The 56439-nt window shown below is 70.3% G+C and carries 53 protein-coding genes (2 of these 53 cut by a window edge); 25 read left to right on the top strand and 28 right to left on the bottom strand.

The features are described from left to right. Together INQ48_28695 and INQ48_28700 are read left to right on the top strand one after the other, a co-directional pair. Window positions 1–843 carry the final stretch of a cytochrome P450 gene (locus INQ48_28695; protein ID QRF57227.1) on the top strand. Its footprint begins 2376 nt before the window's first position, so only the last 843 of its 3219 coding nucleotides appear in the window; the start codon falls outside the window, past its left edge; the stop codon is at window positions 841–843. Between the two features lie 150 nt (window positions 844–993). Next, window positions 994–1758, top strand: coding sequence for a response regulator transcription factor (locus tag INQ48_28700; protein ID QRF57228.1), 765 nt, complete (start codon window positions 994–996; stop codon window positions 1756–1758). Window positions 1759–1776: 18 nt separating this feature from the next. Here INQ48_28700 and INQ48_28705 read toward each other — a convergent pair whose 3' ends face one another. The 5 genes from INQ48_28705 to INQ48_28725 form a co-directional block, all read right to left on the bottom strand. Next, on the bottom strand, window positions 1777–2550 hold the full coding sequence (locus INQ48_28705) for an alpha/beta hydrolase (protein ID QRF57229.1): 774 nt from the start codon (window positions 2548–2550) through the stop codon (window positions 1777–1779). A 98-nt stretch (window positions 2551–2648) separates the two neighbouring features. Next, on the bottom strand, window positions 2649–3284 hold the full coding sequence (locus INQ48_28710; GenBank protein QRF57230.1) for a TetR/AcrR family transcriptional regulator: 636 nt from the start codon (window positions 3282–3284) through the stop codon (window positions 2649–2651). Between the two features lie 40 nt (window positions 3285–3324). Beyond that, on the bottom strand, window positions 3325–3843 hold the full coding sequence (locus tag INQ48_28715; GenBank protein QRF57231.1) for a phasin family protein: 519 nt from the start codon (window positions 3841–3843) through the stop codon (window positions 3325–3327). 74 nt (window positions 3844–3917) lie between these two features. Beyond that, on the bottom strand, window positions 3918–4475 hold the full coding sequence (locus INQ48_28720) for a hypothetical protein (protein QRF57232.1): 558 nt from the start codon (window positions 4473–4475) through the stop codon (window positions 3918–3920). A gap of 133 nt (window positions 4476–4608) precedes the next feature. Then, the gene (locus tag INQ48_28725; GenBank protein ID QRF57233.1) at window positions 4609–6303 is read right to left on the bottom strand and encodes a wax ester/triacylglycerol synthase family O-acyltransferase; all 1695 of its coding nucleotides are present in this window, start codon (window positions 6301–6303) and stop codon (window positions 4609–4611) included. Between the two features lie 206 nt (window positions 6304–6509). Here INQ48_28725 and INQ48_28730 point away from each other — a divergent pair, with 206 nt between their 5' ends. Together INQ48_28730 and rocF are read left to right on the top strand one after the other, a co-directional pair. Next, window positions 6510–8570, top strand: coding sequence for a S9 family peptidase (locus tag INQ48_28730; protein QRF57234.1), 2061 nt, complete (start codon window positions 6510–6512; stop codon window positions 8568–8570). Between the two features lies 1 nt (window position 8571). Then, entirely contained in the window at window positions 8572–9492 is a 921-nt protein-coding gene (gene rocF / locus INQ48_28735) for an arginase (GenBank protein ID QRF57235.1), read from the top strand. Here rocF and INQ48_28740 read toward each other — a convergent pair. From INQ48_28740 to INQ48_28760, 5 genes are all read right to left on the bottom strand, one after another. After that, window positions 9489–10496 (bottom strand): FUSC family protein, encoded by a 1008-nt coding sequence (locus INQ48_28740; protein QRF57236.1) that lies wholly within the window; start codon window positions 10494–10496, stop codon window positions 9489–9491. The two genes, rocF and INQ48_28740, sit on opposite strands and share 4 nt — an antisense overlap. A gap of 4 nt (window positions 10497–10500) precedes the next feature. Further along, on the bottom strand, window positions 10501–11196 hold the full coding sequence (locus INQ48_28745; GenBank protein QRF57237.1) for a DUF2242 domain-containing protein: 696 nt from the start codon (window positions 11194–11196) through the stop codon (window positions 10501–10503). Between the two features lie 91 nt (window positions 11197–11287). Next, window positions 11288–11917, bottom strand: coding sequence for a nucleoside/nucleotide kinase family protein (locus INQ48_28750; protein QRF57238.1), 630 nt, complete (start codon window positions 11915–11917; stop codon window positions 11288–11290). Between the two features lie 108 nt (window positions 11918–12025). Then, window positions 12026–12562: an alpha-ketoglutarate-dependent dioxygenase AlkB gene (locus INQ48_28755; protein ID QRF57239.1), complete on the bottom strand. Its 537-nt coding sequence runs from the start codon at window positions 12560–12562 to the stop codon at window positions 12026–12028. 58 nt (window positions 12563–12620) lie between these two features. Further along, window positions 12621–13895 (bottom strand): Glu/Leu/Phe/Val dehydrogenase, encoded by a 1275-nt coding sequence (locus tag INQ48_28760; protein ID QRF57240.1) that lies wholly within the window; start codon window positions 13893–13895, stop codon window positions 12621–12623. A gap of 277 nt (window positions 13896–14172) precedes the next feature. Here INQ48_28760 and INQ48_28765 point away from each other — a divergent pair, with 277 nt between their 5' ends. Then, complete coding sequence (locus INQ48_28765) at window positions 14173–14652, top strand: hypothetical protein (GenBank protein QRF57241.1); 480 nt, start codon at window positions 14173–14175, stop codon at window positions 14650–14652. A 15-nt stretch (window positions 14653–14667) separates the two neighbouring features. Here the strand turns inward: INQ48_28765 and INQ48_28770 are convergent, their stop codons facing one another. Continuing rightward, window positions 14668–17643 (bottom strand): L-glutamate gamma-semialdehyde dehydrogenase, encoded by a 2976-nt coding sequence (locus INQ48_28770; protein QRF57242.1) that lies wholly within the window; start codon window positions 17641–17643, stop codon window positions 14668–14670. Window positions 17644–17755: 112 nt separating this feature from the next. Between INQ48_28770 and INQ48_28775 the strand changes: the two genes are divergently transcribed. Further along, window positions 17756–18223 carry an Lrp/AsnC ligand binding domain-containing protein gene (locus INQ48_28775; protein QRF57243.1) on the top strand — a complete coding sequence of 156 codons (468 nt, stop codon included), beginning with the start codon at window positions 17756–17758 and terminating at the stop codon, window positions 18221–18223. Between the two features lie 10 nt (window positions 18224–18233). On the opposite strand, the gene INQ48_28780 is transcribed toward INQ48_28775, so the two are convergent. Further along, window positions 18234–18935, bottom strand: a complete 702-nt coding sequence (locus INQ48_28780; GenBank protein QRF57244.1) for a YggS family pyridoxal phosphate-dependent enzyme — start codon at window positions 18933–18935, stop codon at window positions 18234–18236. Window positions 18936–18986: 51 nt separating this feature from the next. On the opposite strand from INQ48_28780, the gene INQ48_28785 reads away from it, so the two are divergent. Further along, the gene (locus INQ48_28785; protein QRF57245.1) at window positions 18987–20030 is read left to right on the top strand and encodes a type IV pilus twitching motility protein PilT; all 1044 of its coding nucleotides are present in this window, start codon (window positions 18987–18989) and stop codon (window positions 20028–20030) included. 23 nt (window positions 20031–20053) lie between these two features. Continuing rightward, window positions 20054–21190: a PilT/PilU family type 4a pilus ATPase gene (locus tag INQ48_28790; GenBank protein QRF57246.1), complete on the top strand. Its 1137-nt coding sequence runs from the start codon at window positions 20054–20056 to the stop codon at window positions 21188–21190. 146 nt (window positions 21191–21336) lie between these two features. Here INQ48_28790 and INQ48_28795 read toward each other — a convergent pair whose 3' ends face one another. Next, on the bottom strand, window positions 21337–22812 hold the full coding sequence (locus INQ48_28795) for an MFS transporter (protein ID QRF60943.1): 1476 nt from the start codon (window positions 22810–22812) through the stop codon (window positions 21337–21339). 50 nt (window positions 22813–22862) lie between these two features. Then, the gene (locus INQ48_28800; GenBank protein ID QRF57247.1) at window positions 22863–23348 is read right to left on the bottom strand and encodes a MerR family transcriptional regulator; all 486 of its coding nucleotides are present in this window, start codon (window positions 23346–23348) and stop codon (window positions 22863–22865) included. Window positions 23349–23452: 104 nt separating this feature from the next. Between INQ48_28800 and INQ48_28805 the strand changes: the two genes are divergently transcribed. Further along, a complete protein-coding gene (locus tag INQ48_28805; GenBank protein QRF57248.1) occupies window positions 23453–24361 on the top strand; it encodes an NAD(P)-dependent oxidoreductase in 909 nt (302 codons plus the stop codon). 72 nt (window positions 24362–24433) lie between these two features. On the opposite strand, the gene INQ48_28810 is transcribed toward INQ48_28805, so the two are convergent. The 3 genes from INQ48_28810 to INQ48_28820 all read right to left on the bottom strand — a co-directional run bounded on the left by INQ48_28810 (window position 24434) and on the right by INQ48_28820 (window position 26666). Further along, window positions 24434–25195, bottom strand: a complete 762-nt coding sequence (locus INQ48_28810; GenBank protein QRF60944.1) for a BON domain-containing protein — start codon at window positions 25193–25195, stop codon at window positions 24434–24436. 225 nt (window positions 25196–25420) lie between these two features. Then, entirely contained in the window at window positions 25421–26065 is a 645-nt protein-coding gene (locus INQ48_28815; protein QRF57249.1) for an SIS domain-containing protein, read from the bottom strand. Window positions 26066–26282: 217 nt separating this feature from the next. Next, window positions 26283–26666 carry a YraN family protein gene (locus INQ48_28820; GenBank protein ID QRF57250.1) on the bottom strand — a complete coding sequence of 128 codons (384 nt, stop codon included), beginning with the start codon at window positions 26664–26666 and terminating at the stop codon, window positions 26283–26285. Window positions 26667–26720: 54 nt separating this feature from the next. On the opposite strand from INQ48_28820, the gene rsmI reads away from it, so the two are divergent. Then, window positions 26721–27674, top strand: coding sequence for a 16S rRNA (cytidine(1402)-2'-O)-methyltransferase (gene rsmI, locus INQ48_28825; protein ID QRF57251.1), 954 nt, complete (start codon window positions 26721–26723; stop codon window positions 27672–27674). Here rsmI and INQ48_28830 read toward each other — a convergent pair. Next, window positions 27671–28453: an IclR family transcriptional regulator gene (locus INQ48_28830; GenBank protein QRF57252.1), complete on the bottom strand. Its 783-nt coding sequence runs from the start codon at window positions 28451–28453 to the stop codon at window positions 27671–27673. The genes rsmI and INQ48_28830 overlap by 4 nt on opposite strands. 157 nt (window positions 28454–28610) lie before the next feature. On the opposite strand from INQ48_28830, the gene INQ48_28835 reads away from it, so the two are divergent. The 5 genes from INQ48_28835 to INQ48_28855 are packed head-to-tail and all read left to right on the top strand — an operon-like array spanning window position 28611 to window position 33419. After that, window positions 28611–29618, top strand: coding sequence for a TRAP transporter substrate-binding protein (locus INQ48_28835; protein QRF57253.1), 1008 nt, complete (start codon window positions 28611–28613; stop codon window positions 29616–29618). 26 nt (window positions 29619–29644) lie between these two features. Next, window positions 29645–30088, top strand: coding sequence for a 3-dehydroquinate dehydratase (locus INQ48_28840; GenBank protein ID QRF57254.1), 444 nt, complete (start codon window positions 29645–29647; stop codon window positions 30086–30088). A 57-nt stretch (window positions 30089–30145) separates the two neighbouring features. Further along, window positions 30146–30700, top strand: coding sequence for a TRAP transporter small permease (locus tag INQ48_28845; protein ID QRF57255.1), 555 nt, complete (start codon window positions 30146–30148; stop codon window positions 30698–30700). After that, window positions 30697–31977, top strand: a complete 1281-nt coding sequence (locus INQ48_28850; protein QRF57256.1) for a TRAP transporter large permease subunit — start codon at window positions 30697–30699, stop codon at window positions 31975–31977. Before INQ48_28845 ends, INQ48_28850 begins: the two co-directional genes overlap by 4 nt. Next, window positions 31977–33419 (top strand): hyalin, encoded by a 1443-nt coding sequence (locus INQ48_28855; GenBank protein ID QRF57257.1) that lies wholly within the window; start codon window positions 31977–31979, stop codon window positions 33417–33419. The genes INQ48_28850 and INQ48_28855 overlap by 1 nt, the downstream gene beginning before the upstream one ends. An 84-nt stretch (window positions 33420–33503) precedes the next feature. Here the strand turns inward: INQ48_28855 and INQ48_28860 are convergent, their stop codons facing one another. From INQ48_28860 to ssb, 3 genes are all read right to left on the bottom strand, one after another. Then, a complete protein-coding gene (locus INQ48_28860) occupies window positions 33504–35720 on the bottom strand; it encodes a PQQ-binding-like beta-propeller repeat protein (GenBank protein ID QRF57258.1) in 2217 nt (738 codons plus the stop codon). Between the two features lie 118 nt (window positions 35721–35838). After that, window positions 35839–36834: a ThuA domain-containing protein gene (locus INQ48_28865; GenBank protein QRF60945.1), complete on the bottom strand. Its 996-nt coding sequence runs from the start codon at window positions 36832–36834 to the stop codon at window positions 35839–35841. Between the two features lie 592 nt (window positions 36835–37426). Beyond that, window positions 37427–37966: a single-stranded DNA-binding protein gene (ssb, locus tag INQ48_28870; GenBank protein ID QRF57259.1), complete on the bottom strand. Its 540-nt coding sequence runs from the start codon at window positions 37964–37966 to the stop codon at window positions 37427–37429. Between the two features lie 138 nt (window positions 37967–38104). Between ssb and INQ48_28875 the strand changes: the two genes are divergently transcribed. Next, complete coding sequence (locus tag INQ48_28875) at window positions 38105–39472, top strand: chloride channel protein (GenBank protein ID QRF57260.1); 1368 nt, start codon at window positions 38105–38107, stop codon at window positions 39470–39472. Window positions 39473–39600: 128 nt separating this feature from the next. Continuing rightward, entirely contained in the window at window positions 39601–42615 is a 3015-nt protein-coding gene (gene uvrA / locus INQ48_28880) for an excinuclease ABC subunit UvrA (protein ID QRF60946.1), read from the top strand. A 38-nt stretch (window positions 42616–42653) separates the two neighbouring features. Here the strand turns inward: uvrA and INQ48_28885 are convergent, their stop codons facing one another. Then, window positions 42654–43133, bottom strand: coding sequence for a hypothetical protein (locus INQ48_28885; GenBank protein QRF57261.1), 480 nt, complete (start codon window positions 43131–43133; stop codon window positions 42654–42656). Beyond that, on the bottom strand, window positions 43130–43900 hold the full coding sequence (locus INQ48_28890; GenBank protein ID QRF57262.1) for a hypothetical protein: 771 nt from the start codon (window positions 43898–43900) through the stop codon (window positions 43130–43132). Before INQ48_28890 ends, INQ48_28885 begins: the two co-directional genes overlap by 4 nt. 102 nt (window positions 43901–44002) lie before the next feature. Between INQ48_28890 and INQ48_28895 the strand changes: the two genes are divergently transcribed. From INQ48_28895 to INQ48_28925, 7 genes are all read left to right on the top strand, one after another. Then, window positions 44003–44890, top strand: coding sequence for a DMT family transporter (locus INQ48_28895; GenBank protein ID QRF57263.1), 888 nt, complete (start codon window positions 44003–44005; stop codon window positions 44888–44890). A 94-nt stretch (window positions 44891–44984) separates the two neighbouring features. After that, on the top strand, window positions 44985–45224 hold the full coding sequence (atpE, locus tag INQ48_28900; GenBank protein ID QRF57264.1) for a F0F1 ATP synthase subunit C: 240 nt from the start codon (window positions 44985–44987) through the stop codon (window positions 45222–45224). A gap of 233 nt (window positions 45225–45457) precedes the next feature. Continuing rightward, a complete protein-coding gene (locus tag INQ48_28905; GenBank protein ID QRF57265.1) occupies window positions 45458–46651 on the top strand; it encodes an ABC transporter substrate-binding protein in 1194 nt (397 codons plus the stop codon). Between the two features lie 166 nt (window positions 46652–46817). After that, window positions 46818–47738 carry a branched-chain amino acid ABC transporter permease gene (locus INQ48_28910; GenBank protein QRF57266.1) on the top strand — a complete coding sequence of 307 codons (921 nt, stop codon included), beginning with the start codon at window positions 46818–46820 and terminating at the stop codon, window positions 47736–47738. Continuing rightward, the gene (locus tag INQ48_28915) at window positions 47735–48685 is read left to right on the top strand and encodes a branched-chain amino acid ABC transporter permease (GenBank protein ID QRF57267.1); all 951 of its coding nucleotides are present in this window, start codon (window positions 47735–47737) and stop codon (window positions 48683–48685) included. Before INQ48_28910 ends, INQ48_28915 begins: the two co-directional genes overlap by 4 nt. Continuing rightward, window positions 48682–49437: an ABC transporter ATP-binding protein gene (locus INQ48_28920; protein QRF57268.1), complete on the top strand. Its 756-nt coding sequence runs from the start codon at window positions 48682–48684 to the stop codon at window positions 49435–49437. The genes INQ48_28915 and INQ48_28920 overlap by 4 nt, the downstream gene beginning before the upstream one ends. Window positions 49438–49498: 61 nt before the next feature. After that, window positions 49499–50215, top strand: a complete 717-nt coding sequence (locus INQ48_28925; protein ID QRF57269.1) for an ABC transporter ATP-binding protein — start codon at window positions 49499–49501, stop codon at window positions 50213–50215. A 7-nt stretch (window positions 50216–50222) separates the two neighbouring features. On the opposite strand, the gene INQ48_28930 is transcribed toward INQ48_28925, so the two are convergent. Together INQ48_28930 and INQ48_28935 are read right to left on the bottom strand one after the other, a co-directional pair. Further along, on the bottom strand, window positions 50223–50834 hold the full coding sequence (locus tag INQ48_28930) for a class I SAM-dependent methyltransferase (GenBank protein QRF57270.1): 612 nt from the start codon (window positions 50832–50834) through the stop codon (window positions 50223–50225). An 83-nt stretch (window positions 50835–50917) separates the two neighbouring features. Then, entirely contained in the window at window positions 50918–52135 is a 1218-nt protein-coding gene (locus tag INQ48_28935) for a multidrug effflux MFS transporter (protein ID QRF57271.1), read from the bottom strand. A gap of 75 nt (window positions 52136–52210) precedes the next feature. Between INQ48_28935 and INQ48_28940 the strand changes: the two genes are divergently transcribed. Further along, the gene (locus INQ48_28940; GenBank protein QRF57272.1) at window positions 52211–53161 is read left to right on the top strand and encodes an AraC family transcriptional regulator; all 951 of its coding nucleotides are present in this window, start codon (window positions 52211–52213) and stop codon (window positions 53159–53161) included. Between the two features lie 6 nt (window positions 53162–53167). Here INQ48_28940 and INQ48_28945 read toward each other — a convergent pair whose 3' ends face one another. The 3 genes from INQ48_28945 to INQ48_28955 all read right to left on the bottom strand — a co-directional run. Beyond that, window positions 53168–54625 carry a SulP family inorganic anion transporter gene (locus INQ48_28945; protein ID QRF57273.1) on the bottom strand — a complete coding sequence of 486 codons (1458 nt, stop codon included), beginning with the start codon at window positions 54623–54625 and terminating at the stop codon, window positions 53168–53170. A gap of 319 nt (window positions 54626–54944) precedes the next feature. After that, window positions 54945–55655 carry an SDR family oxidoreductase gene (locus INQ48_28950; protein ID QRF57274.1) on the bottom strand — a complete coding sequence of 237 codons (711 nt, stop codon included), beginning with the start codon at window positions 55653–55655 and terminating at the stop codon, window positions 54945–54947. Window positions 55656–55994: 339 nt separating this feature from the next. After that, window positions 55995–56439 carry the 3' portion of a glutathione S-transferase gene (locus INQ48_28955; GenBank protein ID QRF57275.1) on the bottom strand. It continues 164 nt past the right edge of the window, so the window shows 445 of its 609 coding nt (coding positions 165–609); its start codon lies beyond the right edge, outside the window — the gene reads right to left on this strand; its stop codon occupies window positions 55995–55997.

Below are 56439 nucleotides of genomic sequence, written 5' to 3' on the forward strand. Positions count from 1 at the left end.
ACCGAATGCCCGTTCACCCGGCCGAAGCTGGTGGCGCTGTCGGGCAGCGACGAGGCCTCGCAGGCGGCCTACAAGGCCGAGGTGCTGCACAAGCGCAAGTCGTTGCTCGACCTGCTCGAGGAGCACCGTGCCTGCCAGGTGCCGTTCGCCGTGTTCCTCGAGATGCTGTCGCCGCTGTCGCCGCGCTACTACTCGATCTCCTCCTCGCCCACGATGACGCCCGGCAAGTGCAGCGTGACGGTGGGCGTGGTCAGCGGTCCGGCGCGGTCGGGCCTGGGCACCTTCGAGGGCGTGTGCTCCAACTTCCTGGCGCGCGCCGAGGCCGGCGACACGGTGCACGGCGTGGTGCGCGAGACCACGGCCGAGGGCTTCCGCCTGCCCGAGGACACGCAGCGTCCGCTGATCATGATCGGCCCCGGCACCGGGCTGGCGCCGTTCCGCGGCTTCCTGCAGGAGCGCGCGGCGCAGGCCGAGGCCGGCACCGCGCTCGGGGAGGCGCTGCTGTTCTTCGGCTGCCGCCATCCCGAGCAGGACTTCATTTACGCCGAGGAGCTCAAGGCCTGGTCGCACCGCGGCCTGATGAAGCTGCACACCGCCTTCTCGCGCGCGGGCGAGCGCAAGGTCTACGTGCAGGACCTGATCCGCGAACAGGCGGCGCAGGTGTGGGCGCTGCTCGAAGCCGGTGCCGTGGTCTACGTCTGCGGCGACGGCTCGCGCATGGAGCCCGACGTGCGGCGCGCGCTGTCCGACATCGCGCGCGAGCACGGCCAGGACAGCGCCGCCTGGATGGACCGGATGATCGCGGACCAGCGCTACGTGCTCGACGTCTGGGCCGGCAACTGAGGCGCCCCTCGCCGCGCGAAAAAAGTTGGAGCAATTGGACTAACTTTCCGCCGGTTCTGGTTTTTCACGCCTAGACCCTCCCGCCGAAGATCGGCCTCTCGCGAGATCCACGGGATCCGCGATCCGATCAACAACCGGGAGGCATGGCGAATGCTCAGGGCAGACGAACCGCTGCGCGCGGCGGTGGTGGACGGCGATGCCGTCCGGGGTGCGGCGCTCGCGCAGCGCATGGCGCGGCGCGGCTACGGCGCGATGCCGTTCCACGGCGCCACCGGCCTGCTCAAGGCATTGCAGGGCGGCTGGCGCTTCGACCTGCTGCTGCTCCATCCCGAGCACGAAACCGCCTGGGCCGACCTCTCGGCCGCCTGCCGGCTGCAACGCATGCCGATGCTGCTGATCGCGGAAGACTCGGCCTGGCGCACGCCGCCCGCGGTCGAGGCGCTGTGCCATGGCCACGGCCTGGTCGACTTCGCGCCGCTGCCGCTGGCCGACCACGAACTCGAATGGCGCCTGCGCGCCCTGCTGTCGCGCTCGCGCACGCCGGCGCGGCCGAGCGCCGAAGCGCAGGAGCTGGTCTGCGGCGACTACCGCCTGCTCGCGCACGAACGGCTGGTGCTGCGGCGCGGGCGCGAGGTGCGCCTCGATCCGCGCGAGTTCGACCTCGCGCTGATGCTGTTCCGCCACCTGGGCCAGTTGCTGACGCGCGAATTCCTCTGGATCGCGCTGTGGAAGCGGCCGCCGCACGAGGGCGCCCGCGCGCTCAACATCGCCGCGGCCAGCGTGCGCAAGAAGCTCGCGCTGCAGGAGGACGGCGGACTGGTGCTGCGCGCCGCCTACGGGCGCGGCTACATGCTGCAGGAAGTGCGCTCGCAGGCCGAGTTCGCCTGCGAGCCGGCCGGCTACGCCGAGGCCTGAAGGCTCCGGCGGCGGACCTCAGTTCGCGCGGTCGGGATCGGGATAGACCAGCGGCCCCAGCAGGCCGCGGTTGAAGGGCTTCCAGCCGCCCTCGGGCTGCGACAGCCGGTCGGCCAGCGCATAGAGCACCGCGGGGTGCGCGCCCAGGCCCAGGTGGCTCGCGATGACCTCGATGTTCTCGGACTTCGGCCCGGTCTTCTCGATGCTGCAGCGCCAGGCCACGACGCCGTCGGTGCGGCTGAAAATCGAGGTGGTGGGCACCGAGGGCGTGGGCTGCACGAACTTCATGCGGCGCGGGTCATGCGAGCTCTGGCCGCTCACGCCTTCGTAGACGCGCCAGGCATTGGTGGCACGCGGGCTGCCCGAGAACGGGCTGCCCAGCGTGATCACGCCGCGCACGAGATCGGGATGCGCCGATGCCAGCAGCCGCGCATACACGCCGCCCAGGCTCCAGCCGACGAGGCTGACCTTCTGGCCGCTGTCGTCGTGCAGCTTGCGCAGCAGCGTGACCATGCCGTCCTCCACGCCTTCGCGCGGACCGAAGTTGCGGCCCAGGCCCCAGCCGTGCGCGTCGTAGCCGCGGCTCGCGAGGTAGCGGCGCAGCACCAGCGTGGAGGCATCGCCGGCCACCAGGCCCGGCAGCACCAGCACCGGATGGCCGTCGCCGCGCGGCGTGAGCTGCAGCAACGGCCACATGGCGAGGCCCGCGCCGGTTTCCCAGAGCGCGCGGCCTTCGGCCAGCAGCAGCAGGCGCGAGGGCGGCGAGATGTGTTCACGGGTGGCGGTGGTCATGTGCGGGTCCTTTCTTGCGTGTCTCTGCGCTTCTGTTGGTTCTTCGTTGCCAGTCTGGGGTTCCGCCGCGCGGCCCACCCGTCGGACGGTGTCGTCTGTTATCCGAGGTATTTGGCCCTCAGGTAATCGAGGTAAGCCCTCGATTCGCCCGAAACATACGGCGAAACCAGGGTCAGCGTGTAGAAGGCCGCCAATCCCGGATCGGCCTGCGCCACCGCGTCGCGGCCCGGCACCAGGCGCTCGAACGACAGCCAGCAGGTGGTGGTGAACACCATCTGCAGCGCCAGGATGCGCGCCTGCTCGGCACTCGTCTCGATCACGCCCGAGGCCACCAGCCCTTCGCACAGCGCCTGGGCCGCCAGCAGGTTCTGCGCGGTCAGGGCCTGCGCGCGCTGACCGAGCACCGGGTACTCGCTCGCCAGGAAGGCCATGTCGCGGTAGATGAAGCGGTACTCGTTGATCGCCTCGAAGCGCAGGTGCAGCGCGAGCCACAGGTCGTCGATGGCCGCGATGCCGGCCGAGGAGCCGTTGAGCGATTCGAGCCGCTGCTCGAAGCGCCGGAACAGCCACTCCACGATCAGCTGCTTGGCCTTGAAGTGGTAGTGCAGGTTGCCCGGGCTCATGCCGAGCTCGGCCGCGATCTTGTGGGTGGACACCGCCGCGAGCCCCTGCGCGTTGAACAGCGCGAGGCTGGTCAGCAGGATGCGGTCGCGCGTGGTGTTGGAGCCGGCCACTGGCGGATCTTGCGGGTCGTGCGGGTCGTGCCGGGATCGATCAGCGCTTGCCGCCGCGCGCGGCCTGCTCGAGGCGGTCGAGCCGCTCGGCGAGCGCGGCGATCTGCGACTGCAGCGCCTGCACCTCCTCGGCCGTGGGCATGCCCAGGCGCTGCAGCGCGGTGGCCACGCGCTGGTCGAACACGTCCTCGAACTTGCGGATGCCGAAGCTGTCGAGGCCCGGGAAGCCGCGCGTCAGCACGGCCTTGGCGCCGCTCGCTTCCTCGCCGCCCTTGCCGCCGATGCCCAGCAGGCCCTCGATCACGTTGGTGACGCTGGCCTGTCGCTTGGCGACGTCGTTGCGCACGTTGTCGAGCGCCTTGAGGCCGGCACGCAGCAGGCCTTCGCCGGAGGACGCGGGCTTGGTGCCCGTGCCCGCCTTGCTGCTCTTTGCCTTGGCGGCGCTGCGCTTGCGCGGCGCCGCGGTCTTCTTCGCGGGGGTGGTCCTGGCGCCGGCGGTCTTCTTCGCGGGCGTCGCCTTCTTCTTCAGTTCTGCGGGTTCATCGCGGCGGGTCGCCATGCATCGCTCCAGGGGAACTCGGTACCTTCGACGGTACCGCAAAAGAAAAAGGCGCCCGAAGGCGCCTGCGGAACTCAGGCCGCCTTGCGGGCGGCAGCGCGGCGAACCGGCTTCTTGACCGCGGCGGCCTTGGCCTTCACGGTGCGCACGGGCTTGGCTTCCTCGGTGCCCGCGACGCGGACTTCGATCTGCCTGGCACCGGCGGCGATGCGGTCGGCGATCTGCACCGACACGGTCGCGAAGGGCTGGTTCACGGCCGACAGCGCGTTGATCACCGAGGTGGCGACCGGCGACTCGACCTGGGCCACGCGATGGGCAACCGATTCGATGCCGCTGGTGGTGCCGGTGGCGACACGGTCCATCACCGAGACGATGCGGCCGGTGTCGATCTCGAGGCGGTTGGCCAGGAAGCCGTTGACCTTGGCTTGCGCGCCGATCAGGTTGGCCTTGATCTTGTCGTTCACCAGCGGCAGCTCGCGCTGGCCGATGAAGTCGCTGTAGCGCGAAGCGGCGCCGTCGAGCAGGCGCTGCACGCCGGTGCGGTAGGCACCGACCAGGGTCTTGCCGGCGTCGTTGTACTGGCCGATGACGTGGACGGCGGCGGAAGCGATGGAGGTTTGCGAGGTGGACATGGGTTGTTCCTGGAAGTTGATCGGTCGCGGGATTCGCGATGGGGTGATCTTCTTCCCAAGGGCCTAGGCCTGAAAAACTAGAAGCGTCGGAAAACTAGTCCAACTGCCCCAATTTTTCGGGCCCGGGCGGTTCTCAAGCGGCGGCGGCCGCGGCGCGTGGCGCGCTCTTGCGCGCGGGGGCCTTTCGGGCGGGGGTCTTTGCGGTGGGCTTCGCAGCGGGCTTCGGGGCGGCCTTGGCGGCGGTCTTGGCCGCCGCCTTCTTCGCGGGCGCCTTCTTGGCTGCCGGCGTCTTCTTCGCCGCGGCCTTGCGCGCCGGAGCCTTCTTCGCGGCCGCCTTGACCACGGGTTCCGCATCGGCGGGCGCCTCGACGACGGCCGCGGGCTTCGGCGCCGGTGCACCGGCCACCGACGGATGCTTCTGCGTCAGCTCCATCAGCAGCTTGTGCTCGGCCAGCAGGTAGTCGCCGATCTCGGTGATGTCGGGCACGGCGCGGCGGCAGGCGATCAGGCCGTAGTCCATGCGGCCGTTGTAGCTCTGCACCGTGACGTTGAGCGCGGTGCCGTGGCTCGCGATCGACACCGGGTAGTAGCAGGTGACCAGCGCGCCCGCGAAGTACATCGGGAACGGCGCGCCCGCCACGTTGGAGATCGCCACGTTGGCGGCCGGCGGCAGCATGTTGACCAGGCCCGAGCGGCCCACCATCGAGGCGATGCCCGACACCAGCCAGGGCGCGGCGAAGGTCGGGAAGTCGTCGAGGATCACGGCCTTGAAGCGGTTCATGGTCGACTTCGAGGAGGTCGACGAGGCATTGATGGCCTTGAGCCGCTGCAGCGGATCGGTGATGTCGGTGGCCAGGCTCACGAGGATCATGCTGGCCTGGTTGTTGGCCGTGTCGTCGCCGGCCTCGCGCAGGCTCACGGGCACGCCCGCCACCAGCGGCTTGGCCGGCAGCTCGTTGTTGTCGGCCAGGTAGTGGCGCAGCGCGCCGGCCACGGTGGCCATCACCACGTCGTTGAGCGACACGCCGAAGTGCTTGGCGATGTACTTGGTCTCGGCCAGCGAGATGGTGCGGCCCGCGAAGGTGCGCTGGTTGGTGATCGAGACGTTGAGCGAGGTGCGCGGCGCGAACAGATTGAACTTCTTCGGCGCCGTGGTCGTGAGCTTCTCGGCCGCCTTCTCGTCGGGCTTGGCCAGCCCGCTGATGGCACGCACGATGGCCGGCGCCATCTTGAACAGCTTGACGTACTGCTGCGCCGTGTTGCGCAGCGCGGCGCTCGCGAGTTCGGCCATGCCGAGCTGGTAGCCGCTGTTGCGCGGGCGCGAGCGCGGCGGCTTCACCACGCGGCCCGTGGCCTCGAGGTCGAAGATGGCCTTGCCCACTTCCACGCCGGCCTGGCCGTCGATGCCCGCGTGGTGCACCTTGGTGTAGAGCGCGACCTGGCCGCTCTTCAGGCCGTCGATGATGTAGAACTCCCACATCGGCCGGCTGCGGTCGATCAGCGAGGAGTGCAGCCGCGCGACGTACTGCTGCAACTGGCGATTGGTGCCGGGCCGCGGCAGCGAGATGTGGCGCACGTGGTAGTCGAGGTCGATGTCGTCGTCCTCCACCCACACCGGGTTGGTCATGTCGAAGGGCATCAGCGCGAGCTTGCGCGTGAACACGTCGGCCAGGTGGATGCGGCTGGCCATGAACTGCTTCGCGTCCTCGTAGAAGTCGCCCTTGTAGCCCTTGGGCAGGTCGAGCACGTTGAGCGAGCCCACGTGCATCGGCATCTCCGGCGTTTCCAGATGCAGGAAGGTGGCATCGAGACCGCTCAGGTGTTTCATGTGTTGTGTCTCCTAGGTCGTGGAATGCCGTCGCATTCGGCTTCGGCAGGATACCGTGCGGCCGCTGCGCCGGGGGGCCGCGCCCTTCAGTGTTTCCACCGGGGAGCGCACCCGGGTTTGCACCGAGCGATGTTCTGGGACCGTCCACCGGTAATGCGAAAGTCCATGGATCGATGTCCGTCACGGTGCGTTCGTACACTGTGTCCATGACCTCTTCCCCCCGCCCGCAAGCGCAAGACCAAGACCCCTTCCTCTGGCTCGAGGACATCGACGGCACGCAGTCCCTCGACTGGGCCAAGGCCCGCAACGCCGAGACGGTGCAGCGCCACGCGCAGTCGGCGCGCTTCAGGCAGATCGAGCAAGGCCTGCTCGAGGTGCTCGACTCCGACGACCGCATCCCGATGGTCTACAAGGTCGACACCCTCTACTACAACTTCTGGCGCGACAAGGCCCATCCCAAGGGCCTGTGGCGCCGCACCACGCTCGAGGAATACCGCAAGCCGCAACCGGCCTGGGAGACGGTGCTCGACCTCGACGCGCTGGCCGCGGCCGAGGGCGAGAACTGGGTCTGGCACGGCGCCGATTGGCTCTACCCCGGCTATGGCCGCTGCCTGCTGTCGCTCTCGCGCGGCGGCGCCGATGCCGACGTGGTGCGCGAGTTCGACCCGGTGCGCAAGGCCTTCGTCGAGGGCGGCTTCGCACTGCCGGAAGCCAAGAACACGGTGGCCTGGAAGGACATCGACCACCTCTACGTGGCCACCGACTTCGGCCCGGGCTCGATGACCACCTCGAGCTATCCGCGCATCGTGAAGGAATGGAAGCGCGGCACGCCGCTGGCCGAGGCCGTCACGGTCTACGAGGCCGACACCGAGGACCTCTCGGCCTCGGGCTGGCGCGACGCCACGCCGGGCTTCGAGCGCGACTTCGTCTCGCGCGCCATCGACTTCTACGACAGCGAGACCTGGGTGCGCGCGGCCGACGGCACGCTCGCCAAGATCGAGGTGCCCGACGACGCGGTGGTCGACGTCACGCGCGAATGGCTGCTGATCGAGCCGCGCAGCGACTGGGAGGTGGGCGGCGCCAGCTACAAGGCCGGCTCGCTGCTGGCCGCGAACTTCGACGCCTACATGGCCGGCGCGCGCGAACTCACCCTGCTGTTCGAACCCACCGACACCAGCGCGCTCGACAGCCATTCGTGGACGCGCCATCACCTGATCGTGAACGCGATGCACGACGTGGTGAACCGCATCGAGGTGCTCACGCCGCCGGCCGACGGCCAGGGCCCGTGGCAGCGCGAGAGCCTGGGCGGCGCGCCCGCGCTGTCGACCATCGCGGCCGGCGCCATCGACGAGGACGAGAACGACGACTACTTCCTCACCGTGAGCGGCTTCCTGCAGCCGACCACGCTCTACATCGGCACCCTGGGCCAGGGCGAGGCCGAGCCGCTCAAGCACAGCCCGGGCTTCTTCGACGCCTCGCGCTACACGGTCAGCCAGCACTTCGCGCGCTCGCAGGACGGCACGCGCGTGCCCTACTTCGAGATCGCGCCCAGGGACCTGGTGGCCAACGGCCGCAACCCGACCCTGCAGTACGCCTACGGCGGCTTCGAGATCTCGCTCACGCCCAGCTACAGCGGCGGCATCGGCCGCGCCTGGCTCGAGCAGGGCGGCGTGTACGTGGTGGCCAACATCCGCGGCGGCGGCGAATACGGCCCGCGCTGGCACCAGGCCGCGCTGCAGCAGAACCGCCTGCGCAGCAGCGAGGACTTCGCAGCCGTGTCCGAGGACCTGATCGCGCGCGGCATCACCTCGCCCGCGCACCTGGGTGCCATGGGCGGCAGCAACGGCGGCCTGCTGATGGGCAACATGCTCACGCGCCATCCGGAGCTCTATGGCGCCATCGTGAGCGAGGTCGCGCTGCTCGACATGCGTCGCTACACGCAGCTGTCGGCCGGCGCCTCGTGGATCGCCGAGTACGGCGACCCCGAAGTGCCCGAGGAGTGGGAATGGATCCGCCACTTCTCGCCCTACGAGAACGCGAAGCCCGGCGCCAAGTACCCGCCCTCGCTGTTCACCACCTCGACGCGCGACGACCGCGTGGGTCCGGTGCATGCGCGCAAGATGCATGCGAAGCTGGCCGCGCAGGGCCACGACACGGCCTTCTACGAGAACCTCGAGGGCGGCCACAGCGCGGCCTCGGACAACAAGCAGTCCGCGTTCATGGACGCGCTGGGCTACGCCTACCTGTGGGACCACCTGGAGACCTGAGATGAACAACGCCGGCACCACCCTCGAACTGATCGGCGCGCCCACCGACGTCGGCGCCAGCGTGCGCGGCGCGGGCATGGGCCCCGATGCGCTGCGCGTGGCGGGGCTGGCGGAGGCACTGGTGCGCCAGGGCTTCGCGCTGGTCGACCGCGGCAATCTCGCGGGCCCGGCCACGCCCTGGGCGCCGCCGGCCAACGGGCTGCGCCATCTCGACGAGGTGATCGCCTGGAACCGCGCGGTGTACGCGGCGGTCGACGAGGTGCTGGGCGCGGGTCACGTGCCGCTGATGCTGGGCGGCGACCACTGCCTGGCGATCGGCTCGATCAGCGCGGTGGCCTGGCATGCGCGCAAGCGCGGCCGCAAGCTGCGCGTGCTGTGGCTCGACGCGCATTCCGACGTCAACACCGAGACCACCAGCCCCAGCGGCAACCTGCACGGCATGCCGGTGTCGTGCCTGCTGGGCCACGGGCCCGCGGTGCTGACCGGCTGGAGCGGCGAGCGCGCGGCGCTGCCGCCCGAGGCGATCCGCTTCATCGGCATCCGCAGCGTCGATGCCGACGAGAAGGAGGCGATCCGCACGCTGGGCCTCCACGTGTTCGACATGCGTCACATCGACGAGCACGGCATGCGCACCACCATGACCGAGGCGCTGCAGGACGTGGACGAGGACACGCACCTGCACGTGAGCTTCGACCTCGACTGCCTCGACCCGAACATCGCACCCGGCGTGGGCACCGGCGTGCGCGGCGGACCGACCTACCGCGAGATGCAGCTGTGCATGGAGATGATCGCCGACACCGGCCGGCTCGGCTCGGTCGACGTGGTCGAACTCAATCCCGCGCTCGACGTGCGCAACCAGACAGCCGAGATCGCGGTGGAACTGATCGAGAGCCTGTTCGGCAAATCGACGCTGGTGCGTTAGGCCGCGACGCGCGTCGCCTGCAGCGCGCGCAGATCTTCGAGCAGCAGCGCGAGCGGTGCCGCCAGCAGCGGCCGGGCCGCGTCGTCGCGCGACGCATGGCGCGCCGCGAGCCGCTCGAGCACCGACAGATCGGGCGCCATGCCCTTGCCTTCGAGCGCATCCGCCAGCGCGGCGAGCGCGCCGGCCGAGGCGCGCGCGGCCTTCGCGGTCTCTTCGTTCGATGCCGGCTGCTGCGGCCCGATGGCACGGCCGAGCAGTGCCACGTCCTGCATCAGCCGCGCCATGGTGCGCGCGCGCTGCCGATGCGCGTCCTTCGGCGCACCGACCGTGCGGTGACGCCAGGGCCAGCGCGATTCGAGGTCGGCGCCGCCCGCCAGCACCGTGAGCCGCGCGAGCGCGGCGCGGGCGCGTTCGCCGTCGCTCTCGGTCGCATCGCCCGCGGCCAGCGCCAGCAAGCGCTTCGCCATGCCGCGCAGCAGCGCCGCGCAGCCCGCGTCGAAGCGCGCGCCAGCCCGGTACTCGGCCGTCACCAGCGCCATCGCGAGCGCCACGCCCACGCCGATGCCCATCTGCGCCATGCGCAGCAGCGCCACCTGCAGCGCCGAATGGCCCGGCAGGCTGCCGGCCGAGAGGATGATCAGCGCCGCCACCGGCGCGCTGCGCAGGCCCGGCACGGCGGCGCCGACGAAGGCCAGCAGCAGCACGATCGCGAGCGCGTCGGCCTGCATCGGCACGCCATGGTGCGCGAGCCACACGCCCGCGAGCCCCGCCAGCGCGCCCGCGAAGGTGCCGCGCACGCGGTCCCAGCCGGCCTCGAGCGTGGAGCCGGCGCTCGGCCGCATCACGATCAGCACGCTCATCACGGCCCAGAAGCTCTCGGGCAGCCCGATCCCGCGCGACACGCCCCAGGCGATGGCCACCGCCGCCGCGAGCTGCGCGCCCGCGCGCCAGCGGCCGGGCTCGCGCAGGAAGGCCAGCCGGTCCGCGAACGGGAGGGTGGCCATGCCGTCAGCCGCGGTTGGGCGAGGTCGGCACCGGGAAGGTGGTGGCCGGAGCCTGGGACGGGGCCGGGGTAGCGGCGGGTGCCGGCGGCGCGGGTTCGGGCAGGTCCTCGGGCTCTTCCGCGCCCGGCTCCTGCCCTTCGAGGAAGCGGTCGAGCAGCGCGAAGAAGCGGTCGTAGAAGCGCTCGTCGGTCAGCGTCTGGCTCGCCACCTTGACCATCGCGTCGTCGCTGCCGGTCAGCGGCAGCGACAGCGAGCCGAAGGCGCCCACGCCCAGGCTCGCCGAGTTGTTGACCTTCTTGAGGCCGTAGCGGTCCTGCAGCGCGGTCGCGAAGGCCACCGTGCTCTTCGGCCTGGCGCCCTTGCCGCCCCGGCCGCCCTCGGCCGCGCAGACCACGCGGAACTCGACCTCCACATGCACCTCGGCCGCCGGCTGGAAGCTCTTGCGGGCCGTCACCAGGTCGGCATTGGCGGCCGTGACCATGTAGCCCTGGCTCAGAAGCGCGCGGCGCGCGGCCTCGCAGGTCTGGGCCTCGGTGGCCTCGTAGCTGCGCGTGTGGGTGGTGGTGGAGTCGAACTCCTCGGTGTCGTAGGAAACGCGGCGCGCACTGCTGCCGCAGCCCGCGAGCACCAGCGCCGACAAGAGCGCGAGGACGAGGACGGAGGAACGAGGGCGGAGGAAGGTCGAAGGCAGGGTCGGCATGGCGTGGCGGATGCTAACCGGCGGGCCGCCGGCCTGCCTTCGAGCGCGATGAGGGCCGCGCGTTCCCCGGCGATTCGAGATCAGGCGCCGGTCAGGAAAGCACGACGACGTGGCTGGCCCGAGCGCGCGTGGCCGCGATCAGCCGCGCGTTCGGCGCATCGGTCTGCGCCACCCACGCGCGCGCCGCCTCGGCGCTGCGGCCGAACTGCTCGTGCCGGCGCACCAGCCGCGCCTCGCGCAGCGCGTCGTCGATGTCCACGTACCAGACCTCGTCGAGCAGCGCCGCCGCGCCGGCCCAGGGCCCGGTGTCGTGCAGCAGGTAGTTGCCTTCGGTGATCACGAGCTGCGTCTCGGGCAGCACCGCGATCGCGCCGGCCACCGGCTCCTCGATCTCGCGCCGGAACTCGGGCGCATAGACGATGTCGCCGCCGGGCCGCTGCGCGCGCAGCCGCTGCAGCAGCGCCACGTAGCCGGCGCTGTCGAAGGTGTCGGGCGCGCCCTTGCGGTCGGCGCGGCCGAGCCGTTGCAGCTCGACGTTGGCGAGGTGGAAGCCGTCCATCGGCACCACCTGCGCGCGCTCGGCGCCGAGCGCGTCGCGCAGCAGCGCCGCGAGCGTGGACTTGCCGGCGCCGGGGGCGCCGACCAGGCCGAGCAGCTTGCGCTGGCCGCCGGCAAGGAGTTTCTGGATGCGCGCGTTCTCGACGGAGCCAAGTGTGTTCACGGAAAAAGCCTCGGGGGAGATGCCATTCAGGCAGGATGTCTCGGTGGTTTCGCCACCCCGCCAACGATAGCGCACCGCCCATCGCACGCCGACGGACGCCCGTGAAATTCAGGCCGGATTCGTCGGACGATGGATGGATCTGAAAGTGAGACTGATCCGCTCGCCAACGACTTGTGCCTTGGGGATTGCGTGCAACCAGTCCTGCTGGACCGCATCCGACATGTACAGCAGCGATCCGTGCGGCAGCGGGAAGTCGTGCCGGACGCTGCTGTCGGCCTTGCTGCGGTAGACGATCGAGCGCTCGCTGCCCACCGACACGATGGCTACGCCAGTGCCCGGGGACAGAACCTCGGTGTCGTCGGAATGGAAGCCCATCGACGAGGCTCCATCGGGATAGTGGTTCAGCAGGCAGTTGTTCGGACGGAACCCCAGCCTCGCCTCGATCCGCTCGCAGAGATCGTCGAGCACGGACGGCATCGGCACCGCCTCGTAGCGGATCTGCGAATAGTCGTACGGCACACCGAAGCTGGCCGTCTTGCGCGCCTTCATGCGCTCGTCCCACGTCACCGCGGCCTGGACCCACCCGAGCAGGGCATCGGGCGACGCGACGAACGCGGGGTCGAGGTAGATCGGCGGACGGTTCATGGGCCCGCAGGATACAGACGCCGAGGCCGGCGACGGCCTCGGGAACGACATGCGTCGCTCAGGGGTACAGTCCGCGCTCCTGGCGCGCCATCAGGATCCGCTCGCAAGCCACCGCGTAGGTCGCGGTGCGCAGGGTGATCTTGTGCTTGTCGGCCGTGTCCCAGATCTGGTTGAGGGCGTTCATCATGATGCGGTCGAGGCGCACGTTGATCTCGTCCTCGTCCCAGAAGAAGGACGAGAAGTCCTGCACCCATTCGAAGTAGCTGACGGTCACGCCGCCGGCATTGCAGATCACGTCGGGCACCACCAGCACGCCGCGCTCGGCGAGGATGTCGTCGGCCTGCGGCACGGTGGGGCCGTTGGCGCCCTCGAGCACCAGCTTGGCAGTGGTCGTCTTCGCGCGCTCGGCCGTGATCTGGCCTTCGAGCGCGGCGGGGATCAGGATGTCGCAGGCGACGCTCCAGAAGTCCTCGTTCGGCACGATGTCGCCGCCGGCCTTGAAGCCGACCACGCCGTCGGTGCGCGAGATCGGCACCAGCTGCGCGAGGTCGAGGCCCTTGTCGTTGACGATGGTGCCGGTGTGGTCCTGCACCGCGACGATCTTGGCGCCCGCCTCGGCGAACAGCTCGGCCGCGACCGAGCCCACGTTGCCGAAGCCCTGCACCGCGATGCGCGCGCCGCGCAGGTCGAGGCCGAGGCGGCGCGCGGCTTCGCGGCCGGTGACGAACACGCCGCGGCCGGTGGCCTTGACGCGGCCCAGCGAACCGCCCAGGTGCAGCGGCTTGCCGGTGACCACGCCGGTGGCGGTGCCGCCGACGTTCATCGAGTACGTGTCCATCATCCACGCCATGATCTGGCCGTTGGTGTTGACGTCGGGCGCGGGGATGTCGGTGTGCGGGCCGATGATGATGCCGATCTCGCTGGTGTAGCGGCGCGTGATCTTCTCGAGCTCGTTCTGCGACAGCTTCTTCGGGTCGACGCGGATGCCGCCCTTGGCACCGCCGTACGGCAGGTTGACGGCGGCCGTCTTGATGGTCATCCAGGCCGACAGGGCCATCACTTCCTCGAGCGTGACGTCGGGGTGGAAGCGCACGCCGCCCTTGCCCGGGCCGCGGCTCATGTTGTGCTGCACGCGGTAGCCCTCGAAGTGGGCGATGGTGCCGTCGTCCATCTCGATCGGCACGTCGACGATCAGCGCGCGCTTGGGGCGCTTGAGGGTTTCGACCCAGCGGGCGAGCGGGCCCAGGTAGGGCACCACGCGATCGACCTGCGACAGGTAGGTGCCCCAGGGGCTGTTGGCCGTCGGCGTGACGAAGGAGAGTTTTTCGCTCATGAGAGTCCCTTGGTTGGAATGATGGGCGAACGATAGTCCCGTCTCGCGCGCCGCGCCATGGCTTATGCATGCCGCGACAGGCGGTTATGCAAGAGTCGCTTGACGCCCTCGCGCGGGGCTTTTTCGCGGCGGCGCGGCAGATGACGAAATCGTCATCGACCGGTTATCGACCGCCGGTTTGCGCTCCCTAGAGTCGATGGCAAGGAAGGACGAAGACCACGCGCTTCGCTCCCACCGGGTTCAACCACCACGTCCCCCCATCGAAAGGAACGACGACATGAAGACTTCGCAACACCGCCCCACCCGCACCGTCCGCGCCACCCGCCTGCTGGGCAGCGCCGCCTTCGCCGCGCTGCTGGCCGCCACCGCCGCGCCGAGCTTCGCGGGCAACTACGGCGAGGGCGATCCGCGTCCCGCGTCGTTCAGCTCGTCGACCACGCGCGAGGCCGTGACGGCCGAGACGCGCCAATGGCTCAGGACCGCGCCCACGCAGGGCTACATCGACGGCACGCCGCAGCAGCAGGTGACCACCGTGTCGGCCAACAGCCGCGCCGCGGTGGCCGCCGACACGCGGTTGTGGATGCGGTCGGGGCTGGCGGCGAAGCAGTCGGGCGAGACCGGCGCCGACCCCACGCGCCCGGGCTATCGCCAGGCGGTTGCGGAATACGCGCGGCTGCGCGCGAGCCCGGCCTACGGCGCGCTGATCGAGCAGCTCGATCGCCAGGCCGCCGCGCACGGCCAGAGCACGCTGCGCTGAAGGCGCGCGGTGGCGCTACGCCACCGTGCTCAGCAGCGCCGCGTTGCCGCCCGCGGCCGTCGTGTTGACCGTCACGGTCTGCTCGGCGCAGAAGCGCGGCAGGTAGTTCGGGCCGCCCGCCTTGGGCCCGGTGCCGCTGAGCCCTTCGCCGCCGAAGGGCTGCACGCCGACCACCGCGCCGATGATGTTGCGGTTGACGTAGACGTTGCCCACGTGGGCGCGCACGGCCAGCGCCTGGGCGCGCGAATCGATGCGCGTCTGGATGCCGAGCGTGAGGCCGTAGCCGAGCGCGTTGATGCGCTCGATCACCTCGGCCGGGTCGCTCAGCGCGCCCGAGCCCCAGCGCACGATCTGCAGCACGGGGCCGAAGATCTCGCTGCGCACGTCCTCGATGGCGCCCACTTCATAGGCGGCCGGCGCGATCAGGGTGGACGAGGCGTCGTCCGTTTCCGTGGGCGCCAGCACGCGCTTCGCTTCGCGGTCCAGCCGCGCCAGATGCCGGCGGATGTTGTCGGCCGCCTCGCGGTCGATCACCGGGCCCACATCGGTCGCGAGCAGCGCGGGATCGCCGGCAGACAGCTCGGCCGCCGCGCCGCGGATCATCTCGATCACGCCGTCGGCGATGCCCTCGTGCAGCACCAGCAGCCGCAGCGCCGAGCAGCGCTGGCCGGCCGAGCGGAAGGCGCTCTGCACGACGGCATCGGCCACCTGCTCGGGCAGCGCGCTCGAGTCGACCAGCATCGCGTTGATGCCGCCGGTCTCGGCGATCAGCGGGACGATCGGGCCGTCCTTGCCCGCCAGCGCGCGATGGATGATCTTCGCCACCTGCGTCGAGCCGGTGAACACCACGCCGGCCACGCCGGGCGCTGCCACCAGCGCGGCGCCCACGGTCTCGCCGGCGCCGTGCAGCAGCTGCAGCGCGTCGGCCGGGATGCCGGCCGCATGCAGCAGCGCGACCGCTTCGCGCGCGATGGCCGGCGTCTGCTCGGCGGGCTTGGCGAGCACGGTGTTGCCGGTGGCCAGCGCGGCCGCGACCTGGCCCGTGAAGATGGCCAGCGGGAAGTTCCACGGGCTGATGCAGACCCAGGGCCCGCGCGCGGTGAGCCGCAGCTCGTTGCGCTCGCCGGTCGGGCCGGGCAGCAGCACGGGCTGCATCAGGCGCTCGGCCTCGTCGGCGTAGTAGCGCAAGAAGTCGATCGCCTCGCGCACCTCGGACACCGCGTCGCCCCAGGTCTTGAAGGCCTCCTTGACGAGCAGCGCGCACAGGCGCGGCAGTTGCGCCTGGAAGGCATCGGCCGCGCGGCGCAGCGCGGCGGCGCGCGTTGCCACCGGCGTATTGCGCCAGGCGCGGAAGGCGGCGGCGCTCGCGGCCACGGCGCGCGCGACGCTCACGGGATCGGCCTCGGGCACGACCGGCACTGCGGTCGCGGCCAGCGCGGCGAACAGCGGCGCGCGCATGGCGTCGACCGTGAGGTCGAGCCCGTCGCTGTTGCGCCGCGCGGGCGCCGGCCCGTAGAGCAGCGGCGGCAGCGGCAGTTGCGGGTTCTCGCGCTCCAGCCACAGCGGCGAGACCAGCAGCGTGGCGATGGGCACGCCGGGGTCGCCGAGCTGGTTGACGAAGGAGGAGTTGGCGCCGTTCTCGAGCAGGCGGCGCACCAGGTAGGCCAGCAGGTCCTTGTGGCGGCCGACCGGCGCGTACACGCGCACCGAGGCGCCCGTGTGCTTCATGACTTCGCGGTAGACGCCCTCGCCCATGCCATGCAGCCGCTGCAGCTCGAAGGGCGCGCCCTGGCGCTGCGCCATCTGCAGGATGGCCGCGATGGTGCCCGCGTTGTGGGTGGCGAACTGCGGATAGATCGCGTCGGGCGCGGCCAGCAGCGCCTGCGCGCAGGCCAGGTAGCTGACGTCGCTGTGGTGCTTGTGGGTGAACACGGGATAGTGCGGCAGGCCGAGCTCCTGCGCGCGCTTGATCTCGGCGTCCCAGTAGGCGCCCTTGACCAGCCGGCACATCAGCCGCAGGCCGTAGCGGCGCGCGATCGCGGTGACGTGCTCGATCAGCTCGAGCGCGCGCGTCTGGTAGGCCTGCAGCGCGAGGCCGAAGCCGCGCCATTGCGGATGCTCGGCGGCGACGCGGGCCGCCAGCGCGTCGAACACGTCGAGCGAGAGCTCGAGCCGGTCGACCTCCTCGGCATCGATGGTGAGGTTGAGGTTGGCCGCGGCCGCGCGCTCGCACAGCAGCCACACACGCGGCACCAGCTCGCGCAGCACGCGCTCGCGCTGCGCGTCTTCATAGCGCGGATGCAGCGCGCTGAGCTTGATCGAGATGCCGTCGTTGCGCTCGGGCGCGGCGGTGGGATCGGCGCCCTGGGCGATCGCGGCGATGGCGCGGGTGTAGCTCTCGAGGTAGCGCAGGGCGTCCTCGTCGGTGCGCGCGCCCTCGCCGAGCATGTCGTAGCTGAAGCACAGGGCGGACTGCTTGCGGTGCGCGGCACGGGCCTCGTCCATCGCCTCGGCGATGGTCTGGCCCAGCACGAACTGCCGGCCCAGCAGTTGCACCGCGCGCAGCGTGGCGGCGACCACGGTGCGCGCGCCGAGCCGGGCCATCAGGCCGGGCGGATGGTCGGCCTCGGGCAGGAAGCGCTTCGACATCGCGATCGCGGCCGACGACAGGCGCGACAGCGTGGAATCGGCCGCGCCCTCGAAATCGGCGCGGCCGAGCTGGTCGGCCGTGAGCGCGATGGCGGTCTCGGCATCGGGCACGCGCAGCAGCGCCTCGGCCAGGCGCATCAGCGCGAGGCCCTCGGCGCTCGAGATCGGGTATTCGCGCAGCAGGCTCTCCATGGCCCAGAACGGCGGCGGATGGTCGCGCACCGCCTGCACCCAGGGCGTGGCAACGGTCGAGGCCGCGGTCCAGTCGAGCGCACCCTCGAGCAGGGCGAGTCGATGGGCGACGACCTCGGTCTCGGGTCGGTAGGGGTCGGGCAGGCGCATGTCTTCTCCTTGGTTGGATTGGCTATGGTCCATGCCTTGACGGCGAATCTTTCATCAAAATTCGACGATATTTCCGGATAATTCACCAGAACCCCTTGCCACACCGCATTCCATGACCGACCTGGACCGCGTCGATCTCCGGCTTTTGAAGATTCTTCAGGAAGACGGCCGCATCACCAACCTCAAGCTGGCCGAGGCGGTGGCGCTGTCGCCGACGGCGGTGCTCGCGCGCGTGCAGCGGCTCACGCGCGAGGGCTTCATCCAGGGTTACGAGGCGCGGCTCGACGCCGAGCGGCTGGGCCGCGGCTTCACGGTCTTCGTCGAGGTGCTGCTGGACCGCACCACGCCCAACGTGTTCGACCAGTTCAAGGCCGCGGTGCAGGTGCGCGAGGAGATCGTCGAATGCCACATGGTGGCCGGCGGCTTCGATTACCTGCTGAAGACGCGCATGGCCGACATGGCGGCCTACCGCGACTTCGCGGGCACGGTGCTGTGGCAGCTGCCGGGCGTGCGCGAGACGCGCACCTATGCCGTGATGGAGGAAGTGAAGAGCAGCGCGCGGATCCCGCTCGGGATCTGAGCCTTGCCGCTCAGGCCGCCTTCTGCGGGCGGCCGCCGAAGATCGCCGTGCCGATGCGCACCATCGTGCTGCCCGCGCTGACCGCCGCCTCGAGGTCGGCGCTCATGCCCAGCGACAGGGTGTCGAGCGCGATGCCGGCGCCGCGGATTTCATCGAACAGCGCCTTCGCGCGCAGGAACAGCGCGCGCTGGGCCTCGAAATCGGGCGCCGGTTCGGGGATCGCCATGAGCCCGCGCAGCACCAGCTGTGGCAACGCCGCCACAGCGCGCGCCAGCGGCAGAGCCTCCTCGGGCGTGACGCCGGACTTGTTGGCGCCGCCGTCGACGTTGACCTGCAGGCAGACCTGCAGCGGCGGCAGGTGGGCCGGGCGCTGGGCCGAGAGCCGCTCGGCGATCTTCAGCCGGTCGATGCCGTGCACCCAGTCGAACTGCTCGGCCACGGGCCGCGTCTTGTTGCTCTGCAGGGGGCCGATGCAGTGCCATTCGAGGCCGGCGCGCAGGTCGGCCAGCGCGGCGATCTTGTCCAGGCCTTCCTGCACGTAGTTCTCGCCGAAGGCCGCCTGGCCGGCGGCATGCGCCTCGCGCACCGCCTCGGGCCCGAAGGTCTTCGATACCGCCAGCAGCCGCACCGCGCCGGGGTCGCGGCCGGCGTCGGCGCAGGCCTTCGCGATCCGCTGTCGCACATGCTGGAGGTCGTCGCCAATCATCGTCATAATCGTCCAAATTCGTATCAAAACGTCACCGAAACCCGATCGAGGAGCCCCGTGGACATCACCCAACTGCTCGCGTTCAGCGTCAAGAACAAGGCTTCCGACCTGCATCTGTCGGCCGGCCTGCCGCCGATGATCCGCGTTCACGGCGATGTGCGCCGCATCAATGTCGATGCGCTGGACCACAAGGCGGTGCACGCCATGGTCTACGACATCATGAGCGACACCCACCGCAAGCACTACGAAGAGTTCCTGGAGGTCGACTTCTCGTTCGAGATCGACGGCCTGGCGCGCTTCCGGGTCAACGCCTTCAACCAGGCGCGCGGGGCGGCCGCGGTGTTCCGGACCATTCCCTCGAAGATCCTCACGCTCGAGCAGCTGAATGCACCCAAGATTTTCGGCGAACTCGCGCTCAAGCCGCGCGGCCTGGTGCTGGTAACCGGTCCCACGGGCTCGGGCAAGTCGACCACGCTGGCCGCGATGATCAACTACCTCAACGAGAACGAGTACGGCCACATCCTCACGGTCGAGGACCCGATCGAGTTCGTGCACGAGTCGAAGAAGTGCCTGATCAACCAGCGCGAGGTCGGGCCGATGACCCTGTCGTTCTCGAACGCGCTGCGCTCGGCGCTGCGCGAGGACCCCGACGCCATCCTGGTCGGCGAGTTGCGCGACCTCGAGACCATCCGCCTCGCGATGACCGCGGCCGAAACCGGCCACCTGGTGTTCGGCACCCTGCACACCTCGTCGGCCGCCAAGACCATCGACCGGATCATCGACGTGTTCCCGGGCGAGGAGAAGGAGATGATCCGCGCCATGCTGTCGGAGTCGCTGCAGGCGGTGATCTCGCAGACCCTGTGCAAGACCAAGGACGGCATGGGCCGCGTGGCGGCGCACGAGATCATGCTGGGCACCTCGGCCATCCGCAACCTGATCCGCGAGGCCAAGGTGGCGCAGATGTACTCCACGATCCAGACCGGCCAGGGCCAGGGCATGCAGACGCTGGACCAGAACCTCACGGACCTGGTGCGGCGCAATACGATCTCCGCCGCGGAAGCCCGCAGCAAAGCGAAGATTCCCGAGAATTTCCCCGGCTGAACCCTGCCCTCCGGAGCCCCATCATGGAACGCGATCAAGCCAGCCAGTTCATCAACGACCTGCTCAAGCTCATGGTGAGCCGCAACGGCAGCGACCTGTTCATCACGGCCGACTTCCCGCCCGCGATCAAGGTCGACGGCAAGGTCACCAAGGTCTCGCAGCAGGCGCTGGGCGCGCAGCACACGCTGGCGCTCACGCGCTCGGTGATGAACGACCGCCAGACGGCCGAGTTCGAGCGCACCAAGGAGTGCAACTTCGCGATCTCGCCGACCGGCATCGGCCGCTTCCGCGTCAACGCCTTCGTGCAGCAGGGCAAGGTCGGCATGGTGCTGCGGACCATCCCGGCCAAGCTGCCGACCATCGACGACCTGGGCATGCCGCAGGTGCTCAAGGACGTGTCGATGACCAAGCGCGGCCTGTGCATCCTGGTGGGCGCCACCGGCTCGGGCAAGTCGACCACGCTGGCCGCGATGATCGACTGGCGCAACGAGAACTCCTTCGGCCACATCGTCACGGTGGAGGACCCAGTGGAGTTCGTGCATCCGCACAAGAACTGCGTGGTGACGCAGCGCGAGGTGGGCATCGACACCGACAGCTGGGAGGCGGCGCTCAAGAACACGCTGCGCCAGGCGCCCGACGTGATCCTGATGGGCGAGATCCGCGACCGCGAGACCATGGAGCACGCGGTGGCCTTCGCCGAGACCGGCCACCTGTGCATGGCCACGCTGCACGCCAACAGCGCCAACCAGGCGCTCGACCGGATCATCAACTTCTTCCCCGAGGAGCGCCGCGCGCAGCTCCTGATGGACCTGTCGCTGAACCTGCGCTCGCTGGTCTCGCAGCGCCTGGTGCCGACCGAGGACGGCCTGGGCCGCGTGGCGGCGGTCGAGATCCTGCTGAACACGCCGCTGATCTCCGACCTGATCTTCAAGGGCGAGGTCGGCGAGATCAAGGAGATCATGAAGAAGAGCCGCAACCTCGGCATGCAGACCTTCGACCAGGCGCTGTTCGACCTGTTCGAGGCCCATGCGATCAGCTTCGAGGATGCGCTGCGCAATGCCGACTCGGCCAACGACCTGCGGCTGCAGATCAAGCTCAACAGCCAACGCGCGCGCAGCACCGACCTGGCCGCGGGCACGGAGCACTTCGCGATCGTCTGAATTCGGGAGCGGACCGCCGAACGTAGAAGGAAGACCAAAGAGCGCAGAAGTCGCAGAAAAGAATCTTCAAAATTCTTCCTGCCTTCTTCCGCGACTTTCGCGAGACCTTCGCGCCCTCTGCGTTCGGCTGTCCGCTTCCGCTTCGGTCAGTCGATCTGCCGCTGCCAGGCGGCGAACACGCCCGCCGCGAGCGCGACCACCGCGATCGCCGTGAAGCCGTCGAGCGAGGCCATGAAGGTGGCCTGCTGCTCGAGCGTGCGCCACAGGGTGCCGAGCGCCATGGCATGCGCCTCGCCGGCCGCATGGCCGAGCGCCGCGAAACTCCGCGTCAGCCCGTCGAGCGCCTGCATGAAGCCCACGTTGCCGGGGTTGGCCGATTCGGCGAGCCGGTGCTGCTGCAGCGCGATCACGCTCGAGGTGGCGAAGGAGATCGCGAGCTGCCGCACCAGGTTCTTGAGCCGGTAGCCGTGCGCGAAGTCTTCGGCCGCGAAGGGCCGGAAGGTGAGGTTCGCGACCGGCAGCACCACGAACAGCATCAGCAGGCCGCGCAGCAGCAGCGGGCCGACCAGCGCCTCGCGCCCCGACTGCGGCGTGACGCGCGCGAGCCAGGCGGACGCCAGCGCGGCGATCGCGAAGCCCGCGACGATCAGCCACTTCTTGCGCGCGAGGCGCGCCGAATAGCGCAGGTAGACGAACACCAGCAGCCCGGTGGCGAGCGACATCGCGCCCGTGAAGTAACCGGTGTTGCCCACGCTGAAGCCGAGCCCGCCTTCCATCAGCCGCGGCAGCAGGTAGCTGAAGCCGGTCGACAGGTAGTAGTAGACGACGTAGAGCGCGAGCCCGACGCGAAAGCCCGGCTGCCGCAGCGCATGCAGCCGCACCAGCGGCGCGGGATGGTGCCACTGGTGCCAGCCGAACCAGGCGAGCCCCGCGAGGCCGGCCAGCGCCAGCCCGACGAGCGCGGGCGAACCGGTGAAGAGTTCGAAGTGGGTGCGCGTGAGCACCACCTGCAGCGCCGCCTGCGCGAGCGCGAACACCAGGTAGGGCGCATGATGCGGCGCGGTGCGCTCGTGCGGCTCGACATCGCCGAGGTCGGGCAGCGCCCACAGCACCAGCAGGCCGATCGACACCGCCACCGGCACGGTGCTGCCGAACAGCCAGCGCCAGTCGAAGTTCGAGACCAGGAAGGCGCCGGCCACAGGCGCCAGCGCGCCGCCGAAGACGATCAGCACCATGAAGGCCTTGAGCGCCCTGGCGCGGCGCTCGGCCGGCATGCCGATCTGGATCAGGATGCGGCAGGCGCCGAGCATCGGCCCGACGAAGTAGCCCTGCATGCCGCGCGCCAGCGCAAGCTGGGTGGCGCTGTCGGACCAGGCGGCGCCGAGGCCGCCCGCGGCGAAGGCGAACATGCACAGCGCGAGGTAGCGGCGATAGCCGAGCCGCTCGATCCACGCATGCTGCTGCAGGATGCCGAGCACCGCGCCCAGCGCGTAGGCGCTCGAGGCCCACACCAGTTCGTCGGGCGAGGCGTTGACGCCGCCGGCGATGTAGCTGGCGAAAAACGCGAACAGCGCGTTGTCGAAATAGTCGACCGCCGTGACCAGCCCGATCGCCCAGGGCATCCACGCCACGGCCGAGAGGCCGCGCGGATGCCGGGCGAGGGCCGGTGCGTTCACGGCGCCGGCCGCTCCGCGCGCCGCTGCGCGAGGGCCTCTTCCACCGGTTCGCCGGCCAGGCGGCGCTCGACGTAGTCGAGGTCGCGGCGCAGCTGGGCCTGCAGGGCCGCGGCTTCCTTGAGCTCGCGCCGCACCTGGGCCACGCGGGTGTCGAGCGTGGCGAGCTGCGCGCCCAGGGTCTCGCGCAGCGACTTGAGCGAGGCATTCGACAGCCGCGGGCGACCGCCCTCGGCCGGCGCCTCCATCGGCTGGCGCAGCATCTCGGTGATGGTGGTGAGCGAGAAGCCCAGCGAACGCATGCGCAGCACGCGCGCGAGCCGCTCGAGGTCGGCCGGTTCGTAGAGCCGGTAGCGGCCCTCGCTGCGCACCGGCACCACGATGCCCAGTTCCTCGTAGTACTTGAGCGTGCGCGGCGTCACGCCGAGCTGCGCCGCGGCATCGCGAACGGTGAGGGACTTGGGCGGGGGGGCCGGGGAGCTCATGGGGCGATTCTACTCCAACGTGTACGTTCACGTACATGTTCGGGCCGGCACGGCCATGTCCCCCAGGGTGCGGGCTGTCGCCGAATGGCTTTAAGCTCGGGCCCATGAGCAGCATCAACTCCCGCACCTACGAATCCACTCCCGCGCAGACGGTGGCCTTCCTGGGCCTCGGCGTCATGGGCGGGCCGATGGCCGGCCACCTGGCCAAGGCCGGCCACAGCGTCACGGTCTACAACCGCACCGAGGCCAAGGCCCGGGCCTGGGTCGACGAGTTCGGCGCCCCCGGCCGCCATGCCGCCACGCCGCGCGAAGCGGTGGCCGGCGCCACCATCGTGTTCTGCTGCGTCGGCAACGACGACGACCTGCGCTCGGTGGTGCTCGGCGACGACGGCGCCTTCGCCGGCATGGCGAAGGGCGCGGTCTTCGTCGACCACACGACCGCCTCGGCCGACGTGGCGCGCGAACTCTCCAAGGCCGCGCTCGAGCGCGGCCTGCAGTTCATCGACGCGCCGGTGTCGGGCGGCCAGGCCGGCGCCCAGAACGGCGCGCTCACCGTGATGTGCGGCGGCGACGCGGCCGCCTTCGACCGCATCAAGCCGGTGGCCGCGGCCTTCGCGCGCGCGGTCACGCTGCTCGGCGAGAGCGGCGCGGGCCAGCTCGCGAAGATGGTCAACCAGATCGCGATCGCGGGCCTGGTGCAGGGCCTGTCGGAAGCCATCGCCTTCGGCCAGCGCGCGGGGCTCGACATGCAGGCGGTGCTCGAGGTCATCGGCAAGGGCGCCGCCCAGAGCTGGCAGATGGACAACCGTGGCAAGACCATGATCCAGGGCAAGTTCGACTTCGGCTTCGCGGTCGACTGGATGCGCAAGGACCTGGGCCTGGTGCTCGACGAGGCCAAGCGCAACGGCGCGCGCGTGCCCGTGACCGCGCTGGTCGACCAGTTCTATGCCGACGTGCAGCAGTCGGGCGGCCAGCGCTGGGACACCTCGAGCCTGATCACGCGGCTGAAGTGACGACGCACACCCCGTGAATGACAAAGGCCCCTGAACGGGGCCTTTCTTATTCGGGGCATCAAGAGAGACGCTTCAGCGGATCGGGCTGGTCGTCACGCCACCGGCCGGCGCGGGCGCCGGTGCCGCATTCGGCAGCGGCTCCATCGGCGGCAGCGGCACGCGCGAGGAGGTGCCGGGCTGCGGCTGCGAGGCCGGCGCCACGGGCGCGGGCGTGGAGACGCCGGTGCCGCCGCGCTGGGCGCCGCTCAGGTCGGCCTCGCTCACCACCTCGACCACGCGCACCACCTTCTGCACGCCGGTCACGCTGCGCACCACCTCGGTCGCGCGGTCGGTCTCGCGGCGCGTGGCGATGCCCATCAGGTAGACCGTGCCGCGTTCGGTCACGACCTTGAAGGAGTTGGCGAAGATGTCCTTGGCATCGAGCAGCGAGGCCTTGACCTTGCCGGTGATGTAGAGGTCGTTGGAGCGGTCCTGGAAGGTGCTGGGCGCGCCCAGCGTGATTTCGTTGACCACCGAGCGCACGTTCTCGGCGCCGCGCACCACGTCCTCGACGCGGCGGCGATCGGCCTCGTTGCCCACCGCGCCGGTCAAGAGCACCTGGCGGTTGTAGCTGGTCACGCTGACGTACATCTGGTCGTTGGCGATGTCGCGCACGCGGGCCGCGGCGCGCAGCTCGATGCCCTGGTCGTCGAGCTGGGCGCCCGAGCTGCGGCGGTCGGTCGCCACCATGCCCACGCCCACCGCCGCCGCGCCGCCGACCACCAGCGGCACGCAGGCCGAGAGGCCCGCGACCAATGCCGCGCCCGAGGCGAGTGCGAGAACGAGGCGGTGCATGGCGCGAGGCGTCGAGGCGGTCTTCTGCATGTGTGATTCCCTGGAATGGAGGTGCGAGACGGGCGCTGCGCGAGGCCCTGGCCCGGGTTCGCGGCGAGTTTAGCCCAGCGGATTTGCCGCTCCGTTACGGCTTGTTGGTAGAAACGGAGAAGGCGCCGGAGTTCCCGCGCGGGCGCACCGGCGCCTGTGGGAGGCGGCCTACGCCGCCTCTGCGCACTCGTGGCCTCAGCTCGACGGCGACAGCACGTCGCTGTCGGGATCGCCGAGCAGCTGCGCGTCCACGCCGTCGCACAGGCAATGCAGCGCGAGCAGGTGGATCTCGTGGATGCGCGCGCCGCGCTCGTGCGGCACGCTGATCTGCACGTCGGTCTCGCGCAGCGCGCGGCCGATCACGCCGCCCGTGCCCGGCGCGGCCGAGGCGCCCGCGTTGGCATTGCCGAGCAGCGCCACCACGGTCATGTCGCGCTCGTGCGCGGCATGCACCGCCGCGAGCACCGGGGCCGACTGGCCGCTGACGCTGAGCGCGAGCAGCACGTCGCCGGCCTGGCCGAGCGCGCGCACCTGGCGCGCGAAGCGGTCGCCGTCGACGGCATTCGCGCCGTCGGCCGCGGGATCGGTGCTGTCGCCGGGCAGCGCGATGGCCGCGAGCTCGGGCCGCTCGCGCTCGAAGCGGCCGACGAACTGCGAGGCGAACTGCGTGGCCAGCAGGCCCGACACGCCCGACCCGCAGGCCAGCACCTTGCCGCCGCTGGTCACGCACGCCAGGATCGCCTGCATCGCCTGCGAAATGGGTTTGCTCAGAACCGGGCCGGCCTGGTACTTGAGGTCGGCACTGTCGATGAAGTGCTGCTGAATCCGTTGCTCGAGCATGGGGCGGGATGATAACTGCGGGGATGCAGCGAAAGACCCCGCGCTGTGATCCGCCCTACACCTTCGCGCATCGCGCGCCGGTGCGCGGGCCGCTCACAAGGTGTGAAGAAACCGTAGCGAGCGCCCCGAGGTCGCGCCGAGGACCGCAGCCGTACTCACGTACGGTGAGGACCGCAGGTGCGAGATCGGGGCGCGCAGTAGGTTTATTCACACCTTGTCAGCCCGCGTCGAAAGCCGCGCGCAACCAGGTGATGCGCTCCTCGACCAGCACCACGTCGAAGCGGCATGGCGGCGGCTCGCGCAGGCGGGCGAGATAGTGGCGCGCCGCGAACACGATGCGCCGCTGCTTGGCCGCCGTGATGCTGCCGCCCGCGCCGCCGTGGCCCGCGGAACTGCGCTGGCGCACCTCGACGAACACCAGCGTGCGGTCGCGCGGATCGCGCATGATCAGGTCGATCTCGCCGCCGCCGCGGCCCGGCGTCCGATAATTGCGCGCGACCAGCCGCAGCCCCGCGCGTTCCAGGTACGCCAGTGCGGCGTCCTCCGCCGCGTCGCCGCGGCGCTTGGTCGTGACGGCCGATGCCGTCGTCGTGGTCTTCATGACCGCTCCCTGTTCCCGTTTGTTCTTGTGTCGACGTCCCTCGGAGAAAAGCGCTTGGCCTCACTCGCACCCGCCTCTTTCGGTGCCGCCCTCGGGGCCGCGCGCGACGCCGCCGGTGCGCAGCATTATCCGCAGGGCACCCTCTACGTGGTCGCCACGCCGATCGGCAACCTGGCCGACATCACCTTGCGCGCGCTGCACGTGCTGCAGCTGGTCGACGCCGTCGCCTGCGAGGACACGCGCCACACCCAGAGCCTGCTGCGCGCCTACGGCATCGACCGCCCCGGCGCGCAATTGCTCGCGCTGCACCAGCACAACGAGGCCGAGGCCGCGCAGGCCGTGGTCGCGCGGCTCGCGCAGGGCGAGCGCATCGCCTACGTCAGCGACGCCGGCACGCCGGGCGTGAGCGATCCCGGCGCACGGCTGGTGGCCGCGGTGCATGCGGCCGGCCTGCGCGCGCTGCCGCTGCCGGGCGCGAGCAGCGTCACCACGCTGGTCGGCGCGGCCGGGCTGGTGTCCGATGGCAGCGGCGACAGCGCGAGCAGCGCCTTCGTGTTCGCGGGCTTCCTGCCGAGCAAGGCCGGCGAGCGCGACGCCGCGGTGCAGGCGCTCGCGCGCGAGCCGCGCGCCGTGGTGCTGCTCGAGGCCCCGCACCGCATCGAGCCGCTGGCGCGCGCGCTGGCCGTGCTCGGCGAGCGCCGCGTCACCGTGGGCCGCGAGCTCACCAAGCAGTTCGAGGAGATCGCGACCCTGGCGGCCGGCGCCCTGCCCGCCTGGTTCGCGGCCGAGCGCGACCGCACGCGCGGCGAGTTCGCGCTGGTGCTGCATCCGGTGGCGGTGGCGGCCGACGACGGCGCCGAGGGCGAACGCGTGCTGCGCCTGCTGCTGGCCGAGCTGCCGGTCAAGAGCGCCGTGAAGCTCGCGGCCGAGATCACGGGCGCGCCGCGCAACACGCTCTACGACATGGCGCTGCGCATCCGCAACGCGTCGGACGAAGACGCCGACTAAGCGCGCTTCTTGAACAGCGCCGAGGCCCCGCTCGCCGTCGCCACCTCGGCCGCGGCCTGCATCAGCGTCGGCCCGAGCGTCTCCATGCGCTGCGGCGTCAGCCGCACCGCGGGACCGGCGATGGTGATGACGCCGATGGCCGGGCCGGACGGGCCGAAGACCGGCGCCGCCATCGCGGTCATGCCGGGCGCGAAGACCTCGTTGATCAGGCTGAAGCCGCGCTGGCGCGCCGCCTTCACGTAGACCATCACGGCCTTGAGCGTGGTCGGCGCCTTGGGGCCGAAGTCCTCGGGCTTGCCCAGGCCCTTCTTCGCGACCAGCGCCATCGCGTCGTCCTCGGGCAGGGTCGAGAGCCAGGCATGGCCGGCCGCGCTGCACGACAGCGCCACCGACAGGCCCATGTCCGGGTCGTAGCGCAGGCCGTGGGTGGCGCCCTGCGCCTTGGCCACGAAGGTGAGTTCGTCGCCGTCGACCACCGCCAGGCGCACCAGTTCGCCCGAGGCCTTGGCGAGCTGGTCGAGCAGCGGCTGCGCGACATCGACCACGCCCGAGTTGCTGAGGAACGAGAGGCCGATCGACACCAGCTTGATGGTCAGCACGTAGTGGCCGTCGCGCTGCTCCTGCCGCACGTAGCCGTAGCGGATCAGCTCCGTCAGCAGGCGGTGCGAGGCGCTCAGCGGGATCTGCAGATCGCCCGCCAGCAGGGACAGGGGCACGCCCTCGGGATGGGACGCCAGATATTCCAGCACCCTGAAGCTGCGTCCCAGCATTTCGCTCATGTCAGTACTCCCGGTTCATGTCGCGGACCGATGGCGACAGGCGAACTCTAGCAGATGAAGGGAAGGGATTTCCATAGTGGAAAGATTTTCCGATTCCCCACAGAATGCCTTCCATCGCATCGGCCATGCCGCCTTCCGTCCCTCCCTGGAGTCCTTCGTGAAATTCCTTCGCACCTTCGCCCTCGCCAGCCTCTGCATCGGCCTCGCCGCGCCCGCCCTGGCGCAGCAGGAACGCACCATCCGCTTCGGCCACCTCAACAACACCGACCATCCGGTGAGCCTGGGCGTGAAGCGCTTCGCCGAGCTGCTCGCGGCCAAGAGCGGCGGCAAGATGAAGGTGCAGGAGTACCCGGCCAACCAGCTCGGCAACGAGATGCAGCAGCAGTCGGCGCTGCAGGGCGGCGTGCAGCAGATGTCGGCGCCCGCGACCACCTCGCTCGCGGGCATCGTCAAGGACTTCGGCCTGGTCGACTTCCCGTTCGCGGTCGCCAGCTTCGAGCAGGCCGACCAGCTGCTCGACGGCCCGCTGGGCCAGGCGCTGATCGCCAAGCTGCCCGAGAAGGGCCTGGTGGCGCTCGGCTACTGGGACCTGGGCTTTCGCAACGTGACCAACAGCAAGCACCCGATCACCAAGGCCGAGGACCTGCAGGGCCTGAAGATCCGCGTGATCCCGAACCCGGTGTTCCTCGACACCTTCAAGGCCTTCAAGGCCAACCCGGTGCCGATGCCCTTCGCCGAGCTCTACGGCGCGCTCGAGTCGAAGGCGGTCGACGGCCAGGAGAACCCGTTCGCCGTGATCCTGTCGAACAAGTTCTACGAGGTGCAGAAGTTCGTGAGCGCGACCAACCACGTGTACGCGGCCAACATCGTGCTCGTGAGCAAGAAGTTCTGGGACCAGCTCTCGCCCACCGAGCAGAAGTGGATGCGCGAGGCCGCCGACGAGGCGCGCGGCTACCAGCGCCAGACCAGCCGCGCCGCGGCGCAGAAGGCCGTCGGCGAGCTGCAGGCCAAGGGCGCGCAGTTCAACGAGGTGGCGCCGAAGGAGCAGGTGCGCATGCGCGAGATCGCGCAGCCGGTGATCGACAAGTTCGCGGCCCAGTACGACCCGGCCATCGTCAAGCTCTACAACGACGAGCTCGCGCGCATCCGCGGCGGCAAGCAGTGAGCGCACCGCAACCGCGAGCATCCATCATGAAGTTCCTCGTCCTGCACGGCCCCAACCTCAACCTCTTCGGCCGCCGCGAGCCGCACATCTACGGCCGCACCACCCTGGCCGAGATCGACGCGCGCATCGACAAGCTCGCGCGCGAGCTCGACATCACGGTGGCGACGATCCAGTCCAACCACGAAGGCGCGCTGGTCGACTTCCTGCACCAGCACATCGACGAGGCGCAGGGCGCGCTGGTCAATCCCGCGGGCCTCACCCAGCACGGCGTGCCGCTGCACGACGCGATCAAGGCCATGCCGTTCCCGACCATCGAGGTCCACATGTCGAACATCGCGGCGCGCGAGGCCTGGCGCGCGCACTCGATCATCTCGCCGGCCGTGCGCGGCACGGTGCAGGGGCTCGGACCGCAGTCCTATCTCGCGGCGCTGCGCGCGCTGGTCGAGATCGTGCGCGACGACAAGCAGTGAGCCCGCGCGTGCGCCGTTGCACGGCGCGCGCCCACCGACTGGATTGAAGAGGACGACATGAATCGATGGATCGATCGCGCCTGCCGCGTGGTGGAGGCGCTGATCGCGACCTTCCTGGCCGTGATGGTGGTGCTGGTGTTCGGCAACGTGGTGCTGCGCTACGGCCTCAACTCGGGCATCACCGTGTCCGAGGAGGTCTCGCGCTGGCTGTTCATCTGGATCACCTTCCTGGGTGCGCTGGTGGCGCTGCGCGAGCATGCCCATCTCGGCGTGGACATGGTGGTCGGCAAGCTGCCGCCGCTGGGCCGCAAGCTGTGCCTCGGTGCCAGCCACCTGCTGATGCTCTACATCCTGTGGCTGCTGTTCCAGGGCAGCCTGGCGCAGACGCGGATCAACTGGGACGTGGAGGCGCCGGTCACCGGCGCCTCGATGGCCGTGGTCTATGCCTCGGGCCTGGTGTTCTCGGTGCTGGCCGCGGCGCTGCTGCTGATCGAACTGCTGCGCCTGCTCACGGGCCAGCTGGCCGACGACCAGCTGGTGGCGATCCAGGAATCGGAAGAGGCCGCCGCGCTCGCGCAGGTGCTCGACCACGAACGGGAGCGCCGCGCATGACGATCGCCGTCTTCCTCGGATCGCTGCTGCTGGCCATGGCGCTCGGCATGCCGATCGCGTTCGCGCTGCTGGCCAGCGGCGTGGCGCTGATGTGGCAGCTCGACCTGTTCGATGCCCAGATCCTGGCGCAGAACCTGATCGGCGGCGCCGACAGCTTCCCGCTGCTGGCCGTGCCCTTCTTCATGCTCGCGGGCGAGATCATGAACGCGGGCGGCCTGTCGCGCCGCATCGTCGCGCTGGCGCTCGCGCTGGTGGGCCATGTGCGCGGCGGCCTGGGCTACGTGACCATCATGGCCGGCTGCCTGCTGTCGGCGCTGTCGGGCTCGGCCGTGGCCGACGCGGCGGCACTGACCGCGCTGCTGCTGCCGATGATGGTCTCGGCCGGCCACGACCGCGCCCGCGCGGGCGGCCTGATCGCGGCCACCGGCATCATCGGCCCCGTGATCCCGCCGAGCATCGGGCTGGTGATCTTCGGCGTGGCGGCCAACGTCTCGATCTCCAAGCTCTTCCTCGCGGCCATCGTGCCCGGCCTGCTGATCGGCGGCGCGCTGTGGATCACCTGGGCCTGGCTGGTGCGGCACGAGAAGATCGAGCCGCCGCCGCGCAAGTCCGGCCGCGAGATCGCCAGCGCCGCGCGCGAGGCCGGCTGGGCGCTGATGCTGCCGGTGATCATCCTGGTCGGCCTGCGCATGGGCGTGTTCACGCCCACCGAGGCGGCCGTGGTGGCCGCCGTCTACGCGCTCTTCGTGGCCACGGTCATCTACCGCGAGCTGCGTTTTCCCGATCTCTACAAGATCTTCGTGAGCGCCGCCAAGACCAGCGCGGTCGTGATGTTCCTGATCGCCGCGGCGATGGTCAGCGCCTGGCTGATCACGGTGGCCGACCTGCCCGCCAAGGTGGTGGCGCTGCTCGAGCCCTTCATGGGCAACAAGATCGTGCTGATGATCGCGATCATGCTGCTGGTGATGGCGGTGGGCACGGCGATGGACATGACGCCGACCATCCTGATCCTCACGCCGGTGCTGATGCCGGTGGTGGCGGCGGCCGGCATCGACCCGGTCTACTTCGGCGTGATGTTCATCATCAACAACTCGATCGGGCTGATCACGCCGCCGGTGGGCGTGGTGCTCAACGTGGTGGCGGGCGTGGGCCGCATGCGCATGGACGAGGTCACGCGCGGCGTGCTGCCGTTCATGGCGGCGGAGTTCGCGATCATGTTCCTCATGGTGCTGTTCCCGCAACTGGTGACGGTGCCCGCCAAATGGTTCGGCGGCTGATGCGCGCGCCCGCCCTGCCGCCTTCGCGCTGCCGGCTGCGCGCGCTGTGCGCGGCGCTCGCGCTCTTCGTTCCGCTGGCCGCGTCGGCGCAGGACCCGGCGCGCGACGTGCTGCCCGAGCAGCTGCAGCCGCGCGCCTTTGTCGGGCCCACCGGCCTGGTGCGGCTGGGCCCGCGCGTGCTGTTCTCGGCCTTCCACGTGACCACCGGGCAGGAACTCTGGAGCAGCGACGGCACCACCGCCGGCACCGTGCCGCTGAAGGACATCCGCCCCGGCTTTCGCGGCGCCTTCCCGAGCTGGCAGACGCGCTTCGGCGCGCATGTCTACTTCACCGCCACCGACGGCGCGCACGGCCTCGAGCTGTGGCGCAGCGACGGCACGGCGCGCGGCACGCAGCGCGTGACCGACCTGAATCCCGGCGAGGCCGACGCGATGCCGGCCGAGCTGACGGCCTGGCGCGATGCGCTGTACTTCGTCGCCAACGACGGCCGCCACGGCTTCCAGCTGTGGAAGACCGGCGGCGATGCGCGCAGCACGCAACGCGTGTCCGCGATCGACGCGGGCCCGGGCGCGGTGGTGCGCCAGCTCACGCCGGCCGGCCGGCGGCTGTTCTTCACCGCCACCAGCCGCGCCCATGGGCACGAGCTCTGGGTCAGCGAGGGCACGCCCGAGACCACGCGGCTGGTGAAGGACATCCGCCCCGGCGCGGAGGACGGCAACCTCGAGAACCTGGTGGCGATCGGCGACCGGCTCTGGTTCACCGCGAACGACGGCCAACATGGCATCGAGCTCTGGACCAGCGACGGCAGCAAGGCCGGCACGCGCATGGTCAAGGACATCCGGCCCGGCGAGGGCGCGTCGCGGCCCGCGCATCTCACGGCCGTGGGCAGCACGCTCTACTTCGCGGCCGAGGACGGCACGCATGGCATCGAGCTCTGGCGCAGCGACGGCACCGAGGCCGGCACGCGGCTGGTGAAGGACCTGCGGCCCGGCGCCGCGAGCTCGGTGCCCGGCCCGCTCGCGGCCTTCGGCGGCCGGCTCTACTTCGCCGCCACCGACGGCGAGGCCGGCGCCGAACTCTGGACCAGCGACGGCAGCGCGGCCGGCACCCGGCTCGTGAAGGACCTGGGGCCGGGACCCGGCAGCGGCTCGCCCGCGCGCTTCGCGCAGGCCGCCGGCCGGCTGTGGTTCTCGGCCAACGACGGCGTGCACGGCGTGGAGCCCTGGTCCACCGATGGCAGCACGGCCGGCACGCGGCTCGCGGCCGATGTCGCGCCCGGACCGCGCCATGCGATGCCGCTGGGCTTCGTCGCGCTCGGCGACGCGGTGCTGTTCGTGGCCGACGACGGCCTCGGCAACGAACGCCTGTGGTCGCGCAACACGAAGGGCGGCGCGCGCCGCGCCACGCTGATCGGCGATCCGCTGCGCGAGCGCCTGCGCTGAGCCGCGCCGGCTGGCCGGCTCCTTTCCCGCACCAACGAAAAAGGCCCCGGTTCGCACCGGGGCCTTCGAGCATCGCGCGCGGACTCAGTACACGACGATCTTGCCGGTCGGTCGCGCGCTGTGGCAGTCGTTGTAGAAGTACTCGCCGGGCGTGTCGAAGCGGTGCTGCGCCGACTGGCCCGGTGCGAGCTTGAAGTCGAAGCGGCCCTCGAAGAACTGCGTGGCGCAGTGCTGGTTGGCATTGCCGGCGGGGTTGGTGAAGGTCACGGTGGTGTTCGCGGGCACGCGCATCCAGGTCGGCGTCATCGCGTTGACCGCGGTGCTCTCGCTGGTGCCGGGCGCGTTGGCCGCGGTCTGCACGCGCGCGAGGAACACGGTGTTGGGCGTGGGCAGCGCCGCGCCTTCCACCGGCTGGCCCGACACCGGCCGGCGCACCTCGGGCGGCCTGGGCGTGGCCGCCGGCGCCACCGTGCCGCCGACCTTGAAGGCCCAGAGGTAGTCGCCGCGCGGCGCCGAGTCGCCGTAGGGGATGCTGGTGCCGCCCGCGTAGACCGCGATGTACTGCTCGCCGTCGACCTCGTAGGCCACCGGGCTCGCGGCGATGGCCGCGCCGGTCTGGAAGCGCCACAGCTCGTTGCCGTCGCCCGCGTCGAGCGCGAGCAGGTTGCCGTCGGGCTGACCGATGAACAGCAGGTCGGCCCCCGTGCTCAGGATGCCGTTGCCGTGCGCCAGCGAGTAGGGCATGGGCTTCTTCCACTTGACCAGGTTGGTGCCCGGGTCGACCGCCACCACCGCGCCGGTCATGTAGGTGCCCGGCGGGCGCAGGCCGTTGCTCGACTCGGTCAGCGAGTGCGCGGCCGAGACGTAGCCCATGCCGGTGTAGACCAGGCCGGTGCGCGGGCTGAAGGACTGGTGGTTCCAGTTGGCGCCGCCGCCGTGGCCCGGGATCGACAGCAGCGGCACGTCCCAGTGCGCGTCGTAGAGGCAGCCCTTGAGGTAGTTGGGCACGGCGCGGTTCGGGTCGCCCGGGATCGCGGTGCCCAGCGGCTGGTCGACGATGCAGGTCTCGGTCCACGCGCCCTGGCGCGGGAAGGGCTGGGTCGGCCAGCTCGCCTGGCGGGCGTCCTGCTTGACCGGCATCTCGTCGATGCCCAGCGGCGCGCTGCCGTCCTTGCGATCGAGGATGTAGTACATGCCGGTCTTGCTGCCGTAGATCACGACCTTGCGCTCCTGGCCCGCGATCCTCACGTTGGCCAGCACCGGCGACATCACGTTGTCCATGTCCCAGATGTCGTGGTGCACCGACTGGAAGTGCCACTTGTACTCGCCGGTCTTGAGGTCGAGCGCGACGATCGAGTTGGCGAACAGGTTCAGGCCCGGCCGCGTGGAGCCGTTCTGCGAGGAGCCGCCGCGCACGTTGCCGAAGGTCCAGTAGACGAGCCCCAGCTCGGGATCGACCGCCGGGTGGATCCACGGCGTGGCGCCGGTGCGGTCCGATTCGGGCGCGCCGCCCCAGGTGTCGTAGCCGCGCTCGCCCACGCGCGGCACGCCCCAGAAGGTGGAGAGCACCTTGCCCGTGGCCGCGTCGGCCGAGAAGGCGGCGCCGCGGTTGCCGTCGTTGGTGCCCACGTAGAGGCGCTTGTCGTGATAGACCAGCGCCACCTTCTGCACCGCGCCCTGGTAGTCGGGGTCGGTGGTGCTGCTCGGGTACTGCTTGATCCAGACCGGCTTGCCGGTCTTCGTGTCGAGCGCCACCAGCCGGTTGCCCGTGGCCACGGTGTAGACCAGGCCCAGGTCCTTCGCGACCGCCGCGCCGCGGCGCGTGATCGCGCCATAGGGCGTGGTCCATTTCCACTTGGTGACGCCAGTCTTGCCGTCGACCGCGATCAGGTTGCCGAGCGCCGACTCGATGTAGATCACGCCGTCGACCACCACCGTGGTGCTCTGGCTGTTGCCGGTGTTGGTACCGCCCTCGATGCGGTTGAGCCAGGCGCCGCCGAGCTGGCCGACGCGCGCCTTGTCGATCTTCGCGAGGCTCGAGTAGTTCTGGTTGCCGAGGTTGCCGCCCACCTTGGGGAAGTCGCGGTCGCCCGCGGTGCAGCAGTCGGCCAGTTCGGCGGCCGAGGGGCCGGCCGCGGGCGGTGCCGGCGGCGGGGCCGGTGGATTGGGTGCCGGCGGGGGCGCCGCGAACCAGGGAAAGGCGCCGCCGCCCGAATCGCCGCCGCCGCAGCCGGCCAGCAGCAGGGGCGCGCCGATCGCGCCGCAGGCGAGCAGCGTCGCTGCCAGTGATGTGAGTCGCATGGTGAAGATCTCCGCTCCGAAGGAAGGGTTGTCCGCGATGGGAAAGAGGAACGCGGCGCGCAGCACCGCGCGCACGGCGCCGGGGCGCCGTGCGGGCCGCGAGGCCGCTGGGGTCAGCTCAGGTGCAGAAGGGCGTCAGGCCCATGGCCGACTTCACGCCCTGCACCACCAGCTTCTGGAACTGGTCCGCGCCGGGCCCGGTCGAGCTGGCGGTGAACGAGTGGTCGTTGTGGCCCAGCGTGCTGAGCCAGGCGCGGCCGCCGTCGTAGTACTGGCACCAGGCCACGGGGTGGAAGTCCGCATGGCCCGGATGCGGCGGCGAGGTCAGCGGCTTGAGCGTGGAGGTGTCGACCTTGGCGAGGAACTTCACGTTGGTCGGGAAGGGCGCGAGGTTGTACCACTCGTCCTGGAAGGTGAAGCGCTTGGGCAGGTCCACGGTGGAGGGGTCGTCGGCAATGATCTCGACGTCGCCCGAGCGGTTGGGCCCGTGGTTGTAGAAGTTGGCGTTGCCCAGCAGGCCTTCGTAGTAGGGCCAGTTGTATTCGGCGCCGAAGGCGTTGTGCAGCCCGACGAAGCCGCCGCCGCGGCGCATGTAGTTGCGCAGCGCCGTGCGCGCGGCGTCGTTGCTGGTCGCGACCGAGCCGTTCCACAGCGTGTCGCGGTTCGAGCTCGCGAAGATCACGGCCTTGTAGTTGTTGATGCGGCTGCCGAGCACGGCCACGTCCTCGGTCCAGTCGGCCGTGATGCCCGCGTCCTTGAGCATGCGCACCAGGCCGGCCTGCATCACGTTGTCGGGGTTCATGACCGGGTTGAGGCCCGTGCCCATCGGCGTGCCGAGGTTGGCGTGGCGCGGTCCGGCGGTGCGCGAGTAGATCAGCACGCGGTCGGGCGTGGTGGCGAAGGCGCCCCAGTCGTTGTAGCACTTGCGGTCGGTGCCGCGGCAGACGTTGTAGTAGGTGTCGAAGCTGGTGTCGGGCGCCTCGGCCACGGGATCGGTGGGTCGGTCGTCCACCGGTTCTTCGGGCGCCGCGGGCGGCGGTGGCGGTGCCACCGCGACCGGCACGAAGCCGGCACCGCCGCCGCCGCTGCCGCCGCCACAGGCGGTCAGGACCAGGGCGAGCGCCGCGCTCGACACGAGGCCGAGGGTCAGGGAATGAGCTGGTTTCACGAAGTCTCCTACTTGTAGTCGTGGCCGGGGCCGCGCGGGCGCGCCCTGCCGGGATGGCTCGGCTGCTTCCGATGGCCGGGGAAGCAGCCGACGAAGCACCAAGGAATGCCGGCCTCAGACGGGAAAGCGGAAAAGCGCCGCCCTGCCTCGATCGGGTGCAGCAGGCCACCCTCCCTCGGCGAGCGAAGGAAGGACCGGGTGCACGGCGGAAGCGGGCGCGCGAAAGACGCGCGGGGGGCGCGGGCGAACGCTCAGGACGGCGCGTTCGGCACGCGCCGCAGATCGGACACGGACAACGGGCGAGGCAGTGGCACGGATCGTCTCCAGGGCTGAAAGCGCAGGGCCAGGGGGCCCGGCTGCGGACGATCATAAGCAGAATTGGAAAGTATTTCCACTATAGAAATCCCTTCCTATTTTGCGGCTTCGCGCTTTCGTGCCCCGGAAGGCGCAAAGAAAAAGGGCCGATCGCGCATGGCGATCGGCCCTTGGCCGGCTGGCGGGGGGCGACGGGAGGCAAGCCTCGCGCCGCGGGATCCGGTCAGAACGGAATGTCGTCGTCCATGTCGTCGAAGCCCGACGAGGACTTGGCCGGTGCCTGGCGCGGCGCGGGCGCCGGTGCGCGCGGCGCGGCGGCCGGAGCGCGTGCCGGTGCGGGTGCATAGCCGCCACCACCGCCACCGCCATTGCCGCCCTGCGAGTAACCGCCGTCGTCGTAGCCGCCGCCCGCCGGGGCGCCCTGGCCCTGACGGCTGCCGAGCATCTGCATCTGGTCGACGCGGATGTCGGTCGCGTACTTCTCGACGCCGTCCTTGTCGGTGTACTTGCGCGTGCGGATCTGGCCTTCGACGTAGATCTGCGAGCCCTTGCGCAGGTACTGCGCGGCGATTTCGGCCAGGCGGCCGTTGAACACGAGACGGTGCCACTCGGTGGCTTCGCGCATCTCGCCGCTTTGCTTGTCCTTCCACTTGTCGGTGGTCGCGAGGGTCGCGTTGCACACCTGGTCGCCGCTCGGGAAGGTACGGGTTTCGGGATCGCGGCCGAGGTTGCCGACGAGGATGACTTTGTTGACCGATGCCATGTGCGCTGCCCCTGATGAATGAGTAAGAGGAGGTTTGAAGGAAAAAGGAGGACACGCATTGTGCCCGATGGGCCGGGCGACGCGGCCTCCGCTGGCACGGCGGCCGGATACCGCGCGGCAGAATGGCGGGCTGGACCGATGAATCACGAGCCCGACTTCCTGCAGAACCTGCGCGCCGAGTTTTCGGGCTGGCGCCTGTGGGTCGACCGCGCCATCGTGCTCGGCTACGCGGTGCTCGCGGGCCTGTTCGTGGTCGGCTTCACGCATGCGGCCGAATGGGCCTTCGCGCTGTTCGAGGGCCTGTTCCGGCGCCATCCCTGGGCCGTGCTGCTGTGGACGCCGGCGCTCACGGCCGCCATCGTCTGGGCCACGCGGCGCTGGTTCCCGGGCGCGGCGGGCTCGGGCATCCCGCAGATCAAGGCCGCGCTCGATCCCGACCTGCCGTCCGACCAACGTGGCCTGTTCGCCTCGCTGCGGCTGACGCTGGCCAAGATCGGGCTCGGCGCCGCGGGCTTCGCGGCCGGCCTGTCGGTGGGGCGCGAAGGGCCGTCGGTGCAGGTGGCGGCCGGCGTGATGCAGCACGCGAAACGCTGGCTGTCGCCCGGCAGCACGATCGACATGCGCGCGCTGCTGGTGGCCGGCGGCGCGGCCGGCATCGCGGCCGCGTTCAACGCGCCGCTCGCGGGCGTGGTGTTCGCCATCGAGGAGCTGTCGGGCCGGCTCGAGGCACGCGCCAGCGGCGTGATCATCACCGGCATCGTGCTCGCGGGCCTGGTGGCGGTGTCGGCCTTCGGCAACCTCAGCTATTTCGGCGTGATCCGCGTGCCGCACCTCGACTGGAGCCTGCTCGGCCCGGGCCTGGCGGTGGCGCTGCTCAGCGGCGTGGCGGGCGGGCTGTTCGCGCGCCTGCTGATCGCCTCGCTGACCGGCGCGCCGCAGCGCCTGAACCACTGGCGCCGGCGCTATCCGGTGCGCTTCGCGGCGGCCTGCGGGCTGGCCGTGGCCGTCATCGGGCTGGCCACGGGCGGCGTCACCTACGGCGCGGGTTCGGAAGCGGTCAAGCGCATGCTGCATGGCGAGGCCCCGCTCTCGCCGCTCTACACGCTGCTGAAGTTCATCGCCACCTGGCTCACGGCCTGGAGCGGCGCACCGGGCGGCATCTTCGCGCCCTCGCTGTCGATCGGCGCCGGCATCGGCGACGCCATCGCGCGGCTCGCGAGCCCCGAATTCGGGCCCGCGCTGATCGCGCTCGGCATGGCCGGCTTCCTGGCCGCGGTCACGCAGGCGCCGCTGACGGCCTTCATCATCGTGATGGAGATGGTCGACGGCCATGCCATGGTGCTGAGCCTGATGGCCTCGGCCATGCTCGCGAGCCTGGTCTCGCGCATGATCAGCCGGCCGCTGTACGAGACGCTGGCCGAGCACATGGTGGGCGCGGCCACCGGGCGGCTCGCGGCGCAGCCGCAGGAGCCCGTCGCCCGCGAAGAACCGCCCCGCTCGCCATGACATCCCGGGCGGTCTATCATGTCCGGTTGCCCTCGGACGATCGCCCCTTGAATTCAAAAGCCACCGAAGACACTGCGCAAGCAGAAGCCGAACGCGAAAGCGAGCGCGACGCCCAACGCGAAGCGTACCTGGGCGCCGTGCTGGCCCAGCAGCGCATCAGCATCCGCGGCGCGCGCACCCACAACCTCAAGAACGTCGACCTCGACATCCCGCGCAACAAGCTGGTGGTGATCACCGGCCTGTCGGGCTCGGGCAAGTCGAGCCTGGCCTTCGACACGCTGTATGCCGAGGGCCAGCGGCGCTACGTCGAGAGCCTGTCGGCCTATGCGCGGCAGTTCCTGCAGCTGATGGACAAGCCCGACGTCGACGTGATCGAGGGCCTGTCGCCCGCGATCAGCATCGAGCAGAAGGCCACCAGCCACAACCCGCGCTCCACCGTGGGCACGGTGACCGAGATCCACGACTACCTGCGCCTGCTCTACGCGCGCGCCGGCACGCCCTTCTGCCCCGACCACCACCTGCCGCTGCAGGCGCAGACCGTCTCGCAGATGGTCGACGCGACGCTGGGCCTGGGCGAGGAGCCGCGGCTGATGATCCTCGCGCCGGTGGCGCGCGAGAAGAAGGGCGAGTTCGTCGAGCTGTTCGCCGAGATGCAGGCCGCGGGCTACATCCGCTTCCGCGTCGACGGCCAGACCTACGAATACAACGACCTGCCCAAGCTCAAGAAGACCGAGAAGCACGACATCGACGTGGTGATCGACCGGCTGCGCGCGCGCCCCGACATGCAGCAGCGCCTGGCCGAGAGCTTCGAGGCCGCGCTGCGCCTGGCCGAGGGCCGCGCGCTGGTGCTCGAGCTCGGCGGCGAGGGCCAGCCCGACCGCGAGCACCTGTTCAACGCCAAGTTCTCCTGCCCGATCTGCCACTACTCGCTGGCCGAGCTCGAGCCGCGGCTGTTCTCGTTCAACTCGCCCGTGGGTGCCTGCCCGAGCTGCGACGGCCTGGGCCACAGCGAGGTGTTCGACGCGGCGCGCGTGGTGGCCTTCCCCACGCTGTCGCTGGCCAGCGGCGCGATCAAGGGCTGGGACCGCCGCAACGGCTACTACTTCAGCATGATCGAGAGCGTCGCGAAGCACTACAAGTTCGACGTCGACGCGCCCTTCGAATCGCTGCCGGCCTCGGTGCAGCAGGTGCTGCTGCACGGCTCCGCTGGCGAGGAGATCAAGTTCAACTACACCATGGAGTCGGGCAACTTCGCGGGCAAGAAGCTCACGAAGAAGCATCCCTTCGAGGGAATCATCCCGAACATGGCGCGGCGCTACCGCGAGACCGACTCGGTGATGGTGCGCGAGGACCTCGCGCGCTACCGCAGCTTCCAGCCCTGCCCCGAGTGCGGCGGCTCGCGGCTGCGGCGCGAGGCGCGCAACGTGTTCCTGGTCGACGAGTCGGCACGCCCGGCCGATGGCGGCGAGCCGCCGCGCATGGCGATCTTCGAATTGAGCCGCCTGACCCTGCGCGACAGCCTCTCGTGGTTCCAGCGCCTGCAGCTGCGCGGCGCCAAGGCCGAGATCGCCGACAAGGTGGTGCGCGAGATCGGCCTGCGCCTCAAGTTCCTCAACGACGTGGGCCTCAACTACCTGAGCCTGGACCGCAGCGCCGAAACGCTGTCGGGCGGCGAGGCGCAGCGCATCCGCCTCGCCTCGCAGATCGGCTCGGGCCTGACCGGCGTGATGTACGTGCTCGACGAGCCCAGCATCGGCCTGCACCAGCGCGACAACGACCGCCTGATCGGCACCCTCAAGCATCTGCGCGACATCGGCAACAGCGTGATCGTGGTCGAGCACGACGAGGACATGATCCACGCCGCCGACCACGTGATCGACATGGGCCCGGGCGCCGGCGTGCACGGCGGCCGCGTGATGGCGCAGGGCAGCTTCGCGCAGGTGGCGGCCAACCCCGAGTCGCTGACCGGCCAGTACCTGTCGGGCGCGAAGAAGATCGAGGTGCCGAAGCGCCGCACGCCCTGGCTGCCGGTGGTGAAGAAGGACGTGCCCGCCGAGCCGCGCAAGGCCTCGCGCTTTCCGCAGAGCCCCGCGGCCGAGCGCCGCGCCGCGCGCGAGGCCGCGCACCTCGCCTCGCAGACCGCGCTGCAGGAGATCCGCGTGGTCGGCGCCAGCGGCAACAACCTCAAGAACGTGAGCGTGGCCTTCCCGGTCGGCCTGCTGACCTGCGTCACCGGCGTCTCGGGCTCGGGCAAGTCCACGCTGGTCAACGACACGCTCTACAGCGCCGTCGCACGCACCCTCTACCGCGCCCACGAGGAGCCCGCGCCGCACGAGGCGGTCGAAGGCATCGAGTACTTCGACAAGGTCATCAACGTCGACCAGAGCCCGATCGGCCGCACGCCGCGCAGCAACCCGGCCACCTACACGGGCCTGTTCACGCCGATCCGCGAACTGATGGCCGAGACCAACACCGCGCGCGAGCGCGGCTACGGGCCGGGCCGCTTCAGCTTCAACGTGGCGGGCGGGCGCTGCGAGGCCTGCCAGGGCGACGGCGTGGTGAAGGTCGAGATGCACTTCCTGCCCGACGTCTACGTGCCCTGCGAGGTCTGCCACGGCCAGCGCTACAACCGCGAGACGCTCGAGGTCCAGTACAAGGGCCGCAACATCGCGCAGATCCTCGACATGACGGTCGAGGTCGCGCACGAGTTCCTCAAGGCCGTGCCGACCATCGAGCGCAAGCTGCGCACCCTGCTCGACGTGGGCCTGAGCTACATCAAGCTCGGCCAGTCGGCCACCACGCTGTCGGGCGGCGAGGCGCAGCGCGTGAAGCTCGCGCTCGAGCTCAGCAAGCGCGACACCGGGCGCACGCTCTACATCCTCGACGAGCCGACCACCGGCCTGCACTTCGCCGACATCGAGCTGCTGCTCAAGGTGCTGCACCAGCTGCGCGACGCGGGCAACACCATCGTCGTGATCGAGCACAACCTCGACGTCATCAAGACCGCCGACTGGCTGATCGACATGGGCCCCGAGGGCGGCGCCGGCGGCGGCACGGTGGTGGGCGCGGGCACGCCGGAGGACCTGGCGGCGAACGAGGCGAGCCACACGGGGCATTACCTGAAGCGGCTGCTGCCGGGCTGATACGAAGGGCTCCGGGAGCCCCTTCGCCACTTCATCGCCTATTCGCTCAGCAGGCCACGTTGCCCGTTGTCGAACCAGGCCGAATCGAAGCCATCGGCCAGCAGGATCGGCTGCACGGCACAGGTGCCCGCCGCGTTCAGCCTGCGCAGGTACTTCACCAGCGTATGCGCATCCTCGGTGAGGATGTGCGTCAGCGATTCGCAGATGGCCTGGGCGATCAGCTTGATGTCGTCCTTGACGGCGCTTCGATCGTCGACCGGGTCCCGCGCCAACCCGCGCATCAGCAGGCCCGCGGTCATCGCGTGGTCGATGTTGAACGGGAGCACCTCGAAGTTGCGCAGCGGGAGATCGGTCACGGCCTGCTTGACCTGGAACTCCGATGCGGCGATGGCCGAGAGGTACAGCGGCACGCCGCGTTTGAGCGCTTCGCGCAGATAGCCGACCGCCGCCGGGTGATGCGCGCGTGCCGGGTCGGCGAGCGAGATCAGGTAGCTCGTGTCGAGCAGGATGGCGCTCACGCCTTGCTTCCCCGCAGCTCGTCGACCCACGCACCGGCATCGGGCACATCGCGCCAGGCCTTCGCCCCGCGCTGGGTCAGGCGATCGAGTTCCTTCTCGTCGAGCCGGCTTTCGTGCTCGACGAATTCGAGCAGCCTCGCGTTCCGGTACTCGCGCGTCATGACGTTGTATTCGGCGACGATCCGGATCATGGCGGGCTTGTAGAGGCGGTTGACCTTCTCGTCCCGCAGCATCTCGCGGGCCGCATCGACCAGCAAGGTCTTGCCGTCCGGCAGGCGAATGTGGGCATTGGGTTTGGTGTGCCCGCCCATGTCCTCGATCTCGCCGCGCACATAGCGCTCGACGCGCACCCATTGGTCCGCATCGTCGGCCCTGAAGTCCGATTCGCTGTCGATCACGATGGCGGCGGACAGGAAATCCGCCGCGATGCTCACGCGCCAGCGACGACCGCCGCGCGCACTCTTCTGCCAGCGCTCGACCACGGCGCGGCGCTTCGCCGCGATGCCTTCCATCTGCTGGCTGCCCGCGAGTCTTCGCAGGTCGTTCATCAGCACCGGGTTGGCCGTCGGTGCCGTGCGAATGGCGAGCGAACCTTTCTCGATGGAGACATCCAGCGCGCTGGTGTCGACATCGTTGCCATCGCCGCGCAGGAACTCGTCGACGTCCCTGGCAAAGCCGCGCAACACGGACAGCGGCACCCGCTCCGGCGAGATTTCGTATCCGGCCGACTCGTCGTGCAAAGCTATCAGCAAGGCTTGCGCTTCCATCGGGCCATTCTAGGTGTCGAGGTCATTTCTTTGCAGAGGAGGCCCACTGCATCTTCCTCGGCCCCAGGCACGAAACCACGGTCCGCGCCACAATCGCGCCCCATGCCTTCCTTCACCCCGCGCCAGTTCGTCATCCTCGTCCTGCTGACCCTTGCCTGGGGCCTCAACTGGCCGGTGATGAAGCTCGGCGTGGCGGACTATCCGCCGCTGGCCTTTCGCGCGATCTCGATCTGGCTCGGGCTGCCGGTGCTGGGCCTGGCGCTGGCGTGGATGAAGGTGCCGTTCCGCGTGCCGCGCGCGGCCTGGCCCGAGCTGCTGTGGCTGGGCGCCACCAACATGTTCGTCTGGCACGCCTGCATCATCCTCGCGGTGAAGGCGCTGTCGGGCGGGCGCGCGGCCATCCTCGGCTACACCATGCCGGTGTTCTCGGCGGTGATCGGCGCGCTGCTGTTCTCGGCCGCGCTCTCGCGCCGCGCCTGGACCGGCGTGGGCGCCTGCGCGATCGGCGTGGGCCTGCTGCTGTGGCACGAGCTCACCGACCTCGCGGGGCGGCCCGGCTATGTCGCGCTCGCACTGGTGGCGGCCGCCACCTGGGCGCTGGGCACGCAGCTGCTGCGCCACACGCGCATCGGGCTGCCGACGCTCACGCTCTCGTTCTGGATGACGGCGCTCACCGCGGTGGTGATGACGGTGCTGTCGGCGCTGTTCGAGCGCGACCAGTGGCGCTGGCCCGGCAGCGTGACCTGGGGCGCGATCCTCTACAACGCGGTGCTGATCTTCGGCTTCGCGCACGCGGCGTGGTTCTATCTCGCGCGCGGGCTGCCGCCCGTGGCCTCCACGCTCAGCGTGATGTTCATCCCGGTGCTCGGCGTGTTCAGCGGCGCGGTGTGGCTCGGCGAGGCGGTGCACTGGCAGGACTGGGTGGCGGTGGCGCTGATGATGGTGGCGATCGCCTCGGTGCTGTGGCCCTCGCGCGCCGCGCGCACCTGAGCCGCCGCCGCGCGCGCATGACCCGCGAGGTCATGGACCCGGTGCAGTCGATGCGGGACAGTACGTCCAGGCATCAACCACTGGAGAAAGCACCATGAACGGCTTCAACATCCTCCCCCTCGCGGTCGCCCTGCTGATCGGCATCGCGGCACTGGGCTCGTGCATCGGCATCGCGCTGGTGGGGCAGAAGTTCCTCGAAGGCACGACGCGCCAGCCCGAGATGGTCGACACGCTGCAGACCAAGTTCTTCCTGGTCGCGGGCGTGACCGACGGGGCCTTCATCATCGCCACCGGCATCGGCCTGTGGTTCGCGACCGCCAGCCCCTTCGGCTGATCGGCGCGAAAGAAGCGGCGCACCACGCGGGCGCCGCGCCCTCTTCGAGGGCATCGCAGGCGGCATCGGCCCGGGTCGATGCCGCTTCTTTTTTTGGGGACATCGGGGCCGCGCACGTGCCGGCCACTGGCACCATTCGTGCTAGCACCGTTGACACCGAATTGTTTATGGCTAAAGTATTTAGCTATCAACGGTTCGATGCCGTTTCACCCCCATCCCTGCCGGAGAATCCGATGAGCCAACCGTCCCCGAAATCGTCCGCGCTGCCGCGCACCCTGCTTTCGCTGCTGCTGTGCGGCGCCGCGGCCTCGGCCCTGGCGGCGCCGGTCAAGGTCGGCCTGGCGCTCGACATCTCGGGCCCGTTCGCGGCGCTGGGCGCCGAGGCGCGCGACGGCTTCGCGCTCGGCATCAAGCAGCTGGGCGGCAAGCTCGGCGGGCAGGAGGTGGAGTTCGTGCAGGCCGACATGGCCGGCAGCCCCGACCAGGCCAAGCAGCTGGTCGACCGCATGATCCAGCGCGACAAGATCGACATCTTCAGCGGCCCGATCGGCTCCAACGTGGCGCTGGCCGTCGGCCCGACGCTGTTCAACGCCAAGGTTCCCTACCTCTCGGCCAACGCCGGCCCGAGCCAGTTCGCGGGCGCGCAGTGCAATGCCTACTTCTTCGGCACCGCCTACCAGAACGACCAGTTCCACGAGGCCGCCGGCAAGTTCGCGCAGGACCGCGCCTTCAAGAAGATCGTGCTGATCGCGCCCAACTATCCCGCGGGCAAGGACGCGCTCGGCGGCTTCAAGCGCCAGTTCAAGGGCCAGGTGGCCGACGAGCTCTACACCAAGCTCGGCCAGATCGACTACGCGGCCGAACTCGCGCAGCTGCGCGCCTCCAAGCCCGACTCGATCTACTTCTTCCTGCCCGGCGCGATGGGCATCAACTTCATCAAGCAGTTCGTGGGCGCGGGCCTGTCGAAGGACATCACGCTGGTCACCAGCGGCTTCTCGGCCGACGAGGACGTGATCGGCGCCGTGGGCGAGCCGATGCTGGGCCTGTTCAACACCTCGCACTGGGCACACGACCTCGACAACGCCGCCAACAAGGCCTTCGTGGCCGCGTTCCGCAAGGAGTACAACGGCCGCTACCCGTCGGTCTACGCCGCGCAGGCCTACGACGCCATCCTCGCGATGGACGCCGCCGTGAAGCAGGCCGGCGGCAACGCACAGAACCGCGAGGCCGTGATCGCGGCGCTCAAGAAGGCCAACTACGCCTCGACGCGCGGCACCTTCAAGTACGCCAACAACCACTACCCCATCGAGAACTTCTACCTGCGCGTGATCGGCAAGGACGCGCAGGGCAAGGTCACGAACAAGCTGATCAACACGGTGCTGACGAACTACGGCGACAGCTACGCCGACAAGTGCCCGATGAAGTAAGCGGCGCCCGCGCCATTCGGATTCCCGAACTTCCGGACGCAGAGGACGCGAAGAATCCGCGAAGGACGCGAAAGAGACAGCGGAAAACTTTCGAGGTTTTCTTTTGCGTCCTTCGCGAAACCTTCGCGCCCTTCGCGTATGGCTGCCCGCATTCCACTCTCATCCAATGACCCCCATCCTCGTTCTCGAGCAGCTGCTCAACGGCCTCGGCTACGGCCTGATGCTGTTCCTGCTGGCCGCGGGCCTCACGCTGGTGTTCGGCATCATGGACGTGCTGAACCTCGCGCACGGTTCGCTGTTCATGGCCGGCGCCTATGTCGCGGCCGAGGCGCACACGCGCACCGGCTCGTTCGCCGCGGCGATCCTTATCGCGGTGGCGGTCACCGTGGTGGTGGCGCTGCTGCTCGAGGTGCTGCTGATGCGCCGCCTCTACACGCGCGACCACCTCGCGCAGGTGCTCGCGACCTTCGGCGTGATCCTGGTGGCCGACGACCTGGTCAAGATGATCTGGGGCCCGTCGCCGGTGATGGCGCCGACGCCCGCCGCGCTCTCGGGCCCGGTCGAGCTGATGGACGGCCTGCCCTATCCCTCGTACCGGCTGGTGATCCTGGTCGGCGGCATGCTGGTCGCGCTGGCGCTCTACCTGCTGGTGAACCACACGCGCATCGGCATGCGGGTGCGCGCGGGCGCTTCCGACCGGCCGATGGCCGAACTGATGGGCGTGCGCGTGGGCCGCATCTTCAACGGCGTGTTCCTGCTCGGCGCGGCACTCGCCGCGCTGGCCGGCGCGCTGATGGGCCCGATCGTCGCGGTGCAGGTCGGCATGGGCGAACAGATCCTGATCCCGGCGCTGGTGGTGCTGGTGATCGGCGGCATCGGCTCGGTGCGCGGCGCCTTCGTGGCCGCGCTGCTGGTGGGCATCGTCGACACCATCGGCCGCGCCTTCGTGCCCATGCTGCTGCGCGCCACGCTGCCGCCGGCCACCGCGGCCGACCTCGGTCCGCTGGTGGCCGAAGTCGCGATGTACGCGCTGATGGTGGCGGTCCTTCTCTTCAGGCCATCGGGCCTCTTCTCGGCACGCGCATGAAAACCCGTCACATCGGCCTCGGGCTGCTCCTGCTGCTGCTCGCGGCCTTTCCCCTGATCGCACCGCTGTTCGGCTTCGAGTTCTACATCGGCTTCGTGCGCCGCGTGCTGATCGTCGCGCTGGCCGCGGCCAGCCTCAACTTCATCCTCGGCTTCGGCGGCATGGTCGCGCTCGGCCATGCGGGCTTCATCGGCGTGGGTGCCTACACGGTGGTGGCGCTCAGCGACGCCGGCACGACCTCGGCCTGGGTGCTGTGGCCCGCGGCCGTGGTGGCGGCCGGCCTGGCCGCCGCGCTGATCGGCACGGTGGCGCTGCGCACGCGCGGCGTCTACTTCATCATGACCACGCTGGCCTTCGCGCAGATGCTGTATTTCGTCGCGGTCTCGCTGCGCAAGTACGGCGGCGACGACGGCTACACGCTGATGAGCCGCCCCACCCTGCTGCCGGGCCTCGACCTCGGCAACGAGAGCAACTTCTACTGGGTGGTGCTGGCACTGGTGGCGCTCGCGCTGTGGTGGCTGCAGCGCGCCACGCAGTCGCGCTTCGGCCATGCGCTGATGGGCATCCGCGACAACGAGACGCGCATGCGCGCGCTCGGCTACCCGGTGTTCCGGCTGCAGCTCGCGGCCTTCGCCATCGCGGGCGCCATCGCCGGGCTGGCGGGCGCGCTGCTCGCGGGCGGCAACGGCTTCGTGAGCCCGGCCACCATGCACTGGACGCAGTCGGCCACGCTGCTGGTGATGGTGGTGATCGGCGGCCTCGGCCGCAGCTGGGGCGGACCGGTCGGCGCCGCCGTGTGGCTGCTGCTCGAGGAAGCGCTCAAGCAGCACACCGAACACTGGCACATGCCGCTGGGCCTGCTGCTGATCGCCGTCGCCCTGTGGGCGCCCAAGGGACTGGCCGCGCTGTCGCGCCGCCGCGCACCGCTCGCGAAGGCCACGCCATGAGCCTGTTCAGGATCGAAGGACTGGTCAAGCGCTTCGGCGGCCTGCTGGCGACCGACCATGTGAGCCTCACGGTGGAGCGCGGCGAAGTGCATGCGCTGATCGGCCCCAACGGCGCGGGCAAGACCACGCTGGTGAACCTCATCACCGGCCTGCTCAAGGCCGATGCGGGCCGCATCCTGCTCGACGAGAAGGACATCACCGGCTTCAAGGACCACCAGCGCGTGGCCGCGGGCATGTCGCGCTGCTTCCAGGTCACGCGGGTGTTCGCGAAGGACACGGTGCACGACAACCTGATGCTGGCCGCGCAGGCGCATGCGGGCAGCAGCCTGCGCTTCCTCGCGCCGCGTTCGCGCGAGAAGGACCTGGCCGACCGCGCCGCCGCGCTGGCCGAGCGCGTGGGCCTGGCGCGCGAACGCGACCGCATCGCCGGCACGCTGCCGCACGGCGCGCAGCGCGCGCTCGACGTGGCGCTGGCGCTCGCGGCCGAACCCAAGCTGCTGCTGCTCGACGAGCCGATGGCCGGCATGGGCCCCGACGAATCGGCGCGCATGGTGGACCTGATCGAGTCGCTGCGCGCCTCGATGGCGATCCTGCTGATCGAGCACGACATGGACGCCGTGTTCCGCCTCGCCAGCCGGCTCACGGTGCTGGTGCAGGGCCGCGTGCTGATGAGCGGCACGGCCGACGAGGTGCGCGGGCATCCCGACGTGCAGGCGGTCTACCTGGGCACCGAAGCGGAAGGTCACGCATGAGCGCCGCGCCGGGCCGCCCCAAGCAAGCTCGCACCGCAGTGCGAAGCACGAAGGTACTTCAATGAGTTCGACGACATTGCTGGAAGCCAGCGCCATTGAAGCGGGCTACGGCGCCAGCCAGGTGCTGTTCGGCATCGACCTGCGCATCGGCGCGGGCGAGGTGCTCGCGCTGCTGGGCCGCAACGGCATGGGCAAGAGCACCCTGCTCAAGGTCATCACCGGCATGCTCGCGCCGATGCGCGGCGAGCTGCGCTTCGGCGGCGCGGCCATCGGTGGTCACAAGCCCGACGCCATCGCGCGCCGCGGCGTGGCTATCGTGCCCGAGGGCCGGCACGTGTTCCCCAATCTCAGCGTCGACGAGCACCTGCGCGCCTTCGCGCGCCCGCGCCCCGGCAGCGCGCCGCGCTGGACCGTCGAGGCGCTCTACGGCCTGTTTCCGCGCCTCGCGGAGCGCAAGGCCAACGCGGGCAACCAGCTCTCGGGCGGCGAACAGCAGATGCTGGCGATCGCGCGCGCGCTGTCCACGCATCCGCGCCTGTTGATCCTCGACGAGGCCACCGAAGGCCTGGCGCCCGTGATCCGCGAGGAGATCTGGCACTGCATCGCCACGCTCAAGTCCGAGGGCGAGGCGATCCTGGTGGTCGACAAGTACGTGCAGCGCCTGCTGCCGCTGGCCGACCGGCACGTGATCCTCGAGCGCGGGCGCGTGGTGTGGCAGGGCGACTCGGCCGCGCTCGATGCCGACCGCTCGCTGTGGACGCGCTACCTGGGCGTGTAGGCGGCGTTCATCTGGGCGGACGGCAGGCCAGGAAGCTGGCCCAGCGCACGTCCTCGCGGCCGATCCACTGCCGCTCCCAAACCAGTCGCAGCCCGGCCGCCGCGAGCTGCGCGGCGAACCGGTCCCGGTCCCAGTACACGGTCTGGTAGTCGCCGTTGGTCTCGCCCTCGCCGATGCGCATGCCCGCGAGGAAGACGCCACCGGGCGCGAGCGCGTCGAACACCTTGCGCAGCACCGGCGCGATCTGCGCGCGATCGACATGGATCAGCACGGCCATCGCGAGGATGGCGTCGAAGGGCCCGCCCAGCGGGTCGGTGACGACATTGAGCAGCGCGCCCTGCTTGCCGCGCTCGGCCTGCAGGTCGAGAAAGGCCTGCGTCGCATCGGTGCGCCTGACGCTCATGCCCAGCGATTCGACGAAGTCGGCGTCGCGCCCCGTGCCCGAGCCGACCTCGAGCACGCTGCCGCCCGCGGGCATGCACGCCACCATGCGGCGCAGCGCGTCCTCGATCTCGGGCGGCGGATGGTCCGCCACGATCGCGTCGTAGTCGCGCGCGGACGCCTCGTAGGACTGGAGGGTTCGCTGCATGCTGTCGAGCACCGGGGCGGGAATGTCCATCAAAGCCTTTGCAATCCATCGAATCTCCGACGGAACGCACAAAGGCTAGGCCCAAGGCAGCGCCTTGCTCACGGGGCAATCACTTAGAACCCCTGCATGACACCAGGCACGCGCTGCACCGGCCGCAGGGTGCGCAAGGCCAGCGCCAGCACCACCGCGGCGCACGCCGCGATGCCCGCCACCATCGGCAGCGGCGTGCCGTCTGCAAACGGCGCGACCAGCGCCACCATCACCGCGCCACCCGCGAAGTTCATCGTGCCGATCAGCGCCGAGGCCGTGCCCGCGAGCGCGGCATGTCCTTCCATCGCGAGCACGAAGGCCGCGGGCACGATCAGGCCGTTGAGGCCGAAGCCGATCATCAGCAGCGCCACCAGCACGGAGAGCCGGTCCATGCCCGCGAGCGTGAGCACCAGCAGCAGCCCGACGGTGGCGGCCTGCGCGATCACCGCGGTGCGCAGCACGCGCCGGATGCCGAAGCGCGCGACCAGCCGGCCATTGGCCTGCGACAGCGCGAGCAGCGACACCGCATTGAGCGCGAACAGCACCGCGTACATGCGCGGCGAGACGCCGAAGTGCGTGCTCATCACGAAGGGCGAGTTGGCCACGTAGACGAAGAAGCTCGAGACGGTGAACGAGGCCATGAAGGCCAGCGCCATGAAATGGCGGTCGCGCAGCAGCACGCCGTAGCCGGCCATGGCGCTGCGGAAGTTGCTCGACAGCCGCGCGGCCGCGGGCCGGGTCTCGGGCAGCAGGGCCAGCAGCATCGCGAGGCCCGCGAGCCCGACGGCGGCGACGGCGACGAACACGGCGCGCCAGCCCAGGCTCTCGGCGACGAGGCTGCCGGCCAGCGGCGCGAGGATCGGCGACACGCTGTAGACCATGAGAAGCAGCGACATCATCCGCGCGGCCTCGGGTCCGGTGTACAGGTCGCGCACCACGGCGCGCGGCGTGACCATGCAGGCGCAGGCGCCGAGCCCCTGCACGAAGCGCAACGCGACCAGCACGCCCACGCTGGGCGCGAAGGCGCAGCCGATGCTGGCGAGCATGAACAGCACGAGGCCCGCGACCATCGGCCGGCGGCGGCCGAACATGTCCGACAGCGGGCCCGCGACGAGCTGGCCGGCGCCGACCGCGATGAAGAAGGCCATCAGGCTGGCCTGCATCGCATGCGGATCGGCGCCCAGCGCGCGTCCGATGGCGGGCAGCGCGGGCAGGTACATGTCGATGGCGAAGGGGCCGATGGTGGTGAGCAGGCCCAGCACGACGGCGTGACGGAAAACTGGAGCGTTCGAGGAGGACATGCCCCGATGGTCGCGCGTCGGGCTGAATGATTGAATAATCATCAGCACGCATTTCCTATTCATTCGTACAGAATCATGGATCCCTTGTCCGATGTGCTCGCCATGCTCACGGTGAGCAGCACGCTCTCGTCGCGCTTCGAGGCGCGCGGCCGCTGGGCCTTCCGCTACGGGCACTACGCCTCGCACATCAAGCTGGGCTGCGTGCTCGAGGGGCGCTTCCGCATCCAGGTCGACGGCGCGGCCGCGCCGGTGATGCTGGAGGCCGGCGACTTCTTCCTGCTGACCAACGGTCTGCCCTTCTCGGCCGCGAGCGATCCGCCCGGGCCGCTGCAGGACGGCACGCGCCTGAGCCGCGAGCAGCGCGGCCCCGACGGGGTGCTGCGCCACGACGGCCTGGACGCGAGCGACGCGACGCGCGTGGTGCTCGCGAGCGGACGCTTCGCGCTCTCGGGCGAGGCCGGCGAACTGCTGCTGCGCCACCTGCCGCCGCTGATCCACCTGCGCGCGAGCGATCCGGGCGCGCGGCCGCTCGAGGGGCTGCTCGACCTGATGGGCTGGGAAACGGCCGAGCTGCGCCCGGGCTCGACGCTGGCGCGCACCAACCTCGCGGCGCTGGTGCTGGTGCAGGCGCTGCGCGTGCACCTCGCGAACGCGCCGCAACCCGAGGGCTGGCTCGGCGCGATGACCGATGCGCGCATCGGCACCGCGCTGTCGCGCATGCATGCCGACATCGCACAGCCCTGGACCGTGGAGCGGCTGGCGCACACGGCCAGCATGTCGCGCACGGCCTTCGCGCTGCGCTTCAAGGTGCTGACGGGCTCGACGCCGCTCGACTATCTCGGCGGCTGGCGCATGACGGTGGCGCGCCATGCGCTGCGGCACGGCGACGAGGGCATCGCGCGCATCGCCGAGCGCGTGGGCTACCAGTCGGAGACGGCCTTCAGCGCGGCCTTCCGGCGCGAGGTGGGCGAGAGCCCGGGGCGCTTTCGCAGCCAGGTGCGCGCCGAGGCGGCCACCGAGGCCTGAGCCGCTTCACTCGGGCGCCGCGTCGAGGCGCAGCACGAGGTCTCGGCTGGCCTGGTTCATGCCGCTCACGTCGACCGCGCTGCCGTGCTTGCGCAGCCGCTCGACCACCTTGCGCAGCGCCGCCACGGCGGTCACGTCCCAGAAGTGGGCCTGCGAGACGTCGATGCGCACCGGCGCGCCGTCGATCTCGCGCACGTCGAAGGCATCGACCAGCATGTCGGCCGAGGCGAAGAAGACCTGCCCGCTCACGGCGAAGCGCCAGCCGCCCTCTTCGTCCTGCCGCGCCTGCACCCGCAGCAGCCGCGCCACCTTGAAGGTGAAGAAGACGCCGCTGAGCAGCACGCCGATGCCCACGCCCGCGGCCAGGTTGTCGGTGGCGATGGTGACGGCCACGGTGGCGAGCATCACGACGCTCGACAGGCGCGGATGGCGCACCAGCGTGCGCAGCGAACCCCAGTCGAAGGTCGAGGCCGAGACCATCACCATGATCGCGACCAGCGCCGCCACCGGCACCTGCGACACCCAGGGCTTGAGCAGCACCATGAGGATCAGCAGGAAGGCCCCGGCGAACAGGGTCGAGAGCCGGCCGCGGCCGCCGTAGCGCACGTTGCTCACGGTCTGGCCGATCATTCCGCAGCCCGCGATGCCGCCGAAGCAGCTGGCGGCCACGTTCGCGAGGCCGAGGCCGCCACACTCGCGGTTCTTCGAGCTCGGGGTGTCGGTGAGCTCGTCGACCACGCTCGCGGTCATCATCGATTCGAGCAGGCCGACCATCGCGATGGCGAAGGCGGGCAAGGCGATGATGCGCAAGGTCTCGAGGTTCAGCGGCACGGCGGGCAGCGCGAACGCGGGCAAGGCATCGGGCAGTTGGCCGAGGTCGGCCACGGTCTTGAGCGGCAGGCCCAGCCACTGGCCCGCGAGCGTGACCACCACGATGCACACCAGCGGCGACGGCACCGCGGTGGTGAGGCGCGGCAGCAGGTAGATGACCGCGAGCCCGAGGCCGACCATCGCCCAGGTGGCGGCATTGGCGCCGATGAAGTGCGGCATCTGCGCCGCGAAGATCAGGATCGCGAGGGCGTTGACGAAGCCGGTGCGCACCGACGACGACACGAAGCGCATCAGCACGCCCAGGCGCAGCAGCCCGAAGACGATCTGCATCGCGCCCGCGAGCAGGCCGGCCGCGAGCAGATAGGCCAGGCCGTGCGCATGCACCAGCGGCGCGGCCACCAGCGCCACCGACCCGGCCGCGGCCGAAACCATGGCGGGGCGTCCGCCAGTGAAGGCGATGACGATGCCGATGACGAAGGAGGCGAACAGACCCACCGCTGGATCGACGCCGGCGACGAAGGAAAAGGCGATGACCTCGGGAATGAGCGCGAAGGTGGCGACGGCGCCGGCCATCAGTTCGCGCGGAATGCTCGGGCACCACTCGGTGCGCAGGCGGCTGTAGCGGGAAGACATGGAGAAAACGGAAAGCAGCCCGCGTGCCGGCAAGGCATCGCGGGACGTTGGAAGGCATCGCGCCGGCTGGCGGCGCAAGGGAGAAAGCGGCGGGCGCTGCCGCCGCGCTTCGTTCAATGCGCCGGGCTCAAGGGGGAGTCAGCCGCGAGCAGCCCGATTGCCGGGACTGGCTGTCGCGCGCGATGCGAGCGAGCACATAGCAGGAGGCGCGCCGGCGTAAGTGCCGGCTGAAGAGAAGGACGTCCGCGCGAAGCTTGTTGGGGTGGCGGGACGTCCTCGGGCACATGGGCGCCGATTGTAGGCAGCGCCCATGACGGCCTCAGACGGAGCGCGTGATGCCCCCGTCGACGCGCAGGTTCTGGCCGGTGATGTAGCCCGCGCCGTCGGAAGCGAGAAAGCCGATGGTGGCGGCGATCTCGTCGCTGCGTCCGTAGCGGCCCATGGGGATGCGTTCGCGGAACACTTCCTTCTCGGGCAGGCTGTCGATGAATCCGGGCAGCACGTTGTTCATGCGCACGTTGTGCTCCGCATACTGATCGGCGAAGAGCTTGGTGAAGGCGGCGAGGCCGGCACGGAACACGCCCGACGTCGGAAACACGGGATCGGGCTCGAAGGCGGCGAAGGTCGAGATGTTGATGATGGCGCCGCCACCCTGCTTGACCATGTGCGGCGTGACGAGGCGGCTGGGCCGCACGGCGCTCAGCAGGTAGACGTCCATGCCGCGGTGCCAGTCGTCGTCGGTGATTTCCAGAACGGGCGCGCGCGGGCCGTGGCCGGCGCTGTTGACGAGCACGTCGATGCGGCCCCACTCGGCGATGACGCGGTCGACGAGTTGCTTGAGGTCGTCGTTCGACTGGTTGGAGCCGGTCACGCCGATGCCGCCCAGTTCCTTCGCCAGGGCCTCGCCCTTGCCCGAGGACGAGAGGATGGCGACACGGAAACCGTCCTGCGCGAGCTTGCGGGCCGCGGCGGCGCCCATGCCGCTGCCGCCTGCGGTGACGATGGCTACCTTTTTTTGCTCAGAAGACATCCGGGGTCCTTGGTTTCTTGTGGAGGGTCGCATTTAGCCAAGGAATCGTCGGTCTTGCCAGATTGGGCGTTTTTGTTCGGGGCGCGTGCACAGGACAGCGGGTACTTCCCTCCGCGAATGTCCCCCGCCTTCGGCTCCTCCTTTATTTCGCTGCGGAAAGCACCCACTGCCCTGTGCACGGAGACGCAACGGTGGTGCCGGTCGCACAACGACCGTCGCGTCCAGGCTCACGTCGATGGGGTGCTCCCCGCAGCGAAATTAAGGAGGAGGCCGAAGGCCGGGGGACATTCGCGGAGGGGAGTACCCCGTCGGCGTGAGCCCGCCCCCACCCGAAAAAACTCAAGCCGTAGGCAACGTAGCCTGCATCGAAGCCCGCCGATTGAACGCCTCGAACCACTCAGCACTGCGAGGCGCCTGAGCACGCCAATCCACATCCGGAAACCGGAAGTCCATGTACCCGAGCGCACAGCCGAAAGCGATGGTCCCGATGTCCACACGTTCGCCGAATCCGGCCGCTTCCTTCTCGAGCCATTCGAGCCCGGTGCGCACCTTGGCGAGCTGGCCGTCGGTCCAGTCGGCCCAGCGGAATTCCTGTGGACGCAGCACGCTCTCGTAGCGCGCGAGCAGCGCCGCGGCGGTCATGCCGTCGGCCAGCGAGAGTTCGGTGAGACGGGCCCAGCGCTCCTTGCCCGAGGCGGGGAACAGCGTGCCGCCCTGCTGGTCGTCGAGGTACTCGCAGATCACGCGGCTGTCGAACAGGGCCTGGCCGTCGTCGGTGAGGAAG

This window comes from Variovorax paradoxus, from assembly GCA_016806145.1.
Classification (GTDB): Bacteria; Pseudomonadota; Gammaproteobacteria; order Burkholderiales; family Burkholderiaceae_C; genus Variovorax.

Coding starts and splice junctions, on each gene's coding strand:
- INQ48_28700 (QRF57228.1), top strand. CDS start 994: ATGCTCAGGGCAGACGAACCGCTGCGCGCGGCGGTGGTGGACGGCGAT.
- INQ48_28705 (QRF57229.1), bottom strand. CDS start 2,550: ATGACCACCGCCACCCGTGAACACATCTCGCCGCCCTCGCGCCTGCTG.
- INQ48_28715 (QRF57231.1), bottom strand. CDS start 3,843: ATGGCGACCCGCCGCGATGAACCCGCAGAACTGAAGAAGAAGGCGACG.
- INQ48_28720 (QRF57232.1), bottom strand. CDS start 4,475: ATGTCCACCTCGCAAACCTCCATCGCTTCCGCCGCCGTCCACGTCATC.
- INQ48_28725 (QRF57233.1), bottom strand. CDS start 6,303: ATGAAACACCTGAGCGGTCTCGATGCCACCTTCCTGCATCTGGAAACG.
- INQ48_28730 (QRF57234.1), top strand. CDS start 6,510: ATGACCTCTTCCCCCCGCCCGCAAGCGCAAGACCAAGACCCCTTCCTC.
- rocF (QRF57235.1), top strand. CDS start 8,572: ATGAACAACGCCGGCACCACCCTCGAACTGATCGGCGCGCCCACCGAC.
- INQ48_28740 (QRF57236.1), bottom strand. CDS start 10,496: ATGGCCACCCTCCCGTTCGCGGACCGGCTGGCCTTCCTGCGCGAGCCC.
- INQ48_28745 (QRF57237.1), bottom strand. CDS start 11,196: ATGCCGACCCTGCCTTCGACCTTCCTCCGCCCTCGTTCCTCCGTCCTC.
- INQ48_28755 (QRF57239.1), bottom strand. CDS start 12,562: ATGAACCGTCCGCCGATCTACCTCGACCCCGCGTTCGTCGCGTCGCCC.
- INQ48_28760 (QRF57240.1), bottom strand. CDS start 13,895: ATGAGCGAAAAACTCTCCTTCGTCACGCCGACGGCCAACAGCCCCTGG.
- INQ48_28765 (QRF57241.1), top strand. CDS start 14,173: ATGAAGACTTCGCAACACCGCCCCACCCGCACCGTCCGCGCCACCCGC.
- INQ48_28770 (QRF57242.1), bottom strand. CDS start 17,643: ATGCGCCTGCCCGACCCCTACCGACCCGAGACCGAGGTCGTCGCCCAT.
- INQ48_28775 (QRF57243.1), top strand. CDS start 17,756: ATGACCGACCTGGACCGCGTCGATCTCCGGCTTTTGAAGATTCTTCAG.
- INQ48_28780 (QRF57244.1), bottom strand. CDS start 18,935: ATGACGATGATTGGCGACGACCTCCAGCATGTGCGACAGCGGATCGCG.
- INQ48_28790 (QRF57246.1), top strand. CDS start 20,054: ATGGAACGCGATCAAGCCAGCCAGTTCATCAACGACCTGCTCAAGCTC.
- INQ48_28795 (QRF60943.1), bottom strand. CDS start 22,812: ATGCCCTGGGCGATCGGGCTGGTCACGGCGGTCGACTATTTCGACAAC.
- INQ48_28800 (QRF57247.1), bottom strand. CDS start 23,348: ATGAGCTCCCCGGCCCCCCCGCCCAAGTCCCTCACCGTTCGCGATGCC.
- INQ48_28805 (QRF57248.1), top strand. CDS start 23,453: ATGAGCAGCATCAACTCCCGCACCTACGAATCCACTCCCGCGCAGACG.
- INQ48_28810 (QRF60944.1), bottom strand. CDS start 25,195: ATGCACCGCCTCGTTCTCGCACTCGCCTCGGGCGCGGCATTGGTCGCG.
- INQ48_28815 (QRF57249.1), bottom strand. CDS start 26,065: ATGCTCGAGCAACGGATTCAGCAGCACTTCATCGACAGTGCCGACCTC.
- INQ48_28820 (QRF57250.1), bottom strand. CDS start 26,666: ATGAAGACCACGACGACGGCATCGGCCGTCACGACCAAGCGCCGCGGC.
- INQ48_28830 (QRF57252.1), bottom strand. CDS start 28,453: ATGAGCGAAATGCTGGGACGCAGCTTCAGGGTGCTGGAATATCTGGCG.
- INQ48_28840 (QRF57254.1), top strand. CDS start 29,645: ATGAAGTTCCTCGTCCTGCACGGCCCCAACCTCAACCTCTTCGGCCGC.
- INQ48_28845 (QRF57255.1), top strand. CDS start 30,146: ATGAATCGATGGATCGATCGCGCCTGCCGCGTGGTGGAGGCGCTGATC.
- INQ48_28850 (QRF57256.1), top strand. CDS start 30,697: ATGACGATCGCCGTCTTCCTCGGATCGCTGCTGCTGGCCATGGCGCTC.
- INQ48_28855 (QRF57257.1), top strand. CDS start 31,977: ATGCGCGCGCCCGCCCTGCCGCCTTCGCGCTGCCGGCTGCGCGCGCTG.
- INQ48_28860 (QRF57258.1), bottom strand. CDS start 35,720: ATGCGACTCACATCACTGGCAGCGACGCTGCTCGCCTGCGGCGCGATC.
- ssb (QRF57259.1), bottom strand. CDS start 37,966: ATGGCATCGGTCAACAAAGTCATCCTCGTCGGCAACCTCGGCCGCGAT.
- INQ48_28875 (QRF57260.1), top strand. CDS start 38,105: ATGAATCACGAGCCCGACTTCCTGCAGAACCTGCGCGCCGAGTTTTCG.
- INQ48_28890 (QRF57262.1), bottom strand. CDS start 43,900: ATGGAAGCGCAAGCCTTGCTGATAGCTTTGCACGACGAGTCGGCCGGA.
- INQ48_28895 (QRF57263.1), top strand. CDS start 44,003: ATGCCTTCCTTCACCCCGCGCCAGTTCGTCATCCTCGTCCTGCTGACC.
- atpE (QRF57264.1), top strand. CDS start 44,985: ATGAACGGCTTCAACATCCTCCCCCTCGCGGTCGCCCTGCTGATCGGC.
- INQ48_28905 (QRF57265.1), top strand. CDS start 45,458: ATGAGCCAACCGTCCCCGAAATCGTCCGCGCTGCCGCGCACCCTGCTT.
- INQ48_28910 (QRF57266.1), top strand. CDS start 46,818: ATGACCCCCATCCTCGTTCTCGAGCAGCTGCTCAACGGCCTCGGCTAC.
- INQ48_28915 (QRF57267.1), top strand. CDS start 47,735: ATGAAAACCCGTCACATCGGCCTCGGGCTGCTCCTGCTGCTGCTCGCG.
- INQ48_28920 (QRF57268.1), top strand. CDS start 48,682: ATGAGCCTGTTCAGGATCGAAGGACTGGTCAAGCGCTTCGGCGGCCTG.
- INQ48_28925 (QRF57269.1), top strand. CDS start 49,499: ATGAGTTCGACGACATTGCTGGAAGCCAGCGCCATTGAAGCGGGCTAC.
- INQ48_28930 (QRF57270.1), bottom strand. CDS start 50,834: ATGGACATTCCCGCCCCGGTGCTCGACAGCATGCAGCGAACCCTCCAG.
- INQ48_28935 (QRF57271.1), bottom strand. CDS start 52,135: ATGTCCTCCTCGAACGCTCCAGTTTTCCGTCACGCCGTCGTGCTGGGC.
- INQ48_28940 (QRF57272.1), top strand. CDS start 52,211: ATGGATCCCTTGTCCGATGTGCTCGCCATGCTCACGGTGAGCAGCACG.
- INQ48_28945 (QRF57273.1), bottom strand. CDS start 54,625: ATGTCTTCCCGCTACAGCCGCCTGCGCACCGAGTGGTGCCCGAGCATT.
- INQ48_28950 (QRF57274.1), bottom strand. CDS start 55,655: ATGTCTTCTGAGCAAAAAAAGGTAGCCATCGTCACCGCAGGCGGCAGC.